This window comes from Candidatus Aegiribacteria sp. (assembly GCA_021108435.1).
Taxonomy (GTDB): domain Bacteria; phylum Fermentibacterota; class Fermentibacteria; order Fermentibacterales; family JCC-6; genus Aegiribacteria.
On the sequence record JAIOQY010000170.1, the window covers coordinates 1 to 57,671 of the forward strand.

At 46.0% G+C, this 57,671-nt stretch carries 53 protein-coding genes (1 of these 53 running past the window's edge); 44 read left to right on the forward strand and 9 right to left on the reverse strand.

Translation table 11 applies throughout. The annotated features are described in order from the left end of the window. Window positions 1–305: 305 nt before the first annotated feature. Entirely contained in the window at window positions 306–914 is a 609-nt protein-coding gene (gene rpsD, locus K8R76_09275) for a 30S ribosomal protein S4 (GenBank protein ID MCD4848370.1), read from the forward strand. A gap of 65 nt (window positions 915–979) precedes the next feature. Here the strand turns inward: rpsD and K8R76_09280 are convergent, their stop codons facing one another. After that, entirely contained in the window at window positions 980–1,672 is a 693-nt protein-coding gene (locus K8R76_09280) for a hypothetical protein (GenBank protein MCD4848371.1), read from the reverse strand. Between the two features lie 90 nt (window positions 1,673–1,762). Then, complete coding sequence (locus tag K8R76_09285) at window positions 1,763–2,230, reverse strand: hypothetical protein (protein MCD4848372.1); 468 nt, start codon at window positions 2,228–2,230, stop codon at window positions 1,763–1,765. Window positions 2,231–2,359: 129 nt separating this feature from the next. Here K8R76_09285 and K8R76_09290 point away from each other — a divergent pair, with 129 nt between their 5' ends. The 14 genes from K8R76_09290 to K8R76_09355 all read left to right on the forward strand — a co-directional run bounded on the left by K8R76_09290 (window position 2,360) and on the right by K8R76_09355 (window position 19,214). After that, on the forward strand, window positions 2,360–3,244 hold the full coding sequence (locus tag K8R76_09290; protein ID MCD4848373.1) for a GGDEF domain-containing protein: 885 nt from the start codon (window positions 2,360–2,362) through the stop codon (window positions 3,242–3,244). Continuing rightward, window positions 3,244–4,716, forward strand: coding sequence for an amidohydrolase family protein (locus tag K8R76_09295; protein MCD4848374.1), 1,473 nt, complete (start codon window positions 3,244–3,246; stop codon window positions 4,714–4,716). Before K8R76_09290 ends, K8R76_09295 begins: the two co-directional genes overlap by 1 nt. Beyond that, window positions 4,713–5,594, forward strand: coding sequence for a carboxylating nicotinate-nucleotide diphosphorylase (gene nadC, locus K8R76_09300; GenBank protein MCD4848375.1), 882 nt, complete (start codon window positions 4,713–4,715; stop codon window positions 5,592–5,594). Before K8R76_09295 ends, nadC begins: the two co-directional genes overlap by 4 nt. Beyond that, window positions 5,591–6,352 (forward strand): type III pantothenate kinase, encoded by a 762-nt coding sequence (locus tag K8R76_09305; protein ID MCD4848376.1) that lies wholly within the window; start codon window positions 5,591–5,593, stop codon window positions 6,350–6,352. The genes nadC and K8R76_09305 overlap by 4 nt, the downstream gene beginning before the upstream one ends. Continuing rightward, window positions 6,345–6,890: a flavoprotein gene (locus K8R76_09310; GenBank protein MCD4848377.1), complete on the forward strand. Its 546-nt coding sequence runs from the start codon at window positions 6,345–6,347 to the stop codon at window positions 6,888–6,890. Before K8R76_09305 ends, K8R76_09310 begins: the two co-directional genes overlap by 8 nt. A gap of 1 nt (window position 6,891) precedes the next feature. Next, window positions 6,892–7,938, forward strand: coding sequence for an S-methyl-5-thioribose-1-phosphate isomerase (mtnA, locus tag K8R76_09315; GenBank protein MCD4848378.1), 1,047 nt, complete (start codon window positions 6,892–6,894; stop codon window positions 7,936–7,938). Window positions 7,939–8,080: 142 nt separating this feature from the next. Further along, window positions 8,081–9,955 (forward strand): molecular chaperone DnaK, encoded by a 1,875-nt coding sequence (gene dnaK, locus K8R76_09320; protein MCD4848379.1) that lies wholly within the window; start codon window positions 8,081–8,083, stop codon window positions 9,953–9,955. A gap of 167 nt (window positions 9,956–10,122) precedes the next feature. Next, window positions 10,123–11,184 carry a DnaJ domain-containing protein gene (locus K8R76_09325; protein ID MCD4848380.1) on the forward strand — a complete coding sequence of 354 codons (1,062 nt, stop codon included), beginning with the start codon at window positions 10,123–10,125 and terminating at the stop codon, window positions 11,182–11,184. After that, window positions 11,181–13,511: a Smr/MutS family protein gene (locus tag K8R76_09330; GenBank protein ID MCD4848381.1), complete on the forward strand. Its 2,331-nt coding sequence runs from the start codon at window positions 11,181–11,183 to the stop codon at window positions 13,509–13,511. Before K8R76_09325 ends, K8R76_09330 begins: the two co-directional genes overlap by 4 nt. Next, window positions 13,511–15,256, forward strand: a complete 1,746-nt coding sequence (dnaG, locus tag K8R76_09335; GenBank protein MCD4848382.1) for a DNA primase — start codon at window positions 13,511–13,513, stop codon at window positions 15,254–15,256. Before K8R76_09330 ends, dnaG begins: the two co-directional genes overlap by 1 nt. A 100-nt stretch (window positions 15,257–15,356) precedes the next feature. Beyond that, the gene (locus K8R76_09340) at window positions 15,357–16,670 is read left to right on the forward strand and encodes a sigma-70 family RNA polymerase sigma factor (GenBank protein MCD4848383.1); all 1,314 of its coding nucleotides are present in this window, start codon (window positions 15,357–15,359) and stop codon (window positions 16,668–16,670) included. Then, window positions 16,667–17,488, forward strand: coding sequence for an ABC transporter substrate-binding protein (locus K8R76_09345; protein MCD4848384.1), 822 nt, complete (start codon window positions 16,667–16,669; stop codon window positions 17,486–17,488). The genes K8R76_09340 and K8R76_09345 overlap by 4 nt, the downstream gene beginning before the upstream one ends. Further along, the gene (locus K8R76_09350) at window positions 17,476–18,255 is read left to right on the forward strand and encodes an ABC transporter ATP-binding protein (GenBank protein MCD4848385.1); all 780 of its coding nucleotides are present in this window, start codon (window positions 17,476–17,478) and stop codon (window positions 18,253–18,255) included. The genes K8R76_09345 and K8R76_09350 overlap by 13 nt, the downstream gene beginning before the upstream one ends. After that, a complete protein-coding gene (locus tag K8R76_09355) occupies window positions 18,252–19,214 on the forward strand; it encodes an iron ABC transporter permease (protein MCD4848386.1) in 963 nt (320 codons plus the stop codon). Before K8R76_09350 ends, K8R76_09355 begins: the two co-directional genes overlap by 4 nt. A 13-nt stretch (window positions 19,215–19,227) precedes the next feature. Here the strand turns inward: K8R76_09355 and K8R76_09360 are convergent, their stop codons facing one another. Next, on the reverse strand, window positions 19,228–19,677 hold the full coding sequence (locus tag K8R76_09360; GenBank protein ID MCD4848387.1) for a hypothetical protein: 450 nt from the start codon (window positions 19,675–19,677) through the stop codon (window positions 19,228–19,230). A gap of 266 nt (window positions 19,678–19,943) precedes the next feature. Next, window positions 19,944–21,797 (reverse strand): peptidylprolyl isomerase, encoded by a 1,854-nt coding sequence (locus K8R76_09365; protein ID MCD4848388.1) that lies wholly within the window; start codon window positions 21,795–21,797, stop codon window positions 19,944–19,946. A gap of 102 nt (window positions 21,798–21,899) precedes the next feature. Here K8R76_09365 and holA point away from each other — a divergent pair, with 102 nt between their 5' ends. Next, window positions 21,900–22,901, forward strand: a complete 1,002-nt coding sequence (gene holA, locus K8R76_09370; protein ID MCD4848389.1) for a DNA polymerase III subunit delta — start codon at window positions 21,900–21,902, stop codon at window positions 22,899–22,901. A gap of 68 nt (window positions 22,902–22,969) precedes the next feature. Then, entirely contained in the window at window positions 22,970–23,704 is a 735-nt protein-coding gene (locus K8R76_09375) for a hypothetical protein (protein ID MCD4848390.1), read from the forward strand. Here K8R76_09375 and K8R76_09380 read toward each other — a convergent pair whose 3' ends face one another. Further along, entirely contained in the window at window positions 23,705–24,712 is a 1,008-nt protein-coding gene (locus K8R76_09380; GenBank protein ID MCD4848391.1) for an aspartate-semialdehyde dehydrogenase, read from the reverse strand. A 141-nt stretch (window positions 24,713–24,853) separates the two neighbouring features. Here K8R76_09380 and K8R76_09385 point away from each other — a divergent pair, with 141 nt between their 5' ends. The 9 genes from K8R76_09385 to K8R76_09425 all read left to right on the forward strand — a co-directional run bounded on the left by K8R76_09385 (window position 24,854) and on the right by K8R76_09425 (window position 39,930). Next, on the forward strand, window positions 24,854–26,167 hold the full coding sequence (locus tag K8R76_09385) for a LysM peptidoglycan-binding domain-containing protein (protein MCD4848392.1): 1,314 nt from the start codon (window positions 24,854–24,856) through the stop codon (window positions 26,165–26,167). A gap of 9 nt (window positions 26,168–26,176) precedes the next feature. Then, window positions 26,177–29,848 (forward strand): hypothetical protein, encoded by a 3,672-nt coding sequence (locus K8R76_09390; GenBank protein MCD4848393.1) that lies wholly within the window; start codon window positions 26,177–26,179, stop codon window positions 29,846–29,848. Next, window positions 29,841–30,761, forward strand: a complete 921-nt coding sequence (locus K8R76_09395) for a tetratricopeptide repeat protein (protein MCD4848394.1) — start codon at window positions 29,841–29,843, stop codon at window positions 30,759–30,761. Before K8R76_09390 ends, K8R76_09395 begins: the two co-directional genes overlap by 8 nt. 4 nt (window positions 30,762–30,765) lie before the next feature. Next, complete coding sequence (locus tag K8R76_09400; protein ID MCD4848395.1) at window positions 30,766–32,952, forward strand: transglycosylase SLT domain-containing protein; 2,187 nt, start codon at window positions 30,766–30,768, stop codon at window positions 32,950–32,952. Window positions 32,953–33,072: 120 nt separating this feature from the next. Continuing rightward, window positions 33,073–34,203: a hypothetical protein gene (locus tag K8R76_09405; protein MCD4848396.1), complete on the forward strand. Its 1,131-nt coding sequence runs from the start codon at window positions 33,073–33,075 to the stop codon at window positions 34,201–34,203. Beyond that, window positions 34,200–35,060 (forward strand): hypothetical protein, encoded by an 861-nt coding sequence (locus K8R76_09410; protein MCD4848397.1) that lies wholly within the window; start codon window positions 34,200–34,202, stop codon window positions 35,058–35,060. The genes K8R76_09405 and K8R76_09410 overlap by 4 nt, the downstream gene beginning before the upstream one ends. A gap of 13 nt (window positions 35,061–35,073) precedes the next feature. Then, window positions 35,074–36,561 carry a radical SAM protein gene (locus tag K8R76_09415; protein MCD4848398.1) on the forward strand — a complete coding sequence of 496 codons (1,488 nt, stop codon included), beginning with the start codon at window positions 35,074–35,076 and terminating at the stop codon, window positions 36,559–36,561. A gap of 68 nt (window positions 36,562–36,629) precedes the next feature. Further along, on the forward strand, window positions 36,630–37,841 hold the full coding sequence (locus tag K8R76_09420) for an FIST C-terminal domain-containing protein (protein ID MCD4848399.1): 1,212 nt from the start codon (window positions 36,630–36,632) through the stop codon (window positions 37,839–37,841). After that, complete coding sequence (locus tag K8R76_09425; protein ID MCD4848400.1) at window positions 37,834–39,930, forward strand: response regulator; 2,097 nt, start codon at window positions 37,834–37,836, stop codon at window positions 39,928–39,930. The genes K8R76_09420 and K8R76_09425 overlap by 8 nt, the downstream gene beginning before the upstream one ends. A 6-nt stretch (window positions 39,931–39,936) precedes the next feature. Here K8R76_09425 and K8R76_09430 read toward each other — a convergent pair whose 3' ends face one another. From K8R76_09430 to K8R76_09440, 3 genes are read right to left on the reverse strand one after another with little or no spacing between them, the layout of a single operon-like run. Beyond that, window positions 39,937–41,130, reverse strand: coding sequence for a flagellar assembly protein T N-terminal domain-containing protein (locus K8R76_09430; protein ID MCD4848401.1), 1,194 nt, complete (start codon window positions 41,128–41,130; stop codon window positions 39,937–39,939). Window positions 41,131–41,139: 9 nt separating this feature from the next. After that, window positions 41,140–42,126, reverse strand: a complete 987-nt coding sequence (locus K8R76_09435; protein MCD4848402.1) for a hypothetical protein — start codon at window positions 42,124–42,126, stop codon at window positions 41,140–41,142. A gap of 28 nt (window positions 42,127–42,154) precedes the next feature. Then, window positions 42,155–42,730, reverse strand: a complete 576-nt coding sequence (locus K8R76_09440; protein ID MCD4848403.1) for a CsgG/HfaB family protein — start codon at window positions 42,728–42,730, stop codon at window positions 42,155–42,157. A 282-nt stretch (window positions 42,731–43,012) separates the two neighbouring features. On the opposite strand from K8R76_09440, the gene K8R76_09445 reads away from it, so the two are divergent. The 18 genes from K8R76_09445 to K8R76_09530 all read left to right on the forward strand — a co-directional run bounded on the left by K8R76_09445 (window position 43,013) and on the right by K8R76_09530 (window position 57,146). After that, a complete protein-coding gene (locus K8R76_09445) occupies window positions 43,013–44,077 on the forward strand; it encodes a 4Fe-4S dicluster domain-containing protein (GenBank protein MCD4848404.1) in 1,065 nt (354 codons plus the stop codon). After that, window positions 44,074–44,889: an FAD/NAD(P)-binding protein gene (locus K8R76_09450; GenBank protein MCD4848405.1), complete on the forward strand. Its 816-nt coding sequence runs from the start codon at window positions 44,074–44,076 to the stop codon at window positions 44,887–44,889. The genes K8R76_09445 and K8R76_09450 overlap by 4 nt, the downstream gene beginning before the upstream one ends. Before the next feature lie 12 nt (window positions 44,890–44,901). Further along, window positions 44,902–45,438, forward strand: a complete 537-nt coding sequence (locus tag K8R76_09455) for a hypothetical protein (GenBank protein MCD4848406.1) — start codon at window positions 44,902–44,904, stop codon at window positions 45,436–45,438. Beyond that, the gene (locus tag K8R76_09460) at window positions 45,435–46,346 is read left to right on the forward strand and encodes an NADH-quinone oxidoreductase subunit H (protein ID MCD4848407.1); all 912 of its coding nucleotides are present in this window, start codon (window positions 45,435–45,437) and stop codon (window positions 46,344–46,346) included. The genes K8R76_09455 and K8R76_09460 overlap by 4 nt, the downstream gene beginning before the upstream one ends. A 21-nt stretch (window positions 46,347–46,367) precedes the next feature. After that, entirely contained in the window at window positions 46,368–46,793 is a 426-nt protein-coding gene (gene nuoB / locus K8R76_09465) for an NADH-quinone oxidoreductase subunit NuoB (GenBank protein MCD4848408.1), read from the forward strand. Continuing rightward, window positions 46,790–47,263, forward strand: coding sequence for an NADH-quinone oxidoreductase subunit C (locus K8R76_09470; GenBank protein MCD4848409.1), 474 nt, complete (start codon window positions 46,790–46,792; stop codon window positions 47,261–47,263). Before nuoB ends, K8R76_09470 begins: the two co-directional genes overlap by 4 nt. After that, window positions 47,263–48,444, forward strand: a complete 1,182-nt coding sequence (locus K8R76_09475) for a nickel-dependent hydrogenase large subunit (GenBank protein ID MCD4848410.1) — start codon at window positions 47,263–47,265, stop codon at window positions 48,442–48,444. The genes K8R76_09470 and K8R76_09475 overlap by 1 nt, the downstream gene beginning before the upstream one ends. Further along, the gene (locus K8R76_09480) at window positions 48,445–50,148 is read left to right on the forward strand and encodes a hypothetical protein (protein ID MCD4848411.1); all 1,704 of its coding nucleotides are present in this window, start codon (window positions 48,445–48,447) and stop codon (window positions 50,146–50,148) included. A 13-nt stretch (window positions 50,149–50,161) separates the two neighbouring features. Further along, window positions 50,162–50,710, forward strand: a complete 549-nt coding sequence (locus tag K8R76_09485) for a DUF4040 domain-containing protein (GenBank protein ID MCD4848412.1) — start codon at window positions 50,162–50,164, stop codon at window positions 50,708–50,710. Then, window positions 50,703–51,158, forward strand: a complete 456-nt coding sequence (locus K8R76_09490; GenBank protein MCD4848413.1) for a hypothetical protein — start codon at window positions 50,703–50,705, stop codon at window positions 51,156–51,158. The genes K8R76_09485 and K8R76_09490 overlap by 8 nt, the downstream gene beginning before the upstream one ends. Next, a complete protein-coding gene (locus K8R76_09495; protein ID MCD4848414.1) occupies window positions 51,158–51,511 on the forward strand; it encodes a sodium:proton antiporter in 354 nt (117 codons plus the stop codon). The genes K8R76_09490 and K8R76_09495 overlap by 1 nt, the downstream gene beginning before the upstream one ends. Continuing rightward, entirely contained in the window at window positions 51,508–53,001 is a 1,494-nt protein-coding gene (locus K8R76_09500) for a monovalent cation/H+ antiporter subunit D family protein (GenBank protein MCD4848415.1), read from the forward strand. The genes K8R76_09495 and K8R76_09500 overlap by 4 nt, the downstream gene beginning before the upstream one ends. Window positions 53,002–53,006: 5 nt before the next feature. After that, a complete protein-coding gene (locus K8R76_09505) occupies window positions 53,007–53,522 on the forward strand; it encodes a Na+/H+ antiporter subunit E (protein MCD4848416.1) in 516 nt (171 codons plus the stop codon). Continuing rightward, window positions 53,519–53,890 (forward strand): cation:proton antiporter, encoded by a 372-nt coding sequence (locus K8R76_09510; protein MCD4848417.1) that lies wholly within the window; start codon window positions 53,519–53,521, stop codon window positions 53,888–53,890. The genes K8R76_09505 and K8R76_09510 overlap by 4 nt, the downstream gene beginning before the upstream one ends. Further along, window positions 53,883–54,221: a monovalent cation/H(+) antiporter subunit G gene (gene mnhG / locus K8R76_09515; protein ID MCD4848418.1), complete on the forward strand. Its 339-nt coding sequence runs from the start codon at window positions 53,883–53,885 to the stop codon at window positions 54,219–54,221. Before K8R76_09510 ends, mnhG begins: the two co-directional genes overlap by 8 nt. Before the next feature lie 39 nt (window positions 54,222–54,260). Then, window positions 54,261–54,881 carry a 4Fe-4S dicluster domain-containing protein gene (locus K8R76_09520; protein MCD4848419.1) on the forward strand — a complete coding sequence of 207 codons (621 nt, stop codon included), beginning with the start codon at window positions 54,261–54,263 and terminating at the stop codon, window positions 54,879–54,881. Between the two features lie 147 nt (window positions 54,882–55,028). Next, the gene (locus tag K8R76_09525; GenBank protein ID MCD4848420.1) at window positions 55,029–55,490 is read left to right on the forward strand and encodes a hydrogenase 3 maturation endopeptidase HyCI; all 462 of its coding nucleotides are present in this window, start codon (window positions 55,029–55,031) and stop codon (window positions 55,488–55,490) included. 51 nt (window positions 55,491–55,541) lie between these two features. Next, window positions 55,542–57,146: a hypothetical protein gene (locus tag K8R76_09530; protein ID MCD4848421.1), complete on the forward strand. Its 1,605-nt coding sequence runs from the start codon at window positions 55,542–55,544 to the stop codon at window positions 57,144–57,146. Here the strand turns inward: K8R76_09530 and hypB are convergent. After that, window positions 57,131–57,671, reverse strand: the 3' portion of a protein-coding gene (gene hypB / locus K8R76_09535; GenBank protein ID MCD4848422.1) for a hydrogenase nickel incorporation protein HypB. It continues 128 nt past the right edge of the window; the window shows 541 of its 669 coding nt (coding positions 129–669); its start codon lies beyond the right edge, outside the window; the stop codon is at window positions 57,131–57,133. The genes K8R76_09530 and hypB overlap by 16 nt on opposite strands.

Below are 57,671 nucleotides of genomic sequence, written 5' to 3' on the forward strand. Positions count from 1 at the left end.
GAGGCTTACTTCAGGAGGAGAAACCGCGGTTCGATCCTGCGTGGTCATCAGATAGCCTATCCATTTTATGGGGACACGCAGCAGAGCCTGCATGTCCCCATTGCGCTCTGGTGCATGTCCCCATTGGGCGATGTTTTGTCCCCGACTCCTTGACGCATCATAGCCTATATCACTAGATTTCAGCGTTATTACAAATTGCGCCATAGTATTGATAACGGCTGTCAAAGTACAGTTCACCGGTGAGTACCGGTGAGGTTATCGTACCGCGATAAATTCGTGAGGCGCAGAGACACGGAGGTTGCTTAATGTCAAGATACCGCGGTCCGAAACTCCGCAAGATCAGATCCCTTGGGCCACTGCCGGGACTTACTCGAAAAGAACCCGCAAACCAGAATCCACCAGGAGAGCATGGCGGAAGATGGCACAGAAGGCGTGAATCCACTTACAGGCTTCAGTTGATAGAGAAACAGAAGATCCGATTCAATTATGGTCTTTCTGAGAAACAGCTGCGCAGGTATTTCGCCAAAGCCGCGACCATGAAGGGTGAGACAGGTCATAACCTGCTTCAGCTTATCGAGCGCAGGCTGGACAATGTAGTGGCAAGATCCGGTTTCGTGAGGTCAATACCCGCTTCTCGTCAGCTTGTTGCACACGGTCATGTTACCGTGAACGGAAGAAAAGTTGATATCCCTTCATTTTCAGTGAAGGTTGGAGATGTTGTTTCTCTCAAGGAGAAAAGCAAGAAACTCAAGGTGGTTGAAGAAAACATAACCGAAGGGGCTGGAATCGGTATTCCTGCTTTCATGGATGTTGATCCTACTGCAAGAAAAATCATCATGAAGATGCTTCCGTCAAGGGAAGATGTCCCGCTGGAAGTTGATGAAAGAATGGTTGTTGAGTTCTACTCCAAATAGAAGATTGTAATTAGCTCGCAAAGAGAGAGCCCGTGGAGCGCTGACGCGCTCCACGAGCTATTTTTTTATTCCATGTCCATGTAATCAAGAGTGACAAACCAGTAATATCCGTCGACATCGACCTCAACATCCCAGAGGGTGTATGTGTCGCCGTCTTCATCCTCGACGCGGATGTCGTAGGATCCTGGATCAACCCATACTGTGATTTCATCATCCTGTGCAAGGGTTTCGATACCGAGACAGTCATCGCCCCATGCATCACTTTCCGATGGGTCAACGTAGACAAAGAAGATATCCCATTCGCCGAGATTATTGGTTATTACAACAGGTGCGCTACCCTCACCTGTTTCAAGGATGAGCTGCTCACCGAATTCCTCTTCATCCCATCCGGTGTCAATATCTTCCAGGGTTACATTCCAGATGTAACCTTCAGGTCCTATCTCAACCTGCCAGAGAGTATAGGTATCGAGGTCTTCATCTGTAACCATTATATCCCATGAGCCCTCGGTGATCTCAAGTGTAAATGATTCACCCGGAGCGAGTATTTCATCCTCACCGAGTTTATCTTCACCCCAAGGAGAATCAGAAGGGTCAATCAGTATGGAATAGATATTCCATGCTTCAAGTCCATTAGTAATTGTAATTTCCGGTAATGTTTCCTGCTCCGGAGCCTGAACTTCTGCTTCCTGTTCCTGCTGACCGCAACCCGCAATCATTACGAGAGCGAAAATTCCCAGCAGAACTGCTGCTTTCCTCATCAGGTATTTCCTCCTGTCATATTTTCCGGTTTACCGAACCGGTACGGTATTCAGTTATGAATATTTCTCAGTAAAAAAGTGAATTGGGAATTAATAAATATCCCCGTGTTCTACAAATTTGAAATAAGATCCTTCAAAAGCTCTGTCCAGACCATTTCTGCACAACTGCTCAAGGTCAAGCTTCCATATTCCATCCTCCAGAAGCATGGTATACTCCATTGATGAAACTGTAACAGTTGCTTTGTTTCCCTGCACGAAAATAGTAGTTACATTCCCATTAAGGTTAATATATTCATTATACATCACGGAAAGGAGGTCAGATCCGGAAGTATATTCTGTTAGTCCCTGCTGCTCCAGATCCTCAGCAATCGTGTCAAGGAAATCCATTGTAGAGCAACTCACCATATCAGCCGCGCTATTCCAGTCTGCATCCTCGAAACACTGAATTGTCGAATTGAAGGCAGAAAGAACCTCTTTTTGTTTCGATGACCACCCGCAGGAAGCAGCGGCACATAACAATGAAATGAATAACAGATTGAGAAAGAATGCTTTTCTCACATTATCCTTCCGATAGACCAATATATACACTATAGTCTGTCAGATGAAGCTGCCCGCGTCAATTGCCTCTGCTGTTTCTCATATGATATCGTGTTATTATTCATGAAAACCTTCGGGGAGGTTTACTCGATGGCGGAAATTGCTGAAAAAGAAGCTCAGTTGAAATTTCCATGGACTGGAGAGCTTGACTCGGTTACCGGAATTCCACCAAGAAATGCTCTGGATCACAATCTTCCTCTGCTGCTTCGCTTAATGGGACAAGAAGCCATGCCTCTGTCGGTAATTATGATTGATATAGATCATTTCAAGAATTTCAATGATCGATGGGGGCATGATATCGGAGATCGAGTTCTCAGACATGTATGCGGTATTATCAGAAAAACAGTCAAGTATAGAGGAGAAGCTTACAGATACGGTGGTGAAGAGATAACCATTCTTCTTCCGAATGCATCTAGAGATGAAGCTATGGCTACTGCGGAGCATATTCGCGAACTAATATTCGGGAATCCGCTTGAATCAACCGACGGAACTTCCACGGAATCCTCAGAGGTTCCACTTGCTGTGACCGTCTCTCTTGGAGTCAGCACATTTCCGGATGTTGCCGGCAGCGAACTTCTTGTTGCTGCTGATCAAGCTCTATATGTCGCGAAAAGGGAGGGGAGGAACAGGGCGGTATTCTTTGACAGCACCGACAGAGATGACAGTTCTGCAGTTACTGTGAATGTAAGATTTCCAGAATCTTCATCCATCAGCGAGGGAAGTTACATAATTCTAACCAGGTGGTTCAGGCATAGAGGTGAATTAACTGAGATTGAAGCCAGAGAGATATCAGATCCCGGCAGAGGAGTCAGGGAATTTGCTGAAGGTCCCGTTCCGCCAGGCGGCCCTGTAACCGCAGAGATCCGGGGGAGAGTAACTGCCGTGGAACGGCGCGGTAACTGTACATTCTTCAGTTTTGAAGTAGAGGCAGAAGTTCTCAATCTGATGTTTCATCATCTGAGAGATCGGGAGTAATGAGTTCCATTGTCTGCGGTGCGGCATGGACTGGACCGAATGATCGGCTTCTTCCGGCATCCCTGATCGAATTCTCCGAAGGGAGGATCACCGGTATTTCTTCTGCTCCCGATACAGAATCGAATCTTTTCATTATCCCCGCATTCGTTGACGCTCACTGCCACTTCACATGGTCTGGACTCCAGGGTCTTTACCTTGATCTGGAGTCTGCCGGATCTTCCGGTGATTTTCTGGAGATGCTTGCATCCGAAGTAAAGGATGAAAAGACCGGAGGAATTCTCAGAGGATGTAACTTTGATGAAAGCCTGTGGTCGGATTCCGGACTTCCTTCACTTGCGGAACTGGATGCTGTAACAGGAGAACGGCCGATTTTCATCAGAAGGGTCTGCTGTCATAAGGCTCTTGTGAATACGGCGATGTTAAAGATGCTGCCATCCGGTTGCGAAGGTGTTGACTGGAGTTCAGGTGTTATCCGTGAAGGAATTATTGTTGGATTTGAGAATCTGTACCAGCCTGAACCACAAATTCTGAGAGAGGCAGCACTCCTTGCTGCCAAGCTTTGCTATTCATCCGGTGTCACTGCTGTATACAGTTTCGAACATTTATTCTCGATAGAGGCTCTTGCCCGGAACAAACCCACTGTGAGAATGTCAGTTTCTGTATTCGGAGAAGACTCGGAAATACTTGAGAAAGCTATGAAGGACGAATCAATTGACCTTTCCCGTTTGCGTGGACTGAAGTTCTTTCTTGATGGATCACTCGGGGCAAAGACAGCTGCCGTGAGCGGTACATATATTGATGGAACTGTCATGAATCCGCTTATGAATGATGAACAGGTACTTGAATGTCTCCTGCTTTCAGACAGGCTCGGGCTTACACCTTCCTTTCATGCTATCGGCGCGAGAGCACTGACGCAGATTGACAGGACAGGCACGCTCTATTTTGAGAAAACCGGGCTGAATGGAATTCAAGAGATAAGAGTGGAACATGCGGAGGAACTTCTTCCAGCATGGCCGGGAAACTGGGATCCATCCATGTACTCATTCATAATGCAGCCGAATTTTGTGAAGAGGTGGCAGCAGGGTGGGGGATTGTATGAAAAAGCACTCGGCAGAGAACGAGCTCTGAAACTGAACCCGTTCGGACTTCTTGAGCGGTCGGGGTTCTCTCTAGGTTTCAGCAGTGACGGCATGCCATTCGGGCCTCTCAGAGGTCTTCAGGGAGCAACGGATCATCCTTCTGATGAATTCAGGCTTGACATCGATACGGCTCTTAATGCTTATACTCTTGGAGCAGCATCAGTATGTGGTTTTGATGATCTTTCCCTGCGCCTTGGCAAAGGAAGGATAGCTGATATAACAGTATTGTCCGATAACCCTTTCAGAACCGCATGGGATGATATTCACGTTGTGGCCACTTTTCAGAACGGTGAGCTTGTATATGGATCGTCTGATATTCTGGAGGAAATATGACCAAATCGGTAGACTGGTCAGATCATGTTTCAGTAGGAGAATTCATTGTACGGAATGCGCTTTTGGAAGATGCTGTGCAGAATGATATTACAACCGATGTTCTGGAACCTGACAAAAATGATCTGCAGACCTGCATGGTAGTCCCCCGCGAGGGTCTTATAGTGGCAGGCTGGTTTCTGGTTAATCAGGTTTTTGACTCAATTGCTTTGATGTTTCGATGCCGCCCGATCGAGTACGTACAGTATATCAAGGATGGATCATCTGCCTCCTCCGGGGAATCACTGGGACATTTGAGAGGTTCAGCGGGGGTTCTATTGAGAGGAGAGAGAGTTGCCCTGAATCTGCTTTCCCATCTCTCAGGGATTGCTACCCTTACATCAAAATATGTTCTTGCGGTACAGGGAACCGGAGTAGAAATCCTTGACACGAGGAAAACCACCCCCTGTCTCAGAGCACTCGAGAAATACGCTGTAAAAGTTGGAGGAGGCGTCAATCATAGATTTGACCTGTCAGAACTTGCAATGATCAAGGATAACCATATTGCTGTTGCCGGTGGCGCGGGAAACCTTCACACCATAATTATGAAACTTCGGAAAAAAAGCCTGCCTGTAGAAATTGAAGTTGATTCGCTGAATCAGCTCAAGTATGTGCTTCTCGAAAGACCGGAAAGAATCCTTCTGGACAATATGACGCCGGGTATTTTAAGGGACGCGGTCAGTATTGCATCAGGAAGCGGCTGCTATCTTGAGGCATCCGGAGGAATTACATTGAAAAACATTCGTGAAATCGCTGAAACAGGAGTTGATGGAATATCCTCCGGAACTCTGACACATTCGGCGAAATCCGCGGATATAGGATTTGATTGGAAGAGTAAATGAAAAGGCTGGTTCTTGATATAGGAAACACCCGGACATCGGTCGGTGTGTTTGTAGATCGAATTCTTGATGTCCAGTGGAGAATAACAACCACGCACTGGACCGCTGATGACCTCTGGGTAATACTGAGATCACTTCTTAAGACAGATGACTGCGATCTGCCTGACAGAGTAGCTTTTGCCTGTGTAGTTCCGCAGGTGAGACATTCCGTCCGCATTCTATCCAGACGGTATATTGGTGTTGAAGCTCTAGAAGTAACTCAGGATTCATCCGGAATTGCGATCGATTACAGATTCCCCCATGAAATAGGTGCTGACAGACTTGCCAACGCAGCTGGAGCTATAGCACTCGGGACGCCACCCGCGATAATTGCGGATTTTGGTACTGCAACGACATTCGATGTGATAAACGGGGACGGCACCTACCTTGGCGGAGCTATAGCACCAGGAGTTGGTACTGCTGCTGGAGAGCTTTTCAAGAAGGCTGAGAAACTCAATCCAGTTGATCTTGAGTTTCCTGAATCCCCGCTTGGTCAAAGCACATCCGAGGCTGTCTGTTCCGGAGTTCTTCTGGGAGCTGTTGGAGCTGCGGATTACATTGTTGATAAACTGAAGAGTACGGTTGAAGGTATTCCGGAATTATGGGCAACAGGAGGATGGGCGCCTGGAATTGCAGGGAAATGCAGAAATAATTTCAGAGTATATCCGGAACTTACTCTTGTGGGAATTGACCGTATAGGTGAAAGGGCAGAAAATGAATGAGAGAATATTACTTGGAATAACTGCGAGTGCGGCTGCTTTCAAAGGAGTTGCTCTTGCCTCTCTTCTGCGGAAGGAGGGTTACGAAGTTGACGGAATACTATCAATGAACGCATTGAAATTCGTTTCAGATACACAGCTTGCATGTGTTACAGGAAGACCTGTATTCAGCACTCTCTTTACCGATCAGCCGGGTGATCCAGTACCCCATATATCTCTTACCGAAGAATGCTCGCTTCTGGTTGTAGTGCCGGCAACGGCAGATTATATCGCGAAAACTGCAAACGGTATTGCTGATGATCTTCTAACCTCGGTATTTCTCGCTAATGAAGCACCGGTTGTGATGGCTCCCTCAATGAACACCAGAATGTGGTGTAATCCCGCTACAGTTGAGAATGTATCGAAGTTGAGAAATCGTGGTATTACCTTCGCAGGTCCCTTAAAAGGTCGTCTTGCGTGCGGGACAATGGGGGAGGGCAGGATGATGGAACCAGTGGAAATACTGTCGATCTGCCTGAGGATGCTTTCCGGTAAAAACTGACATGGATCCATTACCTACTCTGAAATGGACTGGTGATTCGCTTCGTCTGCTTGATCAGCGTGAACTGCCCGGCAGCGAAGTGTATATTGATTGCAGGGATATAGAATCTCTTGTTTCCGCTATCAGGACTCTTGCAGTCAGAGGAGCGCCTGCTATCGGAATAGCTGCAGCTTACGGAGCAGTACTTGCAGCGATAACTACAGATTCCGGTCCTGGTTTCAGAGAGGGATTTAAGGCGAAACTTAACAAACTGGCGGGAACCAGGCCTACCGCTGTGAATCTTTTCCACTGTATTGAGATACAACAGGATGTCTTCCGCAAAACGATCTCCAGAGAAGACGCAATTGAGGCTCTTCTTGAATCGGCTGATAATCTCCTTGTAGAAGATCTGGACGCCAGCCGGAGTATAGGGCGCCTTGGAGCTGAACTGCTGAAACCCGATTCAGCAGTTTTAACCCATTGTAATGCGGGCGGACTGGCCACAGCCGGGCTTGGTACCGCTCTTGCAGTCATTTATGAAGCATGGGATCGCGGTCTCTTAAGGAAGGTCTACGCTGACGAGACACGACCTCTTCTGCAGGGTGCCAGATTGACATCCTGGGAACTTGCTCGTACCGGTATTCCTGTTGATGTCCTTCCGGATTCCGCTGCAGCTTCACTTATACGTGACGGCAGGATTGACGCAGTGATAGTCGGAAGTGACCGGATTGTCGCGAATGGAGACATCGCGAATAAGATCGGCACATATCCGCTGGCACTTGCGGCATCAGAACATGGAGTTCCATTCTATGTAGCTGCTCCTCTTTCGACCTTTGATCCTTCAACAAAAACAGGTGCGGAAATCGTCATTGAACAAAGAAGCAGGGCTGAACTTTCATCATTTGGAGAGAGGCAGCTGCTTCCGGAGAGTGCGGGATATTGGAATCCTGCGTTTGATGTTACTCCGGCAGCCCTGATAACTGCAATTATCTGCGAGAAAGGTGTTGTCTCACCTCCATACGGAAAGACTGTGAGAAGCATTCTGGATGGAGTTGACATGTTTCTGTAAGTAGGGTACACTAACCTTGTCAAAATCGCGGATTAAGAGAGAACTTGTCTGATCAAGTTCGATAACGAATATTACCGGATGCGAATCATGATCAGATACTATAAAATCAGCGTGTGTAGGGATTCTGTGTAAGGAGGTACTTTTGGGCAGCACAATTGGTATTGACCTGGGAACGACGAATTCCTGTATGGCAATATACGAAGCTGGAAATGCGGTTGTAATACAAACCGGTGAAGGACCCAGGGTTATGCCTTCAGTTGTTGCATTCACACCGGCGGGAGACAGGCTTGTTGGAATTGTTGCCAAAAGGCAGGCAATTACTAATCCCAAGGATACAATAACAAGTGTTAAAAGGCTTATAGGAAGGAAATATGAAGAATTGTCTTCGGAAACCTTCAATGTATCCTATGATATAGTACCCAATGAAAAAGGTGATGCGGCAATTAAAATCAGTGATGGTAAAATATACACTCCGCAGGAAATATCATCCATGATTCTTCAGAAAATGAAATATCGAGCTGAGGAGTATCTCGGAGAAGAGGTATCGGATGTCGTCGTCACAGTCCCCGCTCATTTCAATGAAATTCAAAGAAAGGCAACAAAAGCTGCCTGTACCATTGCCGGATTAAACGTAAAGCGAGTACTGAACGAGCCCACCGCCGCTGCTCTCGCATTCACTGACGCTGTAGAACGAAAGAAAATAGCTGTTTTCGATTTTGGTGGAGGAACTTTCGATATCAGTATCCTTCAGGTAGTTAACGGCATATTTGAAGTTAAGGCAACCACAGGTAATACTCAGCTTGGCGGTGACGATTTCGACGCTCGACTTGTGGATTGGATCATGAGTGAATTCAAGCGTGAGAAAGGTATTGATCTCCGTAATGATCCGGTTGCTCCTCAGAGGGTTCGTGAAGCCGCGGAACGGGCAAAATGCGAACTGTCAGCAGCACTTGAAACATCAGTGAATCTGCCTTTCATAGCTTCGAGTGAATCCGGTCCGGTTCATCTGGAAATGTCAATTACCAGAGGTCTGTTCGAGGGTCTTATTAAAGATCTTGTAGAAACCACCAGACCTTTATGCAAACAGGTCTTGAAGGATGCCGGTATTTCTCCTGATGATCTTGAAGTTGTTGTTCTGGTTGGAGGTTCAACCAGAATTCCTCTTGTTAGACAGATTGTACAGGAATCGTTTGAGCAGGATCCGGTTCACAGCGTAAATCCTGATGAAGTTGTTGCGATGGGCGCAGCCATAGCCGGTTCTGTCGTGTCGGGTCAAAGGAAGGATCTTGTCCTTCTTGATGTGACCTCTCTGACTCTTGGGGTGGAAACTCTTGGAGGAGTAATGGCTCCGATTATAACCAAGAACAGTCCGCTGCCGATAAAGAGAAGCAAGATGTTCACGACTGCTGTTGACAACCAGCAGATTGTCGGGATTCATGTTCTTCAGGGAGAGAGAGATCTTGCTGAAGACAATAGAAGCCTGTCAAGATTTGAACTGGTTGGTATCAACCCCGCGCCCAGAGGGGTTCCCAGAATAGAAGTATCCTTTTCTATTGACGCAAACGGGATACTCTTCGTTAACGCGAAAGATGCTGTAACAGGCAAGCATCAGGAGATTAAGGTGAATCCCAGCGGCGGGCTTTCGGATGAAGATATCAGGAAACTTATGCGTGAAGCAAAGCATAATCAGGAAGCTGATCGTGATCGGATGAAACTCATTGAAGAAAGGAATTTTGCCGATCAGCTCATATACGAGTCAAACCGGATACTCAGAACCAGAGTTGACAGCATAGATGTATCTTTATACAAGGAACTCGAAGATTCCCTGGATAAGTTGCGGAATGAACGAGATGGAACGAATGTATCCGGTATCGAGCAGGCAATGAAAAACATGAACTCGACTTTAACCATAATCAAGAATATGCTTCAAATGGTTGAATCTCTTGAGGATAAGGACGCACCGGACGATTTCGTGACACTTGATAACAAACCCGAGGATGATATACAGGATAAATAGTACTTTTTCAGGAATTCTTCACGGGATGAATGTTCTTATGTATATTCTCCGTTTGGACAATGATTCATGAATCCATGCATCATCTGAATCCTGATAAGATCAGTGCTCAGATCTGAACAGGAACTTTTTGAATTTGAAAAATAGAAAACATTACGGATGTGAAAATAATGAGTAGGAGTCCCTATGAAATCCTGGGTGTTTCAGGGAACGCAGATCAGGATACTATTAAAAGAGCCTACAGAAAACTGGCCCTGAAGTATCACCCTGATAGAAATCCGGGAGATATAAGTGCAGAGGACAAATTCAAAGAGATAACCAAGGCTTATGAGATTCTCAGTGACCCTGAGAAGCGACAGATCTTCGACAGGACCGGATCCTGGGACGGCACACCGAATATGTCGGATTTCTTCAGCGGATTCGGTATGGATGATGCTCTGAGAGCATTTCAGGATATTTTTGGTTTCAGCAGATCCAGAGGACCATCTCCAGGAGCAGATATCACTTTTGATGTTGATCTTGATTTGAAAGATGTTGTGACCGGAACCGAACGGGAAATCAGTATCTGGCGCAAGGAGCATTGCAGAATGTGCGATGGAACAGGCGCTGATCCATCGGAGGGTTTGGAAACATGCAGCAGTTGCGGAGGGCAGGGAAGGGTAAGAACCGTAAGAAGAACTCTTCTTGGAGCTATGCAGTCGGTGGTTATTTGTCCATCATGTAACGGGCGTGGAAGAATCCCGAAGAAGGTTTGTTCCACCTGCAAGGGCTCCAGGCTTGAATCCAGAGAAAGGAAAATAGTCGTAGATATTCCTGCCGGTATATCGACAGGTCATTTCATCCGGCTTCGAGGGCAGGGACATTTTCCCGAGAACGATGGTCCTCCAGGGGATCTGATCCTGAGGATAAGGAAAATTGACTATGCTGAATTCATCAGAGAGGGTGATAATCTTGTTTACAGAACTAAAATTTCGTTTCCGAATGCTGCGCTTGGAACAGAAATAACGATTCCCGCCATTGAAGACGAAGCAAGAAAGATCAGTATTCCAGCCGGTGTTCAGCCAGGTGAGAAATTGATTATCAGGAAGAAGGGTATAAGAAGACTGAAAGGATTCGGCAGAGGAGATTTGATAGTAATTGCTGACGTATATGTACCCGAGCAGCTATCCCGTAAGGAGAAGAAAACTCTCGAGGAGCTGAGTAATTCAAAACACTTCAATCCATCAAAATGAATAACTCTCTCCTCCGTCTTGAATATCATCTTGTACTCGAGGAGATCGCCAATCGAGCGATCAGCAGCATGGGTAAGGAAAAGGCGGAAGCGCTGCAGCCAGGGTGGAATTCCGAGACATCCTCAAGACTTCAGGCGGAGACCGAATCCGCGTCTTTCATTCTTGAACAGGGCATACACCCTCCATCCGGAAGCCTTGATGATCTGAAAGAAATCACTGATTCAATCGATTCCGGGATTATCATCTTCAGCCCTCGAAAACTGAGAAATACAGGCAATGCCCTCAGAGACATGGATCAGTTCGTCCGGTCTCTTGAGGAAATTTCGATTGAGAGTAAAAGAATACTACATCTTCAGTGCTATTGTGACCGTATTCCCCGCCTTTCGAAACTATCAGGAAGATTACTGAGAATGACCACTCCGGAAGGGGATCTTTCCCCCGATGCGTCCCCGGAACTTACCCGTCTGAATAAAAAAGCTGACAGGCTTGAGCGAAATCTGTCGAAGCGGATTAACAAGATTTCAGTTTCTCTCTCGCGGGATAATATCATTCGTGATTTTCCACCCACACTGAGGGATGGACGATATGTCCTTCCGGTGATCTCATCAAGAAAACGCGAGGTTAAAGGTATCGTTCATGATCGTTCTGATTCGGGTGAGACAGTATATATTGAGCCATCTCAACTTGTTGATGATGGAAACTCGCTGAGAGAAGCCCTGCTTGATCTGGACTTCGAGAGAAGAAAAATACTCAGAGAGATTTCACTCTCTATCAGAGAACATTCAGATGAACTGAGAGCGGGAACAGAGGCTGTTTCCACTCTTGATGCCATTTTTGCGCGGGCTTCGTATCATAAGGATCTAAGAACCGTATTCCCATCCGAGGGATCGCTTTCATTACTCTGCCTGAAGCATCCTCTCATTCCTTCTGAGGAAGTGATTGAGAATGATGTAAGGCTGCCGGAAGACTGGAAGGCTCTCATAATAAGTGGTCCCAATGCAGGTGGAAAAAGTGTTCTACTGAAGGCAATCGGTCTTGCGGTTATCTGCGCGCAATCCGGTATCGGAGCATGCGTATCCACAGGTTCTACAATACCGTATTTCAACAGGATTCACGTTTCTATCGGAGATCAGCAATCCATTGCGAACCATCAGAGTACGTATTCCGCACGATTGCGGGAACAGCTGGATATGCTGAATGATCACGGGTCTGGTGGACTCGTGCTTATAGATGAACCCGCAGCCGGAACTGATCCACTTACCGGTTCTGCTCTTGCTGCTTCTTTGCTTGATCATCTGGCTGACGCGGATAACAGACTGGTTGTTACAACACATCAGGGACAGTTAAAAAGTCTGGCCCACGGTAAACCGGGTTTTTATAATGGCTGCATGAATTTTCACGAGGATACTCTTGAACCTGATTACACTTTCACCTTTGGAATTCCAGGATCTTCTTTTACGCTTGAGATTGCCAGGAAAATGAATTTTCCAGCCGGTGTTCTTGAAAGAGCGGAGACGCTCTCAGGGGATTCATTCAAACTTGACAGGATGCTTGAAGAGATTGCATCGATAAGGAGTGAGATTCAGCAGAGATCGGAGGAACTCGACCGTGAGCAGGAGAAGGACAGACTTATCAGAGAACGTATGAATATGGATCTGGAATCTTCAAGGACGGATCTTGAACGTACAAAGAAAAGAATTGAAGAGCAATCGAAGGAGTGGGAGCGTTCAATCAATTCGCAGGCTGATGCTCTGCTTTCCAGACTGGCAAAAACTGAGACTGCACAGGAGAGACGAAGCATCAGATCTGAAATACGGGAGATTTCCGGATCCTCATCAGGTATTTCGCTGAAGGATGAATGTAAGAAATCAAAGGACAAGAATATAGTACCGGGTGAATGGGTGACGGTAAAGGGATGGAGCGGAAAAGGCATGGTCGAGGAGCTTGGAAAAGATCATGCGGTTGTGATACTGGGTAATCTCAGGCTGAAGAAACCTTTTTCTGATCTTTGCGCTACTGTTCCACCTGAGGAGAAACCGGTATCCTCTGACTGGAGTGTACCTGTTCAGACCAGGATTGAACTCAATCTGAGGGGTATGTCCGCTGATGAAGCTCTTGCGGAGCTTGACTCTGCTCTTGACGACAGCATCGTTGCAGGTATTCCGCAGATACGCGTAATTCACGGCAAGGGAAAAGGTATTCTAATGAGGGTGGTTATTGACAGCGCGAAAACTGACAGGAGAGTTGCGTCGTTCAGACAGGGAAGACCGTCGGAAGGCGGAACTGGTGTTACTATTATTATTCTTAACCCCCCGGAAGAATCATAATGCCCGATGCAGGCCATGGTAGAGGTTATTTTTCAAATGAATCTATTGAAAGAGTAAGAACAACTGTTGATATTGTCTCAGTTGTCGGAAGATACGTAGGTCTGAAACGTTCAGGAAGAAATATGAAAGGACTTTGTCCTTTCCACAGAGAAAAGACACCCTCATTTTTCGTATCTCAGGAAAGGCAGATGTACCATTGTTTTGGATGCGGAGCAGGCGGAGACGCATTTTCATTTCTGATGAATTATCTCGGATTCACTTTTCGTGAAGCTGTAGAGGAGCTTGCGACCGAGGCCGGTGTTGAACTGGAGACATCGGGAAGGGATACTTCCAGAACAGATGTGTTCACGGAGATACTCGCGGAGTCACACAAATTCTTCCGTGCTCAGATCAGAGGAAGTTCCGGCATTCAGGCAAGAGAATATCTTAAAAAAAGGGATCTTTCCGAGCAGACAATCGAGAAACTCGGTATCAGCTGGGCACCTGGCGGTAATCGGCTTTCCGAACATCTTCGAGGGAAAGGTTACTCGGAAAGTCAGCTCATAGAATCGGGAATCGCTCTCAGATCCAAAAACAGTGACGGGATATATGATCGTTTCAGAGAAAGGATACTCTTTCCAATCAGTGATCGAAGAGGAAGGATAATAAGCTTTGGTGGAAGGTATATCTCACAATCCTCCCCTGATATGCCTAAGTACATAAATGGCCCTGAGTCACCGATATACAGAAAGAGTGATTTTCTTTACGGTTACCGCGACGCTCTCATAGCAGCGCGAGATCTTGATATGATCATCCTTGTGGAAGGATACTTTGACCATTCGCGATTTGTAGAGGCCGGTTTTGATTGTGTTGTAGCAACATGCGGTACCGCTATAACTTCGTCACAGGCCAGACAGATATGTGCCATGTCATCCGACATTCTCATCTGCTATGATGGTGATAAAGCTGGTCAGCGTGCGGCAGTGAGAGCTGCTGAAGTGATTCTTGAACAGGGGCATCTGCCAGGGATCATATCGATTCCTGATGGCAAAGACCCCGATGATTACATCAGAGAAAATGGAGCCGGCGCAGTTCAGGAATTAACTGCGGGGGCTCAGGATCCAATTAGTTTTGCTCTTGGACTGCTTGGCTCCTGGTCCGGAATAAAGGGCTCCGGTAAAAAGGTAAAAGTTGTCAGAAGGCTCGCGGGGATTGCTTCAAGCACAACAGATCCGGTAATTATGGAAACATTGCTGAAAGTTATCTCTGAAGAAACCGGATATTCCTTAAAAACACTTGAGTCGCAGGTTTCAGAGGAAGACCGGAAACGCCAGAGATATACAAGCAGATTGATTAAGAACAATGAACTGAACAGATGGGATAAATCCATACTTGGATCGGTTCTCCTTGATCCGGATGGTTTCAACAGTTCGTTGCTTGAATTTCTTGAAGAGGGGGACTTCAAAGCGGACAGTGGGATCAGGATTTTCCGTGAGATCAAGAAACAGGCAGAGGAAGGTGCTCAGATATTTCAGCTTTCAGGACTCGATACTGAAGATGCATCTGCCTGCAGTGAAATCATTACATCATTCCCGGATCAGAAGGATAAATCAGCCAGAGACAGTATTGAGAATGCTGTGAAGCGTTACAGACTGGAACAGGAGTTAGACCGGTTTAAAACCAGATTGAAATCCGCCGGCGATAACGAGATTGCTGAATTAAAGCAACAGATATCAGAAATCGGTAAAAAGCTGATAAAAATGTAGGTGGTGAATAATTTCCAGGTGTCAGCAGCAGAAGAAAAATCGAAGGATAGATCTGAACTCAGGAACTCTTTTCTTTCGGGAAATTGATATTGTCCCATCAATGAATCCAGAGGAGGAAAAAGAACTTGCTGAAAGTCAGGAGAATGTCAGATTTGTTATGCTGGAATCCATTCTCTTGATACCACTTGGCCGAAAGGATTTCTTCGAGCCTTTCAACAGATTATTGAAGGGTGAGATAGTTGAAGAAGGAGTTGTTGACAGGTCATTCTGGGGGATAAAACATTTTCGTTTACCCTATTCGCGGAGAAAAGGAATGAAACTGATTCTCAGCAGAATGAACAATCGATACCAGAACCGTGACGCGGTACGAAGACTTCATCTGTCATGGTTCAGAGTGGAGTGCATAGGAAAGGAACTGTTCAGTAGAATAGAAACATGCAGACTGCTTGTCAGTCGGATGAAGGAGCTTACAGATCTGCTTGGGGAGGATGTTACAGTCGCGCGAATGAGAGCTCTGGAATTCTGCAAAGCGTCAGACTCCTTTGAACGAGAAACCTATAGAGCCTGGAGCATCTATCCACAGTTAACAGCAATACGTAATGAACTTGATCTGATAGAGGTGAATATCGGAGTGGGTATTCATGACTATATCACATTTGCTCAGCATTTCTATCGAGCATTCGAAAAACATAATGAAATACTTGAAAGATTTGTTGAAGCAAATCTCAGATTAGTTGTTACAAAAGTACGGAAATACTTTCCATGCGACGCAATGGAGGAGATGGATCTTGTTCAGGAGGGTTGCAGGGGGCTCATGGATGCTGTCAGGCGTTTCGAATACCATAGAGGATATAAATTCTCTACTTTCGCTGTGTGGTGGATAAGACAGGCAATCCTTAAAGCGATACTCCGTCAATCCAGGCTTATCAGGCTTCCTGTATCCATTTTAAAAGCAAATTCGTCCTTCCGGGAATATGTTGATGATTTTACTTCGGACAGCGGCCATCCCCCTACAATCGATGAACTGGCGGAATTAGCAGGGGTTGACCGTGATGAAATTGAACAGATATATCTTTCCACAGCGCGGCCATTATCCCTGGATCACACTACCGGTGAACAGGATGCGACTATCGCGAATTACCTTGAAAGCAAATTTCTGATGCCTGATGAGGAAGTTATCGAGAACGATCTCAGAGAAAGAATTGATGCCGTGCTGCTCTCGCTATCCGATAGAGAGAAAACGATTATTACATTACGATTCGGATTATTCGGTGGTGAATCCTATACTTTGCAGGATCTGGGACGAATTTTCAGGATCAGCAGAGAAAGGGTGAGACAGGTGGAATCCAGAGCTCTTGATAAATTGCGAAAACACGGACTGATTACTTCCATATCATACGGAAATACAATATGAAAACCGTTATGCTTGCAGTAGTTCTGCTGCTGTCTGTATCCTGCAGGAGCATTGATGAGACTTCTGATGATACAAGATTTGTTGTTCTGGGGCCTTCTCTTGTTGAGATCATGTATGTTGCCGGGCTGGGGGACAGAATCGTAGCAGTTGACAGGTATTCGGAATGGCCGCAAATTGTACAGGAATTACCTTCAGTCGGCGGATATGTAGATCCTTCACTGGAACGGATATCCTCTCTTTCACCCACCTCTATTCATGTCAGCGGTATCAGTCCTGTACTTCATGAACTTGCGGAAGTACTTGATATTCCCTGCTACTCTTACCGTTTTGATACACTTGAAGATGTATTTGCAGTACTTGATTCTCTTGATGCAAGGTATGGAGCGGATGCAAAGAAGTATAAGAATGAGCTTGAGATTCGGCTTGATTCCCTCCAGTATTTAATGGAAAATACCTTACCTGTTTCCTGCATGATTGTTGTTTATCATGAAAACGGTTCTTCCAGCATGACAATTGCCGGTAGAAATACATTTTTCGCAGATCTGCTTTCCGCAATGAACTGCGAAATAGCAGCGCCTTCTGCCGGAGCCTGGCCAATGATATCCGCTGAGGGAGTGCTGGAAATGGCACCCGATCATATAATATGTCTGTATCCCGGACGAACAGATACAACGGCTGTTATTACTTCGGAGAACGACTTCTGGGTTGATTTAGGATTCGAGAAATCAAGGATTCATTGTCTCTTTGAGCCATATATCATGATTCCCGGAGGAAGGCTCGTGGAAATTGCTGAGAGGATATGTTCTTGTCTGCTCTGAGATTGGATGACGTTTCCGCTGGATACGGCACCAGACCTGTACTGTCCGGAATCAATCTTTCCATATCTTCAGGCGACATATGCGGGTTGATCGGTCCGAATGGTTCAGGGAAATCGACACTTCTTCGCGCAGTTCTCAATCTGGGAGTCACTGTTTCAGGGACCATTGAAGTATGCGGCATAGAGACATCTGATCTCTCGGATAATCAGCAGGCAAGGATTGTATCATACCTTCCTCAGAATTTCAATCCTTTATCCAGGCTGACTGTAGCAGAAACAGTTCTCCTTGGCAGGCACCCCTATAGAGGAAGATGGGCATTTGACTCTTCACATGATCTTGAAGTTGCCGGGGAATGCATGCTGGAAACGGACACATTGCATCTAAGAGACAGGATATTCTCGGAACTCTCAGGGGGAGAAAAGCGGCTGGTTCTGCTTGCTTCAGCGCTTGCTCAGGAGCCAGAGCTGCTGCTGCTTGACGAACCCGGGTCATCTCTGGATTTCAGACATCAGCTTAACATGTGGCTGCTTCTTAAAAAGCTGTCAGACAAAGGGATTGCCGTGCTGATCAGTACTCATGAGGTTGCACTTGCCGGCAGATATCTTGATTCCGTGCTTGTGCTTTCCAACGGGAATGCCAGAGCATTCGGCAGACCTGCTGATGTATTCACAACGGAGATTCTTTCGGAGGTTTTCGAAGTTCATCTTCACGTATCGGAGGATACTGAAACCAGATCATGGATAATTGTGCCGGAGATGAAGAAATGATGGCCTCAGGAAGAAAACCGTCAACCGGATTCTGGATTCTGCTGATACTGGCGATAGTTATTGCCGGTGTTATCTCACTGATGGTTGGTCCAATGGGTGATCCGCCGGGATGGGTGGTATTCCGCTTAAGACTGCCAAGATTTGTACTTGCTCTTCTTACCGGCAGTGCTTTATCCATTTCCGGATGTGTTCTGCAGTCACTGCTTCGCAATGATCTCGCTACTCCTTACACTCTTGGCATATCCGCAGGAGCAGGACTTGTTGCCGGTTCTTTCATTATATCCGGGTTTGCTATCCCTGTTATTGGTCTTGTCGCGGCAGGAACCGCAGGAGCGCTTCTTGCGGTAATCGCGGTTTATGCTCTCGCATCGGGAGGCGCAAGGGGAGAGTATGGCGCAACTCTGCTTCTTGCCGGGGTTACAATGAACCTTATTGGGGCTGCTATACTTCTTCTGTTTGAATATTTCAGTGATGCATCCAGAATACTCGAGATCGTAAGATGGATGATGGGAGATCTTGCAGTGATCGGATGGGGAAAGCCACTGTTTCTGATTCTCCCTGCGGTTATCGGAACGCTGATAGTATTTTCGCGAACCGATGTGCTCAATCAGATATCGCAGGGTGATGATCTGGCTTCAACAAGAGGTGTCTCGGTCAGGAGAGAACGCAATCTTCTTCTTTTCGCAGCGGCTGTCCTGGCCGGCTCTACAGTGGGAACCGTTGGACCTGTTGGATTTGTCGGATTGATCGTGCCGCATATCATGCGCAGATTCGTCGGGGCTGATTACCGGTATCTCGTACCGGCTTCAGCACTAGGTGGAATGCTTTTAATGGTTCTTGCGGATTCGTTATCCAGGATTGTCGTGAGTCCTGCAGAACTGCCTATCGGCATTGTCATGTCACTACTTGGAGGTCCATTCTTCCTGGTTGTTCTACTCAGAAGCAGCAGAAAGAAATAGTTGGTTGTGGATTTTACGTACTGTTATTATCGTCAGTCAGATACGGAAAGAACAGATATCTGATATTGTCAAGAGAATCTTCAATCATATACGGAACAGTCTGAGCATATGTATCCAGTATTACAATGGCATTCAGTACGGAGTCTGCCTCGCTTGCCGCTCGAAGTCTTTCGGCGATCGCGCAGTTAACCTGCTGAACATTCTCATATAACTGTGTAAGGCCCTGGAGGCTGAAATCAGCCTGTTTCCCCTCTTTTTTCATGAAGTACTGTGACAAAAGATACATTGATGTGACCCTGTAAGCGGTTTCCTCTCCGTTAGAGAGAGACAGATGAAATCGAGCCATCGGTTTAAAGAATGCAGTATGCGGACAGCCGCTGGAAGCTATAACAAGGCCCATAAGAGAACTGAGACCGCGCTGAGCGGTTGTCTTCTGTGATATGTGTCTCTGACTGGTTATCACGTCCAGATAGATATCATCATATGAAATAACACGATCAAAACGTTGAACGATACTGACAAGGTTCAGAGCCAGCGGGCAATACGGATGTGTATTGCTCTTGAGGGGACAGTTGGGACATTGATGGAATTCCAGATTTACCCATTCGGGCAGGTTTTCCGGAACATTGCCGATAATCTGAAGATTCAGGGCATCCAGTTCGATCTGAAATGTTTCCAGAGTATCATCCGCAAGCCTGAAGCGGTACGTAATCAGAATATTATTAATTTCTACTGATCCTCCATCCGCTCCCGTTCTGCCTTGATTGAATCCTCGACCGCCTCAGCGTACTGCTGCCATTCCTCCCTGAAATCGTGAATTTCACTTGTCTCTCTCATATACTGAATGATATTGGTCATGCTGAGTTCCTGATGTCCTTGCTGAGCGGCAATATAAGTCATTAGTGTCATATTCGGATTTGCCGGTGGAACCTGACGTGAAAGAACTTCTGCAAGTACACAGCTGGTTCCGGTGCTGAACGGTCCAATAACCTGGAATTCAGGCGCGATAATGGCTGCTTCCGCGAATTCCACGGAAGATAGGATTCCATACACGGCATCCGGATCAAATTCAGCATCAGTTCTGATTTGTGAAGCGGTGAAAGGAGCTGTAGTATATATTGGCAGTGATTCAGATGCTGCCCATGCTCCAAGGTTGACACCGCTTAGATGGATTTCATCAAGTGCCTCAAGAGCAAGAGTTCTGGATATTTCTCTTCTGATGGAGTACATTGTCATTTCCTGGAGAGTTCCGGAATTGACTGCTTCTTCGTAACCGATTGTGTCCGATGGATAGAATTCCAGCCTGCGAACAAGTGTGAATGCTGGATAGCCACCCCTGTATCCAGGGGAATAGAAAATCGGTCCAAGTGAATCCGACCAGAGTGTATCCGTCGCAAAGGTAATTATCTCCTCTGTAATACTGCCTGTTAGAGGTGTATCTTCCTCAACCAGCATCTCACCAAAATCGATAACCAGAAGAGAATCGCTGATATTCGGTATGCTGCTTGCAAGAATATCTTCCATCTGCTGTTCTACAGTCCACATCATACTTCTTATTGTGGAGAACTGAGGTAGAACAGGTATTTCCCAGCTTCTGAGGTAGAGAGTGTCATCAAGTATTTCAGATGAAGTTAAGACGGAATCAAGAAGGAGAACATGGTAACTGCTGATAGATGGGTTGTTTGAGTACATCCCCAGGAATGGAACGGTTCTCTGTCCCTCTTCAGGAATAATGCCGTCTCCGTAGTATTCAAGGAACTGCGTTCTTGTCGCAGTGATGGGAGATCCTGCTGTTGCATACGAAAGAGAATCGAGTTTTCCCGCTGCGAACTGCAGGTCATCTTCCTGTGGTGCTATCTGGATTGTTACGAATCTCAGCAGCGATCCGGCAGGCCTGGAAAACATTGAAGGATTAGTATTATAGAATTCTTCAAGTGCATTTTCATCCGGAATTGGTGGAATGGTATCAATGATAACATATCTGGCGGTTATCTGCCCCTGGCTGTCAAGAAGAAGGAAATTCACCTCTTCTCTGGAAGCCATACTTACCATTCCTGAAGCCAGTGGGAAGCGTCGGGCGTCTCCACCTGCGTATGTCTGATAGAGATACTGCTGGTACATTCCGGGCTGTTCGGATTCAATCATATCAATGTATTCTTCAGCGCTCATGCCGCCAAGATCCTGCATTCCAAGTTGAGCGGCTAGAAGCGCTTCAGCCTGCCCGATTGTGAAATGAGTCCAGTTTCTGCTATTCAGATAGATACCTTCAAGTTTGCTGTTTATCAGTTCTTTGTAGGCTTCTTCTGTTATGACTGCGCTCATGAGAAGAAGCATCGATTCAGGATCGGGATTTCCGCTCTGCTCAAGCATCTGTCTGTAGCGAAGATTCCAATTTTGCAGCGCAGCCTGATACTCATCCGGCATGATTTCTATGCCATCAACTGTCGCAATAGCGCGTTCGAATGGGTTAGTCGGTCTATTATCTCCCTCGCCCATTCCCCACCGGAGAAAAATGAGAGCGACGAAGATGACAATGGTTGCGATCAGGAATATTTTAGCATTATCTCTGAGCCAGGTTAACATGTTATTTCCCCTAAACTGGATTGATTTTAGTAAGATGCAAAAATACATTCGTTTATTACATTCTGCAAGGTTTGTTCGGGTCAGCGTACAGGAGATAGCCTCATGAAGATCAGCAGGTACATCGATATGGAGAATATGGTTCTGGAAGCAGACGCAGGATGCATATTTGCTGTATCCGGTCCTGACATTTATCAGTCAACTCGTCTTCAGAAACTGATGACTGAGAAGTTCGGGAACGAACTCAAATATGATATAATCCGGTTTGACGGCGGTGAACTTCAGGAAGGCGACCTTCGCAGATATATTCTCGAGAACTCCCTCTTCGCGCCCGGGAAGCTTCTCATTATCTCCAGATGTCATAACATCGGGAAAGCTGCTCAGTCTGAATTGATGCTTTCCATCGATGAGGGGCTGAAAGATTGCGCATTGTTTCTTGTATCCCTGAAAACTCCCAGAGAATCAGCCGTCCTTCGAAAACTGGAGAAGAAAAGAATACCGTTCTATATCTGTTATGAACCCTATGAAAGAGAAATACCAGGATGGACAACCAGGCTTGCATCCCTGGAAAATATCAAGCTGAGTCGGGAAACCGTTCAGCTTCTCGCCGAGTATTCCGGAAGAAATCTTGGAAGAATGTCCGATGCTATCGTAAAACTAGCTTTGTATCACGGACCCGGTTCAACAATTGATAGAAATGGTATGCTGGAAGTATTATCAGGTAAGGATAAAGCTGATATTTTCCATCTAGGAGATATGATCTTCGGTAATCGGAGAGGGAAAGCCATTGATGCCGCATGGTCGCTTCTGCGGTATGGTGAGGATCCAGGCGGACTCATATCCTTTATATTTGGTCAGTGGCAGAAGGTTGTGCAGGTAATGGAAATTGTTGAGAGCGGAGGTGGAAAGAAAGAAGTCGCAAATGAAACAGGGGCAAGATTTCCACTGCTGGATAGGTTAATGAAATACTCTCGAAGTGCTTGCAGAGTTGATCCAGCTGTTGCTGCAGAAGCTTTTGCGGAAGCTGATAGAGCAATAAAAACCGGTGTTGATCAACTGGTTTTGCTGGCTCGATTAATCTTCACCTTGACAAGCGGTCATTCATAGATAAAAATTGAACTTGTATGTATATTTGAATTATGAGTAAATCTGGGCACAAATCATAGGGGGGGAACATGGCAGAAGTTCTTGAAAAGAAGATTCTGGATCTACTTGATCGCAGAGAGGAACTTGTCGGTCGGTTGCACAATCTGGAAAACATGAAGACGGACACCAACGACAGGGTGTACGGAAAAATTCGTGATGACTACAGCAGTCAGCTTCAGTCGGTTCTCGAAAAAATAAGCGATAAGCGTGGTTCGCTGGAAGTAAAAGCAAAGGAACTTGCCGATCAGATCAGCCAGCAGGAGGCTACCTTCACAGAACAATCAGACCAGGTCGATGAACTGCAGATAAGAGCAAAACTTGGTGAGTTCGATCATGGGAATGATGAGTTCAAGAATGAACTTGTACAGTCGGAAACTGATCGCGATAAGACTTCAGGAAAACTGGATAAGCTCCGCAAAGAATTGAATGAACTTAACGGTGTCCTGAGCGATGTTGATAACGCTACTTCAGCTGGTGTTCCAGGTGGCGGTTTTGTTGCTAAACAGAAAGCTTCAGATGAAGAAGAAATCATTGACATAGAGGATGATGAGCTTATTGAAGAGATCGATGGAGACGACATTGAGGAAATCGAAATTGATACCGAGGAAGTTACATCGGAATCCGAGGAGAACAAGTGCCCTTCATGCGGGCATATAAATCCTCCTCACCTCGTGATCTGCGAGGAATGCAACTCTGAGCTCGAGGATCTCAGTCAGGATATTGATGACGAGTTCGACTTTGATGATATGGATGTTGATATCTAACTAAGAAGCTGCATTTGGGGGCCGGGCATTTGGGACCCGGCCCCTTTGTTTCAGAAATACTTCCGCTATCTGAACTGCGTTCAATGCTGCGCCTTTTCTGAGATTATCAGCCAGAACCCAGAATTGAAGAATAGTCGAATCATCAGGATAATTGCGTATCCTGTCCACAATTACATTGTCAGTGTTCTCAACATCAACCGGTGAGCAACCGCTCTGTGAAACTGTAATACCGGGGGTATTCATGAGAACTGATGCAGCTTCTTCAGCGAGAAGGGGACTTTCGAATTTTACCACTACCGCTTCTGTGTGGCCTGTTCTGACAGGTACCCTTGCGGTAGATGCGAATACGGGCAAATCCAGGTTCATGATCTTACAGGTTTCATGCATGAGCTTCAACTCTTCATCACAGTAGCCGTATGCATCGGGAGGACCTATAACGGTGATGATGTTTTCATGGAGGTGTGCAGTTCCCGGTTTGATTCCCATTCCGTTCTGTTGTCTTGAAAGCTCATCAAGGAAGGGTGATCCGGCGCCGGATACCGCCTGATATGTAGCGACGGAGACCCACCGGATATTTCTCATCGTATTAAGGGGATTAAGAGCAACGACGAGCTGTATTGTGGAGCAATTCGGGTTGGCTATCAGGTTCTCAGCACCCGTAATGAGATGACCGTTTACTTCAGGTACGGCCAGAAGCACTTCAGGATTCATTCTGAACGCGGAAGAATTATCTATTATTGCTGCGCCGGATTCAATGCACTGAGGTATCCATTTTTTTGCCACTTCCGCAGAGGTGGCTCCAAACAGTATGATTCCCTTGCATAATGTTTCCGGTGTTATTATCTCAACCGGGTAGTTCTGATTATTGAATCGGACTGTTTTTTCCCTGGATTCACCTGAGGCGAATGCATGGAATCGGTCAACAGGAAAGGAGCGCTCCTGAAGTACATTGATCATAGTCGTACCGACAAGTCCTGTTGCGCCAACAACGCCGACGGATATCATCATTCAACCTCCAGACTGTTAGGACGATACTTGTTGATAGGTTTTCTCTGGTCAACCCTTTCATTAATATCCTGTTCCGGAACACGTATCACTACTTTAGATCACCGTATATCTGATACTGCTGCCCCCGTACCGCATAATACAATGATTCTGCCTGTGCTCCAGGGGGGTGAGATAATCCGAACTGAAGTTCCTTTTACCGATATTCCCGCTTCACTCGCATCCTTCAGTGATATTCAGTACAGAGCTGAGAGTTTTCCCGGTAGAGGTAATATTAAAGACCTTGTCGAGAGAATCCTCAGAACCCAGGGTGTTCCGGTTGAAATAGCTGCACTTGTATGGGTAGAAAGTGATTTCAATGTTGGATGCTACTCTCGAGTGGGAGCTGCAGGTCCGTGGCAGTTAATGCCTGAAACCGCACGGGAAATGGGATTGCGGATAGATGATTCAGTGGATGAAAGGTACTCATGGGTAGCATCAACAAGAGCAGCCGCGAAGTACCTGCTTCATCTTTACGGGATGTTTGATGACTGGTCTCTGGCTCTGGCGGCATATAACTGCGGTCCAGGGAGAGTACTATCAGGTCTTCAGCAGGGTGGTACGACTTTCGGGGAAATTGAGCTTCCGGGCGAAACCGACGCCTTTGTTCCAAGATTTGCCTCTGCCGCAGAAGCATATATTGATGTAGAACTGGAATCAGGTGTTCTGGCAGTGGTTTGGGTTCCCTCGGGATTTGATCTGAGACTTCTCGGTCCTGAAACAGGAGTTGAGATTGACTCTCTAATGGATTTAAACAGATCCTATCTGTTGGAGAGGACTCCTGATGATGGGCAGGCGTGGGAAATCATTGTGCCCGCGGAGAGCGTTAATGATGTTTTCAACGCCGCCTGGACAATCGATCCTGAACGATACCTTGTTAAGGAAGGTGATACCTGGAACGGAATCGCATGGTCAACGGGAGTATCTCCGGAGGTTCTCAGAGGTTTGAATTCCGCTGGTTCCCTCAGACCCGGTGTTCTTATTGGACTTCCGGAGAGCCAGCGCCGACCTGTTAATGCAGGATACATGGATAATCCCCAGTTTATAAGGTATACTGTTCGAATGGGGGATACCATGAGCGAGATAGCTGCAGGTGTTGGAGTCAGCTCCCGAGAGGTTGCTGCATGGAATAATATGTCATCTGATAATATAATTTATCCTGGTGATGTTCTTCTTCTTCGTCGTTGCGATAGTACGGAAGCGCAGGATTCACCGCTTTTGGATAACGCACTTCCCGAAGAGAAAGAAATAGATATAGTATCGAATGGGGTAAGAATTGAACATGTGATTGTCGAAGGAGACACTTTATGGGATATCGCAATCCGATATAGTGTATCTATTGAACAGATCATGTATCTTAACTCTCTTGAGAGCAGTATCCTGTCATTAGGTGATGTTCTTCTAATTATACCTGAGTAGGATGGGAAAATGGCATTATTTGAATCGGGTCCCAGAAAAATTCTTAAGAGAATCAGGAAGTTTGCCAGTGAGGGCAGCGTAAATCGAGTATCCTCCACAGTCAAAGAGGAGAGAAGCATTCTTCTGGAAGAAAGCGGCGTTGCCCTTGAACTGCTTGAACTCCTTCTTGAAATAGGTCATCCGAATCTTGCGGCTGATGTCGGTGCAGAAGTCATACATCGCCACAGACAGGTAACCGGTGAAGTGCAGAATCTATTCCTTGAGCGGCTCAATGAGTTTTCGAGGTCAACTGATCTCTTGAGAACAACATGGAAGAGCTTTATTGACAGGCATGATTTCAAGAGCGCTCTGAATGTACTTGGGAAAGCAGATGAAATAGCTGTAGCTAACCTCTTTGCGCTGATAGAAGATCGGGCAATGAACTCAACCAGATTTGACGGAACTGTTCATCCTGAAGCCGATCAATCATCCCTTATGGAATGGGCGCTGTGTCTGTACTTCAATGAACATAGAAATGATGCAATTGACTTCCTCTGGAAAATCAGCAGAGAAGTGGAGTTTCCGCACAGAGACATTTCACTGCTTGCGTTTTGGATAGGGAATCAGGTAAAACAGCTCGAAAGCGGTCAATTGATAGCTCTGATGGGTATTTCAGCGATTTCAGGAAAGATGGATGTGGCGATGCAATATGCCAATCAGCTTACCGGAAGTGATCTGTCACAGGATGATGCTGTTGATGCTGCTGATGTTATCGAGAAATGGATGATTCCGACTGACAGATCCGGCAGATCATCAGCACTGCTTGCTGAAATGTTTACAGCAGCCGGGAAAACTGAAGCCGCATCCAAAATTCTTGAAGATGTATACAGCGATACTCTGGACAGAGGACAACTCGAAACGGCCATTGATGATCTGGTCTCGCATCCGGAGAGTGGGGCTGCGCCTCTTCTTCTTGCTGCACGAATGGATCTTGAAAACGGGAAAACGGCAGAAGCCTCGGAGGCAATTGAAAGAGCTTTCGAGATTGGGAATGCCGACAACGGCAGACTGATTGAGGTCTGCAGAAACTTGATATCAGCGACGGGAGACGATACGGGCATCATAGCTATGAAGCTTGCGTCGTATCTTGTCGATAATGGTGATGTGAGTAACGCGGTGATATCATTATTCCCGATTTTGAATTCTGACGCCTCATGGGTATTTGAGCAGGTTCAGAAACTTCTTATACATGATAAAAACAGTGCTTCAGTTCTATCTCTTCTTGCTGCGGTTCTTTTTGAAACAGGTAAAAAAGGTAAAGCAGCCGCGACTCTCGATCACCTGTCACGGAGACTTGACAAAAAATTCTGCTCAGAATCAGCTGAGGTTCTCGATTTACTTGAGGATCAGGTTATCAGATATCCGGAACTCAGGGAAGCTAGAGCTCTGTTCCGGTTCAGAGCTGATAGACTAACTGATGCTGCATCCGACTGGTTCTCGATATTCCTTACCGGCAGGAATCTATCAACGGAGGGGCAGGAGCTTCTGACAAGTGACAGTATTGAAGTCGGATCCGTTTCAGAAATGGAGAAAGCAGGCTTTATGCCGGCTGATTCCTGGCAGGCATATGTAGCTTCTCTTATCACCCTCAGAGAAAAGAATGCCGATGCCTCAAATGAATATTTGCTTCTGGCTCTTGATGATATTGAATATCAGAGCAGCATCGCGGAAAAAGTTTCCGGATTGTCGGCTGATCTTCTATGCGAACTGGATCTGGGGAGTATTCTACCAAAGATCTCTTCAGGAAAGGCTACAGTAACAGTAGCTTCAATTCTGGAGTGTCTCGGAGGTACGGAAGACTGGAAGCTTTCCCTCGTTACAGAGCTTGAATGGGGTAATCCGACTGAAGAAGCTGAGTTCAGGCTCAGATATCTTCTTGCTCAGGGTAAGATTATCCTCGCCGGATCATCTTATATAGATGGCAGTATCGATGATGAATTAATGTGGAGCGTTGCCAGTGCCTGTAGGACAGCTGTTCAGGACAGGATCAGAGAGTCTCTTGAATTCCTTGAAAAGCCTGTAACAGCGATCAAGACCAGCAAGATGGCCAGAGAACTGCTTGAGTATCTGTTGCAGAGGGCTCCAGCTTTTAATATCAGAACAAGGGAACTGATCGCAATATCTTATGAGACTGAGAAAAGATTTGATGATCTTGCCAGGATTCTTTCTCCCGTTCTATCGGAGAAGAGTATGATTGGTCTGCTTGGAAAAATGCATGAACGACACCCCGGTGAGTTCACGATAATCGATTCACTCACCAGAGCATCAGTCCAGACAGGAGATTTCCAGCGATTTCAACAGTACTCTGCTCTGATGCTGGATCTTGATGCTGACTCGAGTGCTGAACTGGTTGAAATGGCTGTATCCATGGCAATAATGACATCGTCGGGAGAAGCATATCTGTATGCTGCCCGAACTGCGAACAGAAACGGGATTGATGCGGATATTGATGATCTTATCACTGAGGCTGTCCTTCTTAAACCGGAGCTCTCTTCTGAAGGTCTTCTAACAGAGTTTACACAGCTTGGGTCCGTCTCAAAAATTATCTGTTCAATTGCAGCCGGTGATTCGGATACGTTCAATGAGATTATCCGGAAACAACCGGATATTGACATCCCATTGACTGAGGAACTGCTTGATATTGCCATCAGAAACTGGTATCCGGCGGATAACGCTGAAGCTCTTTCTGGCCTGGTCAGATCTGCATCTTCACTCGGATTCAAGAAACAGGTTGAAGAAATACTCTGCGGTATTTCTATGGAGGGTGGAGAGCCCTGGGACTCAATCGCTTCAGAGAAACTTCTTCGCGAGGTGATTGCGGGAAACGCGAAGAGAGCCTCCATCTGGAAATATGTCAAGGTTGACAGAATAATAGCCGAGGCTCTTGAGAGGCTCTTCCCGGATGGATATGATGATATCGGTGCTGAGGAGGCAAAAACTGTTGCTGAAGCTGTTCTGAAGTCCGGTCAGGGTGTGAGAAGATTATTCAAGCTGGCTGATGATACTATGCTGTTTCCTCCTGATGACGCATCATTAATGCTTAAGCTGGCTGAAGCATGTATGAAGACTCTACCTCCCCCGGGTTCCGAGGATTCCCTGTCTTCTCAGGAAACAGTCAGACTCGTACGAATTCTGTTATCCGCGGGGATGCTGTCCGAAGCAGTATCTATCGCAAAAGAGGGAAGTACGGATGAGTTACTCTCCATATTGAGCAATGAACTGCAGAACGCAAGGATTAAGTCATCCGTATCAGGCATTGAGAGGGCTTCCATACTCGCAATATCAGGAGATGCAGAGGGAGCATTAAAGGAGATTGACAATCTTGACGGAGAATATCCTGAAGCTCCGGATATAAAAGCTCTTGCTCAATGGAATCTGGGTTTCCGAAATCAGGCCATTTCGACCTGGATTAATGAATACAGAAAAACAGGCGGGGGAATGCCACTTAAACGACTGGTCTGGGCTATAGGGCAGACCGGTGCGATGATGGAAATATCTGCTCTTCGCAGATTTCTGGCGAAAAAACACCCTGCTCTTGCATCAATTATGGAAAACACAGGCATTCTGGATAATAGCGGCGGACTTGACTTACTGTCCGGGCTCCGGATCAATCCGAAAATGAAGAAGGTGAATAATGGCTAAAGCACCAGAATCTGACAAAAAGGGTCTTTCGATGGAGGAGCTTCTAACCGGAATCGGAAAACTGATATACAAACTCAATGAATCCGTTGAGAATGGTAATGATCGTCTTGAGAAGCTGGAAACCAACCTCCTGACTATGTTTCAGGAGAGATTTGATGGTATTACCGAGCAGCTTGTGAAGTCAAATGAATTGCTGGCTGGAGATTCACCTGATCCTGTCGATAAAAAGGTTTTTGTCAAAGAACTTGGAAAAGTAACCAAACTGCTTTCTGAATCCGCGAAGTCAATTGAGAAAACCGTAAAGGATGTTATCAGCAAGCAAGATAAAAAGGATGGAGGCGCACTAGCTGAGAAAGTCAGTTCTATTGATAAAGCTATAAAGGAAAATACTAAATATCAGAAGGAACAGCTTGAGGAGATGAATAAGCTGCTTTCACTTCATTCCGTAGAAGTAAAGGATAACCAAGTGAAAGATTTGAATCGCTCGGCGATAATGCATTTCAATAACGCGGAATACGAACAAGCCTTATCCAGCCTGCAGGATGCCATTGAAATCAGTCCTGACAATCCTGGACTTCTGGCAAATATGGCTCATGTAAAAGCATCTCAGGGGAAGCTGGATGAAGCGGAGGAAGATTTCAGAAAAGCTCTGAAAGCTGATCCTGACCTTGAGCCTGCCATTTCGGGCCTTGGCACAATTCTTGTCCATACCGGACGAGCGAATGAAACAATCGAATTCCTTCAAAAATTCTTTGAGAGGGAATCAGAACCTTCAATTGGAGTCATGATAGCCATGAGCAGAGCTTATGCGGCTGAAGAGAACCATTCAAAAGCTGTTGCTTTGCTCGAACAGGCTGAGAAGGTAGCTCCCGGGCATCCGGAGCTGGAACAGGAACTTGCGAAGTACCGATAGCTTCTTGAAGGTTATTCTTCTTCCGCTTATTCTGCTGATCGGCTGCACCACACATCAGCCGAACGGGAATCAACCTGATGACATATCGTTTGAGCAGAAAAGCTGCCTGGCTGAAACATGCGGGGATTCTCTTGCAGTCATTGGATTGAATGAAGAAGCTCGCGAATGTTTCATCAGAGCTGCACTACTGAGAACTCCGGAGGATTCACTGAGACATGATCTGATCTGGAAGGCGGCAGATGTCAGTGATGCTTCCAGTGTAATCTGTGCACAGCTCCTTCTTGAGCAGACGGATTCGCTTGCTCCTTACAAAGCTCTTCAACTTGGTGGACATGAAGTTGGAAGAGAATTGATTTCATATATTTCCATGCGTGATTGTGTCATGCCTGAGTACCTGTATCTTGTTCTTGCTGATTCTCTTCTTGCTGGTGGAGAAGCTGATCTTGCTCTTATGATCATTCCGAATATTCCTGATGATCTCCCGGAAACCGCTCTTCGCAGCAAAACCATAATCCTATATCGCGCTATGCTGGAAACAGGAAGATTGTCAGACGCTGATTCTGTTTTTCTATCTGCTGAGAGTTTCCTGGATAACGAACTGATATCATTGCTCTGTCATTATACGGGCGTCTGGATGCTGAAGGAAGGAATTGAGGGATACAGCGAGGTTTTTCAGAGGGCCTATGAACTCTGGCCCGCAGCTCCCGTTCATGCTCATGGGTACGATATGATTCGAGAATTCATACTGAATGACAGAAGCATGGCTGCCGCAGTTGCTGATCCTTTCTATTCAGGCGGGCTGTGGAACGAACTCTACGATATCGCTGTCAACTCCCCTGATCCCGATCCTCACCTGTGGTATCTTGCGGCAAGAACAAGGGACCGACTGGGATTTTACGAAACAGCAGTGGAAATGCTGGAGCAGTACCGTGAGAAATGGCCGACAGGTAATGATACACCCGAAGTGCTGATTTATCTTGGACGTAATCTCGGACGGAACGGTGACTGGAGAAGGGGGCTGGAGGTTCTCGAACAGTACCGCTCGGACTTCCCGGATCATCACAGGATCGGAAATCTTCCCTGGTATATGGGGAACATGCTGACTGAGAACAGACAGTGGAATCAGGCTATTCCGTGGTTCCGCATGACACTCGAGAAATACCCGTTCAACGTTACGGCTGATGATGCCCATTTTTACCTGTGCTTCTGTCTGATGAAGACAGGCAGGATATCGGATTCGATGGCGGAATTCGGCGATTTCATTTCAAGATGGACAGGAAGCGTCTACCTTTCTTCAGCGAAGTACTGGCTGGGAAAACTTCTTCTCGCAGAAGGTAATCCGGACGGAAATGTGATTCTTGAGCAACTGATTGAAGACGCTCCGGCAAGCCTTCCTGCGAGCTTCGCGAGGGAACTCCTTGGAGAACCTGCCTGGAAACCAGTTTATACCGAAGAATCTCTTACTGACTGGATGACCAGACACGAACATCCCCCGGTCCTGCCACCAGAGGAGGCTTATCGCGGACTGTTTCTGCAGGAAGCCGGTCTGAGGCACTTCGCGGATGGAGAATTCAGAAAAGCGGAAGAAATTGCAGGGGGGCCTGATTATCTTGCGCCTTTCTACCTTCAGAACAGCGTGTGGGAGAGAAGGCCTATTTCGGGTTATCTGATGTGGGATCTTGCAGGAGATGATAATGATCGCCCTCGAGAGCTATGGATGCTCCGTTATCAGATGGCATGGCCGGAATTTGTTGTGCCTGCCGGAGAAAAATACGGACTGGACTCACTGTTTGCATGGGCTATCATAAGGAACGAAAGCATGTTCCAGCCGACCTGCTATTCGGTAGCGGGAGCCAGAGGACTTATCCAGATGATACCAAGCACTTCGGAATATGTAGCGCTGCAGCAGGGCTGGGATGACTACTCTCCTGACAGGCTTTACGATCCTGCGGTTTCGATTGAATACGGCATCTGCTACATTGCCGGTGTCCTGCATAAGTTCAGCGGTGATCCGGTCATAACAGCTGCTGCGTACAATGGAGGCCCTCATAACGCGATTCACTGGGGAGCAATCGATATGGAAACCGATGAATTCTTTTCACTGATTACGTATAATGAAACAAAGAGCTATGCGCAAAATGTTCATCATGCATACATTATATACAGAGCTCTCTACCTGGAACAGGAGTAAATGTCTATATTGCTTTGTAGATAAAGATTTGTTTCCACTAATACTCTAATGAATTGAATTCAAGTTGTATAAGAAACACCTGAGTCGTTCCTGCCCTTTGCTGATCAGCGGAAACGCTGTATGAAAACACGCCGGCCCATATCGATTAACAACAGCCTTGCGCACGGTATATGCAACTACTCCTGCAGACTGTGCGGTATAAATGAAGCCTCCTACAACGGCCCGAGAGAGTTTCAATCACATATTGTTACGAAAACCGTTATTCAGCGTGTATTGAAATCAGCTGAATCCGGTATTTATGTCCGTTACATAGCCAATTCGGGTGATGGTGAGCCAACGCTTCACCCTGAGTTCGATCAGAGAATGAGGATGTTCGGTAAGATGCTGAGGGAATGGAACATATCCTCAGTTCCGCCGCCGGAAGTTTCCGTTGTGACCAACGGTCTAAGACTGAATATGCCGGGAATAATGGAATCATTTCTTGAAAACGATATATCTCTGATTATTTCCATGCCTACAGTAAAAGCTGAATCATACGGTTTGATCATGATGGGTGACAGCAACAGGGGAGAAGCGCTCCTGTCCAGGGTACTGCCCGGTGTTGAGAAGGCAATGGAGTTCAGAGCAAGGGGACAGCTGTCAAAACTTTTATTTCACATCTCTCCACCGGAGATTGAGATCATAAGACATGATTTTCCGGAGACGATTGACTGCCTGACGAGGCTTGCCCGCAGTAAAGGGCTTGGCGAGATAGAACTGGTACTATTTCCAGCGACCAGTAACCGGTCAGGTTTGATCCGGAGCACTGTTGTCAAAGTCGATATGTACAAAGATCTATTCAGGCGGTACAACGGACGCACTGTTAATGGCGTGAATATCCGGATGAAGCTTGTCCTGAAGCGTTTTTTCTCAGACATAGGCGAGATAGCAGACCTATTGCGGAGTTTCAGATTTCCCTGTCTCTGGAACGCGAACTTTTTCATCGCCGCTGATGGAAGTTCTATCTGCTGCAACGACCAATCTGTGCGGAACCCTCTCGGTAATATTCTATATGATTCAATCGATACTTTAATGCAGTACAAAGAGAAGTATATGCCCGGCAGAATATGTGCCGGCTGCAATCAGTCACCGGAGCGACTCAAGGGAACTGTTGAAGCTGTACTATTTTCCTACGTGGTGAGATTACGTATGCTGTCAGCTGTAATCCATGATAGATATTCAACATCCGGTGACGACTTTTTTGAAACATGAATGCTCTTGCTTCTGAAAAAGACGTTATCAGACACAATGACGACCAGAGTGGAGGAGTTGCTAGCATTAGCGAAGAAAATAAAGATATAACATCAGATCTCATGCTTGCGGAAAGCATTGATGAGATGAAAGAAGCATTCAGGTTGATATATGACAGATATCTCGCATCGGGTTTTCAAGAACCGGATCCTTCTTCAATGAGGATAGGGTTTCACAATCTTCTCCCCACAAGCAATCTGATGATTGTAAAAAGAAACGGAAAAGTTGCCGGTACACTCACCATAATCAGGGAGTGTAATGGAAGGCTTCCGATTGACGTGCTTTTCAGCGAAGAGATCGATAAAATCCGGAAAAAGGATTCTATGATATGTGAACTGTCCGGTCTAGCAACGGATGCAGCACTACCGCGTAGAGAGAGCAAAGATATTCTACTGTCTCTCTTCAAAAACACCTTTATCCTGGGGCATGACATTCTGGGTTGTACCGATTTCTGTATGATGATCAATCCGCATCATAGTGCTTATTACAAGAAGGATTTTAATTGTGAAAATATTGGAAAGGTAAAGCATCTCGAAAAAGTGAACGGGGCACCTGCTGTCCCTCTGAGGCTTAATACTATAACAGGTGAGGAAGTGTTTCAGAAAAATAATCCGCAGCTATATCGATATTTTACTGCAAATGATCGCCGGAATATCATAGAGCGACTTTCGCATGAACTGCGAAATCAAAGGAAACTGTACTCTACGGAATACATCAGCAGCCTTGTTAAGGGCAAAAGCAATTTACTGAAAACACTGACAGAAAAAGAGAAAAATATTCTCTGCTGCTATTACCCTGAATTGAGAGAAGTTGTATAAAGTCAAAGAACTTATGAAGATACTCATTATCTCTTCCAATAGAGAAAGACATCCCTGGCCGGTACCCCCCATAGGGGCTTGCTACATTGCTTCAAGCCTGGAACGAGAAGGTTTTAACGTTCAATTGCTGGACGTAATCTTTTCAGATAATCCATCTTCAGAGATAGCCGAAAAGATTCGACGGTTTTCACCTGGTCTGGTAGCCATATCGATCAGGAATATAGACAATCTTGACCAGCAGTCCTCCCGTTTTTATCTGGAAGATATAAAAGAAAATGTGATCAATCAGGTAAAGAATGCAACATCTGCGCCATTGGTGATCGGAGGTTCGGCTGTCAGTATTATGCCGGAAAGGATTATGGATTTTCTGGATGTTGAATATGCCATATCCGGCGAAGGTGAGGATGCTCTGGTTCAGTTTGCTCGATACCTTGAGTCGGGATCCGATATTTCATCAATAGATGGCCTGTTATACAGGAAGAATGGAGAGATAAAAGCAAATCCTGTTGAAAGAATAGAGAATCTGGACGAACTGGCTTTGCCCCGGCTTTACAAGTGGATTGACTGGGGGAAATACCGGCTCAATTATGCCCCGTATCCCGTTCAGACCAAAAGGGGTTGTGCGCTGGAATGCAGTTATTGCGCATACAATAAAATAGAAGGTTACCATTACAGATTAAGAGATCCCAAAAAAGTTGTTGACGAAATAGAGGAGATAGTTTCAAACTGTAAGCCCCAGGTAATCGAGTTCACTGATTCCACCTTCAACATCCCCCTGGAACATGCGATGGAAATCTGCAGAGAAAAGATCAAAAGGAACATAAAGGTATCATTCAACACCATGGGAATCAATCCCGCCGGAGTTACAGAGGAGTTCGTTGCTCTGATGAAGGAAGCTAATTTCATGGAGATATCCTGCACGCCCGAATCCGGTTCTGAGAAAATGCTGAAGGCACTGGGAAAAAATTTCGCCGTGAAGGATGTTAAGCACACCGCCGCGCTCTTGGGCAAGGTCGATATACCGGTGATCTGGTATTTCCTTTTTGGCGGACCCGGGGAGAATGAAACTACTATCAGGGAAACGTTCGATTTTATCGAAAAGAATATCAGAAAACGAGATCTGGTCTTTATTACAAGCGCGATAAGATTGTTTCCAGGCTCACCGGTTTACACCTATGCTCGTGATATTGGCAAACTTCCTGATAGTATAGACATATTAATGCCGTTTTGGCTACAGCCGGAAGATATTAGCAGAGAAACGATGTTGTACATGATTAACAGGGAAGTGCTCACCCATGCCAATTATATCAACCTTCAGGACAATACTGATGAATCTGTTTTTGTAAGGGTTCTAAAAAAAGTTTACTCAATTTTCAGGATGAAGGAGCCTGTATGGACTAACGTCATACGAAGAGATATTATCTATAGGTTAACGGGCTATAACCGATACAGATTGTGGAATCTGGAGAAAGAGTATAGAAAATTCTCTTTGAATTCATAATCCTGGATTAAGAAGATTTCCTACGTGCTCTTAATTCAGGAAAATATTTATCGATAGGATAAAGAGAAATGGTATACATAGGCATGAGCCAGGATACTGAATCAGAAAAAGCTGGCCGGGAAGCTGCCGGTGAGGCAAAAAACCAGATTATCGGTCAGGATTCAGTTTCCTGGGTACTCGCATTCTGCGGTGGGCGGCACGACCCCGACAGAGTGCTTTCCGGAATAAGATCTGAACTGGGCAATGTTGATATCTACGGTGGTTCTGCAGTTGGAATAATCACGAACAACTTACTTGGATACACCGGTTATGAATGTGGTCTGGCAGTATTTACAGCTCCTTTTCCTGTACCGGAAGCTGTAGTAATCGACGATATGAAAGCAGGCGAGTATAAGGCCGGTAGAAACCTTGGTGCTGAACTCGAAAAAATAACTGCAGAAGGTGACACCGTACTCGTATTTTACGATAATGCAAGGTCGGCTCCGCCTCCTGTGCTTTATACCGGGAGCCAGTTAATAGATGGCCTTTATGCCGGGCTTGGCGGGAACAATCTGCATATTATAGGTGCCGGCATGGTTGGCGAATTCACGTTCTCATCAAGTTTTATTTACAGCGGCAGCAGAACAATGAAGCATTCAGCAATTGCCATTGTACTTCCCGGAGAAAAACTGCAGCCTCATACAACACTTATGCATGGATGTTCTCCTGTTAGCTCTTTTCTGGAGATTACCAGGATAGACGGCCCAGTTCTTTATGAACTTGATGGTCGGCCTGCAATAGAAGTCATATGTGAAAAACTTGCTATAGATCATGAAACTTTACCTGAGATCATCCAAGCCCTAATATTGACTATAGGGAAAAAGCATGGGGATATCTATGCTCCTTTTGATGAAAATTTGTATGTAAACCGCCTTATTATTAACTCAAATCCTGAAGAGGGCTCTGTTACGCTTTTTGAAGCGGATTTCCAACTTGGAACAAAGGTTCAGATAATGTCACGGGATAATCGGATGATGGTGGAATCAGTACAAAAAGGAACTTCTGAACTGCTCGAAAACATCGACAGGGAAAAATTGAAGTTTGCCCTGTATATTGACTGTGCCGGGAGGGCTTCCAGCTTCAGCGGTTCTGAAGTTGAGGAGGCTGGCATTGTCAGGAAGATAATCGGGGATAGCATGCCGTTATTGGGTTTCTATTCCGGCGTGGAGATTGCACCGCTTCTGGGTCGCAGTCGTCCGCTGGACTGGACGGGGGTGCTGACAGTATTCACAAATGAATAAAAAAAATGATGATATTCAGGCTGAAAGGGATTTCTATCGTCGTCAATGTGACGACATGGGCCGGCAGATCCTGAGATTACAGCAGGAACTGACTCAGGTTCATAATGATGCAAAGCGCATACACACCACTACTTCCCTTATACTGAAAACATATGAACTTATTAATCATGATGTATCTGTTGAAGATATCGGGAAACGATTCCTCCAGGTTATTCTGAGCACAATGTGGGTTGATCGAGCTATGGTTCTTCGATACGATAAGGAAGTTGAAGCTTTTATCTCACAGTATTATCTTGGTCTTAAGCAGGATTCCTCGTCGGTACTCAGGACCACTGACACTTTTCCTGAGTTCCTGTTCGTTAATTCGAATACTGAATCAACCCCTGTAACGGATTCTTTCTGCAATGCAATTGAATCAAAATATATCCTGTGGTATTTCAACCGGTACGAAGGGGTCGCTCTGCTGATTGGTAATGACATGGAGGATAGAAAATTCCGTCTTCCTTTCATGGAGAAAGACAGGGACATCATTGAAAGCTCCCTGAATGTTTTCATTGATATTGTCAGGCGAAAAGAAGCTGAGATTGCCTTGCTGGAATCGGAGGGAAGGTATCGCAGTCTCGTTCAATCTTCACCGGAGTCCATTTTTGTCTCCTGTGATGACAGGCTGACGCTGGTTAATAATGCAGGGCTGAAACTCCTTGGAGCTTCCAGTTCCAAGGATGTTATCGAACATCCTTTACTGGATTTTATCCATCCGGACGAACACGAGATAATAATGAAAATGATTGCAGACATACTGGAGAATAATCACGAATCTCCCCTGACAGAGAGAAGGTTCAAAAGGATTGATGGCTCTATTGTGGATGTTGAGATTGTCGCAATTCCCTTTACCTTCCAGGACAGGGCAGCAGTTCAGATAGTCGCTCTCGATATCACTGAGCGCAGAAAGATGGAAGAAGAACAGGCTAAAGTTCAGAAGATCGAATCTCTGGGCGTTCTTGCCGGTGGAATTGCGCATGATTTTAACAATATCCTAACCGGTATTCTGGGTAATATTGACCTGGCAAAGACGTATTCCAACCCCGAAAGTGAAGCATATGAGTTTCTGCAGGATGCCCTGAATGCATCTACCAGAGCAAAAGAGCTGACCTATAAGCTGCTGACCTTTTCCAAAGGTGGATCACCCTTGAAGAAATCCACCTCAATAGCGGAGATAATCACCGATTCTGTCAATTTTATCCTTAGTGGTTCCAGTATCAAGTATGAATATTCTCAACCCGATGACCTCTGGCCAGTTGATATAGATGTCGTTCAGTTCAGACAGGTAATTGAGAACCTCACTATTAATGCACAGCAGGCGATGCAGAATGGAGGTGTCTTAACGATCAGGACAGAGAATGCAGGTTCAGACACCGAGCAGATTCCTTCCCGAAGCATTAAAAGATATGTGAAGCTGACGGTTAAAGACAGCGGAGTCGGTATCCCTGAAGAGAATCTTCAAAAGATATTTGATCCGTACTTCACAACAAAGGAAAAAGGAAACGGTCTCGGTCTCGCAACTGCCTATTCCATAATAAAAAAGCATGAAGGATTGATCAGAGTTGAATCTACGATTGGTGAAGGTACGACTTTTTTCATTAATATTCCCGCTTCAGATAAGAAACCTTCAGCCAGAAAAACAAATTTAGCTGATATGAAAGCCGGCGAAGGGTATATTCTGATAATGGATGATGATAGAACTGTCAGAATGGTTGCTCTCGGAATGTTAAAGAGTTCAGGTTTTGAAGCGGTCAGTGCTAAGGATGGACAGGAAGCAATTGAGCTTTATACCGCTGCCGGAAATTCAGATAAACCGTTTGATGTTGTTATTCTGGACCTGACCGTACCTGGAGGTATGGGGGGACAGGAGACAGTTAAGAAACTGCTGGAGATAGATCCGGATGTTAAGGCGGTCGTTTCAAGCGGATACGCAAAGGATCCAATACTGGCCAACTATAAAGACTATGGATTTAAAGGTATTATTCCAAAACCATTCAATATTAAAGAACTATGCAAGAGCCTGCTTAAAGTAATGAATAAGGGTTAACCCACATTAATCCGTAAACCTTATCTCGATTTTGTTTCCACCCATGCCTGTAATCTCGAAATCTATTCCTATTTCCGGAGAAGCCAGCTCATCCATCACTTCCTGAGTCCCTATTTCAGATATTACTTCCAGTGTAGCTCTTGAACCGGTATAGTCCCGGATGATAACATCCAGTACTTCCCTGAGCCTGAGGAGCAACTCGGATCTAAGCATTTGTACTCTTGTGTAATTCGAGTTTGACGCCAGAATAACCGTTACATTTTCTCGCAGGGTCCAGCTGTCCAGAATATCCGTTATCAGTTGATCTGCAGTAGTATCTACAGCAAGAATTCTGGCCTGATTTTCACTGAAGGGGACCTCGGTGGTTGTAGCTGCAGCGGCGAGCACTCTGGCAGTTCTGGTATTGATGGCCCGGCAGCTCACCTTATAATTATGAATGTCCCGAAGGGATCCGGCTATCATTCTGGAATTGGTGCTGCGCAGAGCAGTACCGGTTATTACTATTTCCGCTCCGGCCTCAAGCCCGATGAGTGCTGCGGTCTGATCATCCCCCTCAAGAATGAGTCTGAGCTGATCCCGCCGGAGGATTTCTTCAACCGTGGCGGCGTCAACTACAGGGAAGCCTTTCTGCCGGAAGTGATCCAGCAGCATGGTTTCAAACATGATGCCGTCCATAAGTCTGTCTTCATTCGATAATCCGGATAGTTCATCAAGCTCCCTGACAACAACCATCAGTCTTGGTCTGTTCTGTTCGCTCAGCAGGATTCCTATGGCAGCCAGGTCGTTCTCAATATTTCCTGTGTTTACAACCGCTCTGATCACAACCCGATAGAGGTCATCATCCTGTTCCTCATGGATTATCCGGTAGCTTACTACATACCCATGTGTCCTGGAGTAGATACGGTCGGAGAGAAGCTGGAGGTTCTCTACCTGTGTCTCAGCATCGATATAAGCTCCGACTCCTTGTTCCACCGCTTTTCTGAGAGCATCATCAAGAGCATTGTCACGTGCAATATCCCATCCTCCCTGAACTGTCAGAGCGGAGACACCCTCTGTCAGTACTTCAATCTCTTCTTCGCAGCAAACCCCTGATTCCTCAGGTGCCGTCTCAGCAACGGAAAAAGAGGATGAGTCAGACATCAGAACCTGCTGTGAACACCCAGCCGCGAGACAGATGAATACCAGTATTGTCCATTTCATCAGAAGCTCCTACATAATTACGCGGAGGAGAAACCGGCCCGCGCTCAGAAGAAACGGCAGCCCGTCCTTCAGCCAGCCCAGTTTGTCCGAGTCCGTGTTGCTTAGAATGATGTCTGAACCAAGTTGACCGGTTATCCGGCGTACATTAAGTACCAGGGGGGATTGGGCAAATTCGGGCTGATCCAGTATCCGGTCAAGATCTGATATAAATTGTATGGCCGCCTGCCCGCCGGAACCAAGGTAGGACGCATAATTTTTCGTGTCAAGCAGAAGTCTGCCGTTTTCATCGTAGATCTTAGGATACATTGAAGGCTGGAGTCCGGTCTGACCGCCGTCAATTATCAATCCTGAGTACTGTTCCAGAAACTCCCTTGTCTGAGGTGACATGGACACCGCGCTGATATCTGTACCGCCAAGTGCAGCACTCAAAGCACCTGACAGACCCTGGGGGCTGTGTATCTCCATTTCCAGTTCCACCTCAACGATACCTGTGATAGAGTCAAACCTCGCGGAGCCGACCTGCCTGGCGTTTCTTACAATGCCCTGCACACGAGTATAGATAACATCGTAGTCAGTCATGAAGTTTTCAACACGGGTCTCAGAATCCACCCGTACTCCCTTTACCAGCTCAAGCAGGTTGCGCTGGGCAACCACAACCGCCGCCCGTTCAGCCATCAGCAGGGCTTGAGCGGAGTTGGGATTACCTGTATCCACAACGCCGGTGCCAACTGCTCTAACGGTGTTGCCAGACCAGTCGATATCACCGTCCGATAGCATTTCCTCGACTTCACCGGGAAGAGCAACCCCGTTTGCAGGGGGCAGGAGTTCCAAATCCGGAAGGACAATCGATTCAGCTGTCAGAACCGGTTCAATCCTGGCTGCTGTATGGACAGGTTCAGCTGCCGCAGTAATATGCCGGTCTTCGTTTGAAGTCATGGTTCCGCAGCCGGCAAGAGCAAGAAATATCGCGAATGTGATTAAAAATGCATTTCTCATATTTGTTCCTTTCTATTCTATCGAAGGTTTATCTGGTCAGACCGATAAGGGCGACCTCAAGAGCCATTCTCAGGGCGCCTTCTGCACCTTCAAAATCATTACCCTGGCCTGTTGATGTATAGAGAACCTCGGAAGTTTCCACCGAGATGATCTTCACATGAAGAACTGCATCCCTCTGCGCCGGTTCATCATCCCAGAAACTGTCGTGGGATATCCGTGTAACATTTATCGTCATAACAGCTTCAGCCCCGAGCAACGTGCCAAGTTGAACGGCAGTTGCCTGGTCAACCACGCCGGAGTAGGAAAACTCCTGTTCATCAAGAAGCTGGTCGACAACAGTTCTGTCCACCACAGTGAATCGACCTGTTCTAAGCAGGGCCAAACCCGCGTAATCGTAGAGTCCAGCTGTCTGGGAAAGGCTGTATCCGAGGCTTTCCATTGGCGGCAGAACTGCTGTTCGCCAGACCGGTTTTTCATCAAATGCCGGGGAGATAGCATAGTCTACAGGCAAATGCTGAAGATCGGCCATCTGGATCGTGTTAAAACAGGAAAAAAGCAGTCCACCTGAAACAAGCGTAACCACCAGTATCAGTATACGTTTCAATATAGGCTCCCTTCGAATATCAGAAATCTGAATTGGTGCAGCAAAAGAAGCAGAAGTAAACAGCCACAACAGTTGCGGCTCATAATACCTTTTAAGGCTGTGTTTGTTCCCCTGTGTCCGGCTGGATTTAAGGGCTCGAATACATATTCTAGTAATTTTGTATGTAATACTGGTCTTGAAGAAGAGAACCTTCTGTCCGAAAACCAAAGAGAATCCTGACAATAATTACAAGTAATACACTAAGATGGAGTTGTCGTGAGCAGGTCGGAAATGACAGCATAAATGCCCCTTGACAAGACTGGTTTCAAATTCTATTTCATTGCAATGCTTTACATCAGACGGGGTAATCTTTTTCAGCTCCTGGAATCCCTTTCGGGGGATTACAGGGTATTTGTGCCTTCCCGAAAAGGGGATGGTATTGCTTTCACTGCATTTGGTGATTCGGAAGAAGATTATGTAATAGGAGAATTCAGATCCTTCGAACCACTTAAGGCATTTTACTTTCTTGGACGTGAGAAAGTAGCTGTTGATTTCAGTCCTGAAAACCCTCGAAATGAAAAACCTCCCTGTATTGTCGGCGTGAAATCATGCGACTTAAAAGGACTTAAAATACTTGATTTTGTATTCATGGATGATGAATACGGAGATCCAACCTACATGAAAGCAAGAACGGATGGATTGATCATATCTGCTGACTGTACAAAAGCTGCAGAAACCTGTTTCTGCACCGCGATGGGTGTTAATCCCTGGCCTGAAGCAGAATACGATATTAATTTGTCGAAGGTTGATGAAGGTTATGTTGTAGAGATCGGAAGCGATAAAGGGCAGAAGGTTATCGATGATCATATGGCGCTTTTTCAGGAAGCAAATGAAGAAAAGATTGAGCAACGTGACCATAATCGCCTTGCGGTAAAGCGGCATATTGAGAAGAGTGTCGGGAAAAAGAATATACCTCCAGTTGAAAGACTCCAGCGCGTTGTCAGAAAGTATTATGAGTCTGATATCTGGTCAGAGGAAGCTGCTCCATGCGTTGAATGCGGAGCATGCAATGTAATCTGTCCGACATGTCACTGTTTCCTTCTGTACGATCAGAAGTCTGATGGCAGCCTGGCCAGATACCGGATATGGGATTCCTGCATGATAAAGGATTTCGCACGAGTAGCGGGGGGAGAAAACCCAAGAAATCGATTATGGATGCGGCTAAGGAACAGATTTGAAAAGAAGTTTGATTATTTCCCTTCTGTAGCGGATGATATTGCATGTACCGGATGCGGCAGATGCATAGCCGCATGTCCGGGTAAAATTGATATAAGACAGGTACTCGCAAGACTGGGTGCACTAAGATGAAGAATCCATATCGTTCTATCGAGGCCGAAGTCCTTTCGGTCACAACTGAGACACCTACAATTAAGACATTTCTGTTCAAACCGAAGGAAGAACTCACTTTCAAGCCCGGCCAGTTCATGGAACTCTCAGTTCCAGGCCTGGGTGAAGCTCCGTTCACCCCATCTTCTGACTCTGGAATTAAAGAAACGATGGAGATAACCATCGTAAAAGTGGGTAAAGTTACCGATGAGATCCATAAGCTCAAACCGGGTGATACTGTTGGTTTGAGAGGTCCGCTTGGCAAGGGATACCCCATGATAAGATTCATCGGTCAGGAAGTACTTATTGTAGGCGGCGGTGTTGGCCTTGCTCCTATACGAACTCTGATGTACGATCTGTTTCATATGAGTGACAAACTGTCAAAACTTGTTTACAGAGGCGGTTGCAGAAATCCCGAAGAGTTGATCTTTCGCAAGGAACTTGAGGGTTGGATGAAACGCGATGATATTGACATGGTTCTTACGGTAGATGAGGGCGATGATTCCTGGAACGGTCCCGTAGGTCTTGTTACATCGATCATGGACGGCATTGATATGAACTTTTCAAGAGTGAAAGCAGTCGTCTGCGGTCCTCCGATAATGATGAAATTCGCTACTTTCAAATTGAAAGAACTCGGAGTTGAAGACAGAAATATCTATCTCTCCATGGAGAAGAATATGTCGTGCGGTTTCGGAAAATGCGGCCACTGCAGAATAGGTCCTTACTACTGCTGCAAAGATGGTCCTGTTTTTACATATAATATGATTCGGGACTTCCCGGGAATCTGGGACTAGGAAGGTATGGGGATGAGCAGGACTTCACTTGATCAGCTTCATGGCAACCTTGATGATGGCCCATCGGGTAAAAAAAAGCTTTTCATAGATCTGGATATCTGTAATTCTGATCAATGTGATGAGTGTGTAGTTGATTGCAGTTACTTCTATCATCCAGTGAATAACGGAATGATATCTCTCATAGAGCTTGCTACATATGTACTTGTCTGCAGAAAGTGCGAAGAACCTCACTGCGTCAATGCATGCCCGAAGGACGCACTTGAAAAACTGGAAGATGCTGACGGAATGCTGGTCCGGCATACTGTCAGATGTGTCAGCTGCCGATCCTGCTCACATGCATGTCCATATGGAACCATCTACCCTGAGCTGACCCCGCATTTGACGAATATCTGTGATTATTGTGAGGGCAGGGATGAGTTCACATGCGTTAAAACCTGTCCGTACGGTGCTCTTAAAATCGTGGATGACACATTCGAGGGTGATAATGTATTCAAAGTGGGTAACAGGGTTGTTGCTCATTCAATTCATTGGGACAGGGACAAGGCATGACTTTTATCTACCTTGTTGTATTCGGCTTTATTGCCACTGCGGTTCTGGGACTGGTAACCAGCTGGATTGACAGAAAGGTTACTGCTCGAGTTCAATACAGGGTGGGGCCACCATTCCTTCAGCCATTCATCGATCTGGTGAAGCTTCTTGGAAAAGAAACTGTCATACCCTCGACGGCCTCACGCGGCGTATTCCTTTCAGCTCCTCTACTCGGTCTCGCCGGTGTGATTACTGCTTCAACAATATTATGGGTGAACCAGTTCTTCGCGGATGGTTTCGCGGGTGACTGGATAGTGATTATCTATCTGCTCACTATTCCGTCTCTCAGTCTCATTATTGCCGGTTTTGCATCAGGAAACCCTCTTGCAAGTCTGGGATCTTCAAGAGAGATGAAACTGGTAATCGCTTACGAGCTTCCATTCATTCTTGCGATGCTTGTTCCGGTTCTCAGTGCTCACTCTATTCGTATTAGTGTAATACTTGAAGCTCAGATAACCGGGATTTTCGCAGGAAATATTTCAGGAATACTGGCCATGATTGTAGCTATACTCTGCGTACAGGCGAAGCTTGGTCTTGTTCCGTTTGATATTCCCGAAGCAGAAACTGAGATTGTGGAAGGTCCGCTTGTAGAATATTCCGGTCCCTGTCTTGCTGTTTTCAAACTTATGAAGAGTATGCTCCTCTTTGTTCTCCCTTTCTTCCTTATCATCCTTTTCTTCGGGGGACTGAGACTGGATGGAATCAACCTTCTCTGGACAGTTCTGGAGTACGTAGGAATTGTGGCGGTAATTACCGTTATTCGAAATACAAACCCCAGGGTTAGAATAGATCAAGCGGTCAGGTTCTTCTGGGGACCTTTGACAATAATTGCAGCAGCTGCTGTGATACTGGCGTTAAATGGATTATAGAAGGGTACGGCTATAGCTGTAATGAGCTTAAAACTGAAAGCACTTCTGAAATCGCCATGGGTGTTTCACCTGTCTACCGGCAGCTGCAATAACTGCGATATAGAAATACTGGACTGTCTAACACCCAGGTTTGACATTGAACGTTTTGGAATGCTTCTTGTAGGGAGTATCAAGCATGCTGATGTTCTGCTTGTTACAGGCTCATGCAACAGAATGTCTGTCGAGAGACTGAAGGTTCTGTACGATCAGGTTCCGAAACCGTGCCTGGTTGTTGCCATCGGTACATGTACCGGATCAAGAGGTCTCTTCATTGACAGCTATAACTGCCCGGTGCCGCTGGACAAAATAATACCGGTTGATGTTTACATACCCGGCTGTCCACCCAAACCGGAAGCTATGATAGCTGGAATTGTCAAGTTAATACAGAAGGTTGGCGGAGCGCAATGACGAGAGAGGAAGTTCTTCAGGATCTCAGGGAACGTTTTGGTGATGACATTATTGAACTTCTTGATAAATCTCCATCACGGGTTTATATCGAGATCAAAACTGAATCGATCGTTAAAATGGGTTCATATCTGTTCAGGAATCTTGGAGCTCGATTCCAGATAGCATCAGGTACTGATATGCCGCCTCATATAGAGATTCTATACCATTTCATTATCGAAGATCTCAACCTGATTATTTCACTTCGCGTATGGCTGAATCGTGAGAATCCTGAAATTGCTTCTCTCGCGAAAGAAATAGAGGCTTTCAACTGGATAGAACGCGAGATCAGCGAACTGCTCGGAGTCACATTTATTGGACATCCTGATCCTCGGAGGCTTCTCCTCGCTGACAACTGGCCAGAATGTGTTTATCCTTTAAGACAGGACTATGAAGAGTGGGATGAAACCGCTGACAGGACAAGGGGGGTGTAATGGGTAAAACAATCATTCCCATAGGTCCGTATCATCCTCTGCTTGAAGAACCGGAGTTCTTCACACTTACAGTTGATGGTGAGACTGTTGTCGATATCGATATGCGAATGGGCTACAACCACCGCGGTATTGAAAAGCTCTCCGAGGGACTGGTCTTTGATAACAGCACATTCGTTGTTGAGCGGATCTGCGGTATCTGTTCCACAAGCCATCCCTGGGCGTTTACCAGAGCGGTTGAAGATATTTTTCCCATGGAGGTTTCCATGCGGGCCAAGTATATCCGGACGATAATCGCCGAGGGGGAAAGAATTCACTCTCATCTTCTCTGGCTCGGTCTTGCAGGGCATTTCCTTGGTTATAACACAGTTTTTATGTGGTCCTGGAAACTTCGCGAGGAGATACTTGATGTGATGGAGATCCTCTCCGGCAACAGGAATTCCTACGCCATGTTCAAACCGGGTGGCGTCAGGAGAGATATTAATGCTGAAGATATCCCGTTATGTCTCAAGAAGATAGATTCAATCGTTCCAACTCTCATTATGCTCAAGAAAGCTGTACTGGATGATCCAGTGCTTCATGCGAGGCTCAAGGGTGTAGGGGTTCTTTCATATCAGGAGGCGATAGATTTCAGTGCCCTCGGACCAACATCCAGAGCTTCCGGTGTTGCCCGTGACGTCCGAAAAGACTCACCGTACGGGGCATACCAGGAGATGGACTGGAACATGATTGTTACTCAGAACGGTGATGTATTCGATAAAGCTGTTGTCAGGATACTCGAAATGGTCGAGTCGACAAATATTATGAAGTACTGCCTTGAGAATCTCCCTGATGGTGAAATTGATGCCTGTATCAAAGATGTGCTTGTTGGTGAGGGTATCGGTTATGTTGAAGCGCCCAGAGGTGAAACATTTCACTACGTCAAAAGCGATGGCACGAACAGACCTGTGCGGCACAAGGTCAGAGCCCCGACTTTCATGAATCTTCCAACATACAAAGCGACTGTCATCGGGCAGACAATCTCTGACGCGACTATAATTCTGGCAGCCATTGATCCCTGCTATTGCTGCACAGAACGCGTTGCTGTCAAAAATGATAAGGGTAAAATGCTTTATAACGGGCAGGATCTTGTCAGACTAAGTCGTGAGAAAACCGAGAAGATGCGACAGAGGATGGGGGGCTAAATGAATCTCAATCTGATAATTGACGCTTTGAGAAATCCAGATGGATTTTTTGCAGCTACTCCCATATCGATTCTCTGTGCAGCATTTGCCGCACTGTTCTTTGTTTTTGTGATTCTTTATTCCATTAAGCATATGAAGGGCCGAAAAGGTCTATGGCGATATTATTTCTATCTCATACTGACGTTCATTTCCACTGTTGCTGTTCTCTTCACCACCAGTTTTGTTCTGTTACTGGTTTTCTGGGGATTTCTCGGGTTTCTTCTTTATCTGCTGATCAATTTCGGCAGGACTGAAGGAACACCCGAAGCAGCAAGGAAAGCGCTTGTAATAATAGGCGGCACAGATGTACTTCTGCTTTTCGGTATTGTTCTTGTATGGAAGCTTGTAGCGGGCAATTCGGGATTTCATGGATTGCTCTATCTACATTTTGGGAATCTTGGCATTCCACTTGCCGGTAGAGCATCCGTTATAGCGTATCTGTGCCTTGCCTCCGCTGCTCTGGCAAAAGCAGGATGTATGCCCTTCCATACATGGCTGCCGGATACAGCCAGAGATGCTCCGGTTCCTGTTACGGCTTATCTGCCTGCTTCATTGGACAAACTTCTTGGTATCTATTTTCTTGCGAGAATTACGCTTGATGTATTTCAAATGACACCTGCTATGAATACAATACTCATGGCTCTCGGAAGTATTACAATAATGGGTGCGGTCATGATGGCACTTGTTCAGCATGATCTGAAGAGGCTTCTGGGATATCACGCAGTAAGCCAGGTCGGATACATGGTTCTCGGAATAGGAACCGGTAACCCGATAGGTATCGCCGGCGCGCTGTTCCACATGTTCAACAACACGATCTACAAATCAAGCCTTTTCCTTGCGGGAGGCGAAGTTGAAAGAAGAACAGGCACATCTGACCTATCCAAACTTGGCGGCCTTGCTAAAGCGATGCCACTGGTATTTGTAGCTTTCCTGATTGCTTCACTCTCGATATCCGGAGTTCCTCCATTCAATGGTTTTGCGTCCAAATGGATGCTGTATCAGGGAATTATCGGTTCTGGCGGAAGCGGTATTTGGATTGTATGGCTGGTTGCAGCCATGCTCGGAAGCGCTCTTACACTTGCCAGTTTCATGAAACTGATTCATACCGTATTCCTCGGACAACCATCGGAAGGTGTAAAAAAGATTGTATCCGGTGAGAAGGAGAAAATCGGTTTTTCCACAGGGGTTCCTCTTCTGGTACTTTCCATACTCTGTATTGGCCTGGGTGTGTTCGCCTGGAAGATACCGTTTGCAGACCTCTTCAGACCTGAAACAGGCGGTCAGGTTCATCTCACAGGTGTCTGGCAGTCCGGACTGGCCACTCTGATGATCATTTCAGGTCTCATTATCGGATACCTTATCTACCTTGCTGGAAAACTCAAGAAAACCAGAACAGTTGCACCGTTTGTAGGAGGTGAAGTTCTTGAGGATAATCCTGATATGAGAGTATCAGGCGTTGATTTCTATAAAACTATCAGGGAGCTTGGTCTGCTGAAAGGTATCTACCGATGGGCGGAGAAGAAGTACTTCGATTTGTATGAGATTGCTGGTAAATTTGTCGGCGGATTTGGAGTAGTGTTCTCTTTCATGCATAATGGATTGCTGTCCAGATACATACTATGGTGTCTTATCGGACTTGTGGTTCTATGCATAGTGCTGATCTGATTGGGTTTGGAAGATGATTGAACTTTACGTACTGCTTGGTTTGATGATTGCAGGTTCATTGATCGCTATCGAGATTAAGAACCTTCTGTCAGCCGTTGTTGCTGTAGGTGTTGTAGGACTCGGGCTTTCTATCGTATTCCTGCTTCTGAAAGCACCGGATGTAGCGCTTACCCAGATTGTGGTTGAAATCGCTGCCGTAATACTCCTCATTCGAGCTACTCTCAATCGTGAAATCGCCGCGAAATACTGTGGCACCAGACCTTTTGGTGCATTTATGGGAATTCTTTTCACCGGTTTTGTGTTTGTAATCGCGCTTATCACCTTCAAAGACGGGCTTAACATATTCGGTGCTCCTCTCATGACTGTTTCGCAGTTCTATCCTCAGAGTGCGATAGAGGGAACAGGCGCTACGAATGTGGTCTCTGCGATAATCCTTGATTACAGAGCATACGATACTCTTGGTGAAGCTACGGTCCTGTTCACAGCTGTTGTTGGTGTTCTCACTGTAATGAGAAGCCCCGGAAAGAAAAAAGAAGAAGATTTGCAGGATAAGAATGAGTAAAGAACCAGATCGCGGAATGACTATTATTGTAAAAACTGTCACCAGGTTAACTGTAGGGCTGATATTTCTTTTTGGAATTTACATAATACTGCACGGTCATCTCACACCTGGTGGAGGATTCGCCGGAGGCGTGATTGTCGCTCTTTCTTTCATTAACCTTGATCTTGCCTTCGGGGGTAAGGTTTCAGCCAGGATATTTTCCAAGGGCAGCACATCGGTTATTGAGGCTTTCGGAGGGATCATGTTTCTGGCGCTTGCTCTTCTTGGGCTTCAATGGGGAGGATTTTTTGATAACTTCCTTCACCCTGACGGAGAACCCGGAATGCTGATAAGCGCTGGAATAATACCTCTGGAGAACATTGCGATAAGTCTCAAGGTTGGTGCCGGTCTGTTTGCTATCTTCCTGACACTGATAACACTCCAGAAATTTGAATCGGAGAAGAAGTAATGGACGCGTATCTGCCATATGTGCTATGCCTCGTACTCTTCTGCATCGGTATCTACGCAGTGATCTCCAAACGGAATATTATCAAGATTATCATTGGTGTTATCATTGCCGAGTATGCGGTCAATCTGTTTCTTATTCTCGTGGCTTACAAGGCTGGAGGCAGATCACCCATATTCTCCAGTACTCAGGAGATACTGCCGGAAGCTATGGTTGATCCCCTTCCTCATGCGCTTGTTCTGACATCAATAGTTATCGGACTGGCAACCACAGCCTTTCTTATTGCGCTTGCTGTGCGTCTTTACGGTAAATACGGAACATTTGATATTTCAAGGATGCGGGAGTTAAGAGGATGATAAACGAAAGCACAATTCCGCTTTTCGTAGCCCTGCCGCTTGCGGGAGCTTTCCTGACCGTGCTCCTGAAAAGGATTAAAGGTATTCCTGACACTCTTGGCGTAATGGCATCCATAGGAACCTTTGTCATGTCAGTATTTACTGTAATACAACTTGAGATCGGCCAGAGAATCATATGCAATATCGGCAACTGGGGCGGATTTCAGGAAGTGCTGGGGAAAATAGTCGGCATTCAGCTGGTAGTAGATGGATTAACAGCCTTCATGCTTGTTGTGGTAAATCTTATTGCCTTCCTTGTTGCGGTATATTCAGTCAATTACATGACAAGATACACTGAAAAATGGCAGTTCTACTCGCTTTTCCTTCTTATGCTTGCCGGAATGAACGGCGTACTGATCACCGGAGACATGTTCAACCTCTTTGTCTTCGTGGAGATCGCGTCAATCGCCAGTTATGCACTGGTTGCCTTCGGCACAGGAAAGAGAGAGCTCGAAGCATCGTTCAAGTATGCTGTAATGGGAGGTATCGCCTCTTTATTAATACTTCTTGGCGTGATATTCCTTTACAGCAATACTGGAACGCTGAATATGGCTGACATGACCCGTATTCTGGCGGGAAGAGACCATCCCGCTCTCCTTTACTTCGTATTCGCTCTGTTCCTTACGGGATTTGGCCTTAAAGCGGCTCTTGTTCCGTTCCACGCCTGGCTTCCTGACGCGCATCCCTCGGCTCCCGCGCCGATATCCGCAATGCTGTCCGGTGTTCTGATTAAGGCTCTGGGCGTGTATGTGATAGCAAGGGTATTTTACAATATATTCGGATTAACTTATGAATTATCCCTTATTTTGATGACACTTGGAGCAATCTCCATGGGAGTTGGTGCCCTGGTCGCACTGAGACAGTGGGATTTGAAGCGTCTGCTGGCCTACAGTTCCATAAGCCAGGTTGGTTTCATCATGCTCGGGTTTGGAATAGGAACCCCTCTCGCGGTACTGGGAGCGCTTTTCCACCTGTTCAATCACTCCATGTTCAAATCTCTGCTGTTCCTTGACTCCGGAGCGATCGAGTATGCGGCACATACTCGGGATCTGAAGGAAATGGGTGGACTCGCGAAGAAAATGCCCATTACGAACGGTTCTACAATCATAGGAGCCATGTCACTTGCGGGAGTACCGCCGTTCGCTGGATTCTGGAGCAAATTGATAATTATCGTTGCCGCTGTACAGGCAAGTCATATGAAATTGGCAGCCTGGGCTGTGCTTATGAGCATTGTTACAATTGCCTATGTACTCAAAGCCGTTAGATTTGCCTTCCTCGGAGAACTCAAAGAAAAATTCGCCAACATCACTGAAGTTCCGGCGTTCATGAGAGTATCCTTAATAGTTCTTGCGCTGGTGTGCCTTTTTGGAGGACTGCTTCTTATTCCTGATCTGAGGAATGGATTCCTTGGACAGGCCGTTGATGTTCTAACCAGAGTAAGCGGGGTGTAGGACTTATGAAGAGCAGAATATTAATGTTCATAATATCCTTCGTAGTGTGGTGCATCCTTTGCTGGGAACCGGATACTGAACATCTGATCGCCGGCGGAGCTGTTTCATTAATTGTCGCAGCCGTCATGGGTTCGCTCTTCGTCACCAGACCGCACTTGATGATACATCCGATCAGAGTGTTTTACTTCCTTTTCTGGTATGTTCCTGTGTTTGTGTGGGAACTGTTGAAGGCGAATTTCGATGTGGCGTACAGGGTAGCGCATCCAGGTCTTCCCATAAAACCCGGAATTGTAAGGCTGAAGACAGAGTTGAAATCAGATACAGGCCTTACATTCCTCGCAAACTCGATAACCCTTACTCCTGGTACTCTGACAATCGATATCAATAAGGATGATGGTATTCTATACATCCACTGGATCAACGTTATCGGTTCTGATCCGGCTACAACCTTCAAGGAAATCGGCAGCAGATTCGAGCCGATACTTAAGAAGATTTTCGAAGAAAACGTGGTTTCAAAATGAGGTCATACAGGTGGCTTGCAGGTACCGTGGTTCTTGGAGTTATTCTTGCCCTTATAATCATCCTTCCTTTCAGAAGTGTGTTCTTCACGCAGAATGATATACATATCAGTTTCACGGGAAGAGCCGTTTACGTCCTGATATTAACTTCACTTATGGTGCTTTTCAGGGTTCTCAGAGGACCGACTGCGGCTGACAGAATTGTAGCGATTGATATTTTCGGTATTCTTATCGTCGGGTTATGTGCTGTACTCAGCGTTACCACAGGACGTTCATGGTACATCGATATTGGTATCGCCTGGGGGCTTCAGAGCTTCATCGGCACGCTGGCTCTTGCCAAGTATCTGGAGGGAAGAAGCTTCGATGATTGATATTATTGGAATGGTCTTTATTGGTTTTGGAATCGGATTTGATGTATTCGGCTGTATTGGACTAATCCGTCTTCCTGATGTCTACAATCGTCTTCAGGCAGCGACAAAATGTGTTACTCTTGGAACATGCAGCATACTGTTCGGTACGTTTCTGATGGCCGGTGGATTTACACCTACAGGTTTTAAAGCACTGATAGCAATAGTATTCCTGATTCTCGCGTCTCCTGTGGCCGCCCATGCGGTGTCCAGAGGAGCTCACCGCGCCGGTATCAAGCTCTGGGACAAGAGCGTGGTTGACAGTTACGCCGAGGACAAAGAGGGAGAAGCTTAGAATAACGAATCGCCACTGGCGATACTCACGGATGGAGATATGAAATATCCAAAGCTCAGAGAACTCGCAGAAGCAATTAAAGCGGTGGTTAAGGGACCTTATACATCGAAGTTTCCCTCGAAACCACACGTTCCTCATCCAAATTTCAGAGGACAGGTTGTTTATGACGAGGAAAAATGCCTTGGATGTCTTGCGTGTGTAGAAGCCTGTCCTGCAAATGCGCTGGCGTTCGAAGATATTATCGAAGGAGAGGGATCTCCAAAACGGGTGATGATCCATTACACCGATACATGTATTTTCTGCGGTGTCTGTGTTGATACATGTATCAGGGAAACCGGAGATACAGGTATCGTTCAGACGAACGAATGGGAACTCTCATACTTCGATCGCGAAAATGCATTCGAAACTATTGAAAAGGAACTTCAGCTTTGCGAGTTATGCGGGGCTGCCATCGGCACAAAGGATCATCTTGTCTGGCTTGCTGAAAAACTCGGAGAGCTTTCATATTCAAATCCCACGCTGTACCTTTCACGACTGAAGGAACTCGGCCTGGTAGATGAGAATATAACAACGGTATACAAAGACGATGGGCGATCTGACAGAGTCAAGATCCTCTGTGCTGAATGCAGACGGAGAACAGCAACATACCCTGAGGAATAACAGAAACGAATATAAAGTTATTACTACCGGTGACATTTGAAAATGTTGCCGGTATTTTGCTATATACACGGGGACATACAGGCTCTGCTGTGTGTCCCCCCAAAACATGTTTCTGGTGCGTGCCATCGAATACAGAAGGATGGTCATATGTGCGAATTTAAGAAAAAAATCCGGGATCTGTTGAAAGGGAGAACCGTCTATATGGGGATGGGCAACATCCTCAGGGGAGACGATGGTATAGGGCCAAAGCTAGTTGAAGTGCTCTGGAAAAAGGGTGCTAGAGCTGTGGATGCCGGTACTGTTCCCGAGAATTATATAGGTTCGGTGAAAAGGCTTGAACCTGATATAATAGTTATGATTGATGCAGTGCACCTTGGAAAGGAACCGGGATCAGTTGAGCTGCTGAAGCGGGATGAAATACTGGAGAACAGCGGTTTCAGCACACACAGTCTTTCACCGGTTCTGGTGATGGAACGGCTGGAAAGCGAGACAGGAGCCGCAGTATTCATGCTGGCTATTCAACCTGGGACTCTCGAGTTTGGTGCTCCGTTGTCCCCGGCAGTTAACAGTTTATTGACAACCCTCCCCGACCTCCTCCCAGGGACGTAGCACACTTCTTCAACTTATACTTCATCATCTCTTCAATTGGATTGGGACCATGTGAGCATTGAAATTCGAGCTGAACAGAGATCAAGACGTTCCGAAGGGGGGAAAGTAGTTGTATATCTGGCAATCATTGTTGCTATTTCGGTTTTCCTTCTGATTAACACTTTCGGAGTTCAACTGGTTGACGATGGCTATTACTATCTGGAGATCGCCCGGAATATCTCCTGTGGAAACGGTATTACATTTGACGGAATAAACAGAACAAACGGTTTTCATCCATTATGGCAGGCTATGCTTGTTCCGGTATTTCTGATGACCCGGAGCAGAGCTCTTGCCGCTCAGGCTGTAACCATGCTTCAGACGCTACTTTTTGCAGCAAGTGGTTTTGTACTTTACAGGATTTTAATTGAGAATACGAAGAAAATCCTCCTTTCAGTCGCAGCTGCTGCTTTCTGGCTTCTGAATTTCTGGTTCTGGAGCAAGGGAGCCCTGTCAGGAATGGAGACCGGACTCCTGATCTTATGTTACGGGATAAGTCTTCTTCTCTTTGCCCGCTCACTTCGTGGATTGTACAGTACATGGCCGCTTTCCATTTCCCTTATCGCAACCTGCATGGCCAGGCTGGATTCACTTGCCCTTGTTTTTGGAGTCTGTCTGATCTTCACTCTTTCTGGAAGGTTCCGTGATGCCCTTCGCACAGGACTTCCGGTGATGATCTATCTGATACTGTATGTGATTGTCAATAAGCTGTATTTCGGGGGAATATTCCCCGTTTCAGGATACATTAAATCCGCTGCAGGTAGTGAACTTCTAAGACAGTTGCTCGAAAATGGAGACATTGGATTTTTTCAGCATGGAGTAAATAATTTTGTTAATTTTGCCACCCTTGGAGGACGCCTTCCTCTTCCAGCCGCGCTTGCGGTTGTTGGGGGAGTCATCTGGGCAGCTGTGTGGTTTATAAGAACCGAAGTTACTTCGAACAGGGAACTGATGGCTGTGTGCTGCTGCTACACTGTTTTTCTTCTGTTCTATTACTCCTTCATGTACGAATCGCTTCTGGATGTATATACCTATTACTGGTTTCCTGTGATTTTCGGAGTAATGATTTCATTTGTTCTTCTATTATCAAGAATAAGAATCAGATTACTCAGACAGGGAATTACATGGATTCTTCTTGCGGGACTTGTCGTTTTCAATATCGTGTATGCCAATGATCGTCTTCAGGGATATTCGTTTGTGATTCCGGATTCCCAAAGACCCGAGCGGAATGGTGTTGATTTTCTGAACACACTTGACGACGGGACAGTGATTGGATCGTGGGATGCAGGATATGTAGGATATTACTGCAAACATCGGATCGTGAATCTGGATGGTCTTGTCAACAATTACGAATATCAGAGAATTCTGCATGATCAGGGTCTCGAAAAATACCTTTATATGCAGAACATTACATGTATTGCAAACATTGATCATTTCACAGGCACTCGCGATATGATAGAACGCATGTCGGGGTGGTATCAGGTATTTGAGGATTCGAGCGAATTTCCCAATCCTGTTTCACTATTTTCAGTATCTGAGGATGGGAGTCTTTATGCGTCACGGCAGTCCAGAGTATTTTTCGTATACTGCCGATCAGTCGTTTTTCAACCTGAAAACTGATTTTCCAGGAAACCGCAGAATTCTTCGATTCCTTCGCCCGTTTTCGCCGAGACGGTGAATACAAGGACTTCCGGATTAAGACTTCTGCATTCATCTATCGTTCTGTCTACGTCGAAATCAATGTGGGGGAGAAGATCCATCTTGTTGATCAAAAGTACTGATATCCTGCTGAAAAGGGAGGGATACTTAAGTATCTTGTCATCACCCTCTGGCAGGGAAATGAGTCCTATCTTGAGGTTCTCACCAAGATCGTAACCGCTTGGACAAATCAGATTGCCCACATTCTCGATACAGAGCAAAGCGAGTTCATCCGATTCAAGATCCATGTGTCCAAGAGCGTGATTAACTGCTTCAGCATCGAGATGACAGGAACCGCCGGTTTCTATCTGCCAGGCCTGGCATCCTGCTTTTCTTACTCGTTCCGCATCGCGGTCAGTTTGCACATCTCCTTCAATAACAGCCATCTTCGATCCGAAAAAACGGGCCATTGATTCGAGAAGTGTGGTTTTACCGGCACCTGGAGAA

What these genes read in the sequence shown, in the direction of transcription:
- rpsD (MCD4848370.1), top strand. Translation starts at nt 306, where the DNA reads ATGTCAAGATACCGCGGTCCGAAACTCCGCAAGATCAGATCCCTTGGG.
- K8R76_09280 (MCD4848371.1), bottom strand. Translation starts at nt 1,672, where the DNA reads ATGAGGAAAGCAGCAGTTCTGCTGGGAATTTTCGCTCTCGTAATGATT.
- K8R76_09290 (MCD4848373.1), top strand. Translation starts at nt 2,360, where the DNA reads ATGGCGGAAATTGCTGAAAAAGAAGCTCAGTTGAAATTTCCATGGACT.
- K8R76_09295 (MCD4848374.1), top strand. Translation starts at nt 3,244, where the DNA reads ATGAGTTCCATTGTCTGCGGTGCGGCATGGACTGGACCGAATGATCGG.
- nadC (MCD4848375.1), top strand. Translation starts at nt 4,713, where the DNA reads ATGACCAAATCGGTAGACTGGTCAGATCATGTTTCAGTAGGAGAATTC.
- K8R76_09305 (MCD4848376.1), top strand. Translation starts at nt 5,591, where the DNA reads ATGAAAAGGCTGGTTCTTGATATAGGAAACACCCGGACATCGGTCGGT.
- K8R76_09310 (MCD4848377.1), top strand. Translation starts at nt 6,345, where the DNA reads ATGAATGAGAGAATATTACTTGGAATAACTGCGAGTGCGGCTGCTTTC.
- mtnA (MCD4848378.1), top strand. Translation starts at nt 6,892, where the DNA reads ATGGATCCATTACCTACTCTGAAATGGACTGGTGATTCGCTTCGTCTG.
- K8R76_09325 (MCD4848380.1), top strand. Translation starts at nt 10,123, where the DNA reads ATGAGTAGGAGTCCCTATGAAATCCTGGGTGTTTCAGGGAACGCAGAT.
- K8R76_09330 (MCD4848381.1), top strand. Translation starts at nt 11,181, where the DNA reads ATGAATAACTCTCTCCTCCGTCTTGAATATCATCTTGTACTCGAGGAG.
- dnaG (MCD4848382.1), top strand. Translation starts at nt 13,511, where the DNA reads ATGCCCGATGCAGGCCATGGTAGAGGTTATTTTTCAAATGAATCTATT.
- K8R76_09340 (MCD4848383.1), top strand. Translation starts at nt 15,357, where the DNA reads ATGAATCCAGAGGAGGAAAAAGAACTTGCTGAAAGTCAGGAGAATGTC.
- K8R76_09345 (MCD4848384.1), top strand. Translation starts at nt 16,667, where the DNA reads ATGAAAACCGTTATGCTTGCAGTAGTTCTGCTGCTGTCTGTATCCTGC.
- K8R76_09355 (MCD4848386.1), top strand. Translation starts at nt 18,252, where the DNA reads ATGATGGCCTCAGGAAGAAAACCGTCAACCGGATTCTGGATTCTGCTG.
- K8R76_09365 (MCD4848388.1), bottom strand. Translation starts at nt 21,797, where the DNA reads ATGTTAACCTGGCTCAGAGATAATGCTAAAATATTCCTGATCGCAACC.
- holA (MCD4848389.1), top strand. Translation starts at nt 21,900, where the DNA reads ATGAAGATCAGCAGGTACATCGATATGGAGAATATGGTTCTGGAAGCA.
- K8R76_09375 (MCD4848390.1), top strand. Translation starts at nt 22,970, where the DNA reads ATGGCAGAAGTTCTTGAAAAGAAGATTCTGGATCTACTTGATCGCAGA.
- K8R76_09380 (MCD4848391.1), bottom strand. Translation starts at nt 24,712, where the DNA reads ATGATGATATCCGTCGGCGTTGTTGGCGCAACAGGACTTGTCGGTACG.
- K8R76_09385 (MCD4848392.1), top strand. Translation starts at nt 24,854, where the DNA reads ATGATTCTGCCTGTGCTCCAGGGGGGTGAGATAATCCGAACTGAAGTT.
- K8R76_09390 (MCD4848393.1), top strand. Translation starts at nt 26,177, where the DNA reads ATGGCATTATTTGAATCGGGTCCCAGAAAAATTCTTAAGAGAATCAGG.
- K8R76_09395 (MCD4848394.1), top strand. Translation starts at nt 29,841, where the DNA reads ATGGCTAAAGCACCAGAATCTGACAAAAAGGGTCTTTCGATGGAGGAG.
- K8R76_09405 (MCD4848396.1), top strand. Translation starts at nt 33,073, where the DNA reads ATGAAAACACGCCGGCCCATATCGATTAACAACAGCCTTGCGCACGGT.
- K8R76_09410 (MCD4848397.1), top strand. Translation starts at nt 34,200, where the DNA reads ATGAATGCTCTTGCTTCTGAAAAAGACGTTATCAGACACAATGACGAC.
- K8R76_09415 (MCD4848398.1), top strand. Translation starts at nt 35,074, where the DNA reads ATGAAGATACTCATTATCTCTTCCAATAGAGAAAGACATCCCTGGCCG.
- K8R76_09420 (MCD4848399.1), top strand. Translation starts at nt 36,630, where the DNA reads ATGGTATACATAGGCATGAGCCAGGATACTGAATCAGAAAAAGCTGGC.
- K8R76_09425 (MCD4848400.1), top strand. Translation starts at nt 37,834, where the DNA reads ATGAATAAAAAAAATGATGATATTCAGGCTGAAAGGGATTTCTATCGT.
- K8R76_09430 (MCD4848401.1), bottom strand. Translation starts at nt 41,130, where the DNA reads ATGAAATGGACAATACTGGTATTCATCTGTCTCGCGGCTGGGTGTTCA.
- K8R76_09435 (MCD4848402.1), bottom strand. Translation starts at nt 42,126, where the DNA reads ATGAGAAATGCATTTTTAATCACATTCGCGATATTTCTTGCTCTTGCC.
- K8R76_09445 (MCD4848404.1), top strand. Translation starts at nt 43,013, where the DNA reads ATGCCCCTTGACAAGACTGGTTTCAAATTCTATTTCATTGCAATGCTT.
- K8R76_09450 (MCD4848405.1), top strand. Translation starts at nt 44,074, where the DNA reads ATGAAGAATCCATATCGTTCTATCGAGGCCGAAGTCCTTTCGGTCACA.
- K8R76_09455 (MCD4848406.1), top strand. Translation starts at nt 44,902, where the DNA reads ATGAGCAGGACTTCACTTGATCAGCTTCATGGCAACCTTGATGATGGC.
- K8R76_09460 (MCD4848407.1), top strand. Translation starts at nt 45,435, where the DNA reads ATGACTTTTATCTACCTTGTTGTATTCGGCTTTATTGCCACTGCGGTT.
- nuoB (MCD4848408.1), top strand. Translation starts at nt 46,368, where the DNA reads ATGAGCTTAAAACTGAAAGCACTTCTGAAATCGCCATGGGTGTTTCAC.
- K8R76_09470 (MCD4848409.1), top strand. Translation starts at nt 46,790, where the DNA reads ATGACGAGAGAGGAAGTTCTTCAGGATCTCAGGGAACGTTTTGGTGAT.
- K8R76_09475 (MCD4848410.1), top strand. Translation starts at nt 47,263, where the DNA reads ATGGGTAAAACAATCATTCCCATAGGTCCGTATCATCCTCTGCTTGAA.
- K8R76_09480 (MCD4848411.1), top strand. Translation starts at nt 48,445, where the DNA reads ATGAATCTCAATCTGATAATTGACGCTTTGAGAAATCCAGATGGATTT.
- K8R76_09485 (MCD4848412.1), top strand. Translation starts at nt 50,162, where the DNA reads ATGATTGAACTTTACGTACTGCTTGGTTTGATGATTGCAGGTTCATTG.
- K8R76_09490 (MCD4848413.1), top strand. Translation starts at nt 50,703, where the DNA reads ATGAGTAAAGAACCAGATCGCGGAATGACTATTATTGTAAAAACTGTC.
- K8R76_09495 (MCD4848414.1), top strand. Translation starts at nt 51,158, where the DNA reads ATGGACGCGTATCTGCCATATGTGCTATGCCTCGTACTCTTCTGCATC.
- K8R76_09500 (MCD4848415.1), top strand. Translation starts at nt 51,508, where the DNA reads ATGATAAACGAAAGCACAATTCCGCTTTTCGTAGCCCTGCCGCTTGCG.
- K8R76_09505 (MCD4848416.1), top strand. Translation starts at nt 53,007, where the DNA reads ATGAAGAGCAGAATATTAATGTTCATAATATCCTTCGTAGTGTGGTGC.
- K8R76_09510 (MCD4848417.1), top strand. Translation starts at nt 53,519, where the DNA reads ATGAGGTCATACAGGTGGCTTGCAGGTACCGTGGTTCTTGGAGTTATT.
- mnhG (MCD4848418.1), top strand. Translation starts at nt 53,883, where the DNA reads ATGATTGATATTATTGGAATGGTCTTTATTGGTTTTGGAATCGGATTT.
- K8R76_09520 (MCD4848419.1), top strand. Translation starts at nt 54,261, where the DNA reads ATGAAATATCCAAAGCTCAGAGAACTCGCAGAAGCAATTAAAGCGGTG.
- K8R76_09525 (MCD4848420.1), top strand. Translation starts at nt 55,029, where the DNA reads ATGTGCGAATTTAAGAAAAAAATCCGGGATCTGTTGAAAGGGAGAACC.